Origin of the sequence: Hydrogenophaga sp. (genome assembly GCF_030158645.1) — a bacterium.
Taxonomy (GTDB): domain Bacteria; phylum Pseudomonadota; class Gammaproteobacteria; order Burkholderiales; family Burkholderiaceae_C; genus Hydrogenophaga.
On the sequence record NZ_JAOASO010000159.1, the window covers coordinates 53,668 to 101,581 of the forward strand.

At 66.1% G+C, this 47,914-nt stretch carries 41 protein-coding genes and 1 riboswitch (1 of these 42 cut by a window edge); of the genes, 23 read left to right on the forward strand and 18 right to left on the reverse strand.

Features of this window, described 5'->3' with window-relative positions:
• Nucleotides 1–734, reverse strand: the 5' portion of a protein-coding gene (locus Q1W68_RS17000) for an ABC transporter substrate-binding protein (protein WP_300717149.1). Its footprint begins 283 nt before the window's first position; the window shows 734 of its 1,017 coding nt (coding positions 1–734); it begins with the start codon at nt 732–734; its stop codon lies off the left edge, out of view.
• A 52-nt stretch (nt 735–786) separates the two neighbouring features.
• Nucleotides 787–896, reverse strand: a riboswitch (guanidine-I (ykkC/yxkD leader).
• Between the two features lie 138 nt (nt 897–1,034).
• Nucleotides 1,035–1,595, reverse strand: a complete 561-nt coding sequence (locus Q1W68_RS17005) for a MarR family transcriptional regulator (protein WP_300648613.1) — start codon at nt 1,593–1,595, stop codon at nt 1,035–1,037.
• A gap of 77 nt (nt 1,596–1,672) precedes the next feature.
• Between Q1W68_RS17005 and Q1W68_RS17010 the strand changes: the two genes are divergently transcribed.
• The 3 genes from Q1W68_RS17010 (at nt 1,673) to Q1W68_RS17020 (ending at nt 6,183) form a co-directional block, all read left to right on the forward strand.
• On the forward strand, nt 1,673–2,656 hold the full coding sequence (locus tag Q1W68_RS17010) for a tripartite tricarboxylate transporter substrate binding protein (RefSeq protein WP_300648615.1): 984 nt from the start codon (nt 1,673–1,675) through the stop codon (nt 2,654–2,656).
• Between the two features lie 36 nt (nt 2,657–2,692).
• A complete protein-coding gene (locus Q1W68_RS17015) occupies nt 2,693–3,925 on the forward strand; it encodes a flavin-dependent oxidoreductase (protein ID WP_300648617.1) in 1,233 nt (410 codons plus the stop codon).
• A 221-nt stretch (nt 3,926–4,146) separates the two neighbouring features.
• Nucleotides 4,147–6,183 carry a transporter substrate-binding domain-containing protein gene (locus Q1W68_RS17020; protein WP_300717150.1) on the forward strand — a complete coding sequence of 679 codons (2,037 nt, stop codon included), beginning with the start codon at nt 4,147–4,149 and terminating at the stop codon, nt 6,181–6,183.
• 5 nt (nt 6,184–6,188) lie between these two features.
• Here the strand turns inward: Q1W68_RS17020 and Q1W68_RS17025 are convergent, their stop codons facing one another.
• Nucleotides 6,189–7,091: an NAD(P)-dependent oxidoreductase gene (locus Q1W68_RS17025; protein WP_300648620.1), complete on the reverse strand. Its 903-nt coding sequence runs from the start codon at nt 7,089–7,091 to the stop codon at nt 6,189–6,191.
• A 140-nt stretch (nt 7,092–7,231) separates the two neighbouring features.
• Here Q1W68_RS17025 and Q1W68_RS17030 point away from each other — a divergent pair, with 140 nt between their 5' ends.
• Nucleotides 7,232–8,116: an alpha/beta hydrolase gene (locus Q1W68_RS17030; RefSeq protein ID WP_300717151.1), complete on the forward strand. Its 885-nt coding sequence runs from the start codon at nt 7,232–7,234 to the stop codon at nt 8,114–8,116.
• A 54-nt stretch (nt 8,117–8,170) separates the two neighbouring features.
• Here Q1W68_RS17030 and Q1W68_RS17035 read toward each other — a convergent pair whose 3' ends face one another.
• Nucleotides 8,171–9,148 (reverse strand): GMP reductase, encoded by a 978-nt coding sequence (locus Q1W68_RS17035; RefSeq protein WP_300648623.1) that lies wholly within the window; start codon nt 9,146–9,148, stop codon nt 8,171–8,173.
• A gap of 224 nt (nt 9,149–9,372) precedes the next feature.
• Here Q1W68_RS17035 and Q1W68_RS17040 point away from each other — a divergent pair, with 224 nt between their 5' ends.
• The 4 genes from Q1W68_RS17040 (at nt 9,373) to Q1W68_RS17055 (ending at nt 16,512) form a co-directional block, all read left to right on the forward strand.
• Nucleotides 9,373–11,850 (forward strand): UvrD-helicase domain-containing protein, encoded by a 2,478-nt coding sequence (locus Q1W68_RS17040; RefSeq protein ID WP_300717152.1) that lies wholly within the window; start codon nt 9,373–9,375, stop codon nt 11,848–11,850.
• A gap of 173 nt (nt 11,851–12,023) precedes the next feature.
• The gene (locus tag Q1W68_RS17045; RefSeq protein ID WP_300648625.1) at nt 12,024–14,381 is read left to right on the forward strand and encodes an alkaline phosphatase PhoX; all 2,358 of its coding nucleotides are present in this window, start codon (nt 12,024–12,026) and stop codon (nt 14,379–14,381) included.
• Between the two features lie 245 nt (nt 14,382–14,626).
• Nucleotides 14,627–15,880 carry an alpha/beta fold hydrolase gene (locus Q1W68_RS17050; protein ID WP_300648626.1) on the forward strand — a complete coding sequence of 418 codons (1,254 nt, stop codon included), beginning with the start codon at nt 14,627–14,629 and terminating at the stop codon, nt 15,878–15,880.
• A 44-nt stretch (nt 15,881–15,924) separates the two neighbouring features.
• A complete protein-coding gene (locus Q1W68_RS17055) occupies nt 15,925–16,512 on the forward strand; it encodes a hypothetical protein (protein ID WP_300648627.1) in 588 nt (195 codons plus the stop codon).
• Nucleotides 16,513–16,534: 22 nt separating this feature from the next.
• Here Q1W68_RS17055 and Q1W68_RS17060 read toward each other — a convergent pair whose 3' ends face one another.
• The 4 genes from Q1W68_RS17060 to Q1W68_RS17075 are packed head-to-tail and all read right to left on the reverse strand — an operon-like array spanning nt 16,535 to nt 19,456.
• Nucleotides 16,535–17,287 (reverse strand): iron dicitrate transport regulator FecR, encoded by a 753-nt coding sequence (locus tag Q1W68_RS17060; RefSeq protein WP_300648628.1) that lies wholly within the window; start codon nt 17,285–17,287, stop codon nt 16,535–16,537.
• A complete protein-coding gene (locus Q1W68_RS17065) occupies nt 17,284–18,081 on the reverse strand; it encodes a BPSS1780 family membrane protein (protein WP_300648629.1) in 798 nt (265 codons plus the stop codon). Before Q1W68_RS17065 ends, Q1W68_RS17060 begins: the two co-directional genes overlap by 4 nt.
• The gene (locus Q1W68_RS17070) at nt 18,078–19,109 is read right to left on the reverse strand and encodes a homoserine kinase (RefSeq protein ID WP_300717153.1); all 1,032 of its coding nucleotides are present in this window, start codon (nt 19,107–19,109) and stop codon (nt 18,078–18,080) included. The genes Q1W68_RS17065 and Q1W68_RS17070 overlap by 4 nt, the downstream gene beginning before the upstream one ends.
• Nucleotides 19,110–19,120: 11 nt before the next feature.
• The gene (locus tag Q1W68_RS17075; protein ID WP_300648633.1) at nt 19,121–19,456 is read right to left on the reverse strand and encodes a hypothetical protein; all 336 of its coding nucleotides are present in this window, start codon (nt 19,454–19,456) and stop codon (nt 19,121–19,123) included.
• Nucleotides 19,457–19,547: 91 nt separating this feature from the next.
• Here Q1W68_RS17075 and polA point away from each other — a divergent pair, with 91 nt between their 5' ends.
• The 4 genes from polA to Q1W68_RS17095 all read left to right on the forward strand — a co-directional run bounded on the left by polA (nt 19,548) and on the right by Q1W68_RS17095 (nt 25,398).
• Entirely contained in the window at nt 19,548–22,379 is a 2,832-nt protein-coding gene (polA, locus tag Q1W68_RS17080) for a DNA polymerase I (RefSeq protein ID WP_300648838.1), read from the forward strand.
• A 1-nt stretch (nt 22,380) separates the two neighbouring features.
• Nucleotides 22,381–23,574 (forward strand): serine hydrolase, encoded by a 1,194-nt coding sequence (locus Q1W68_RS17085; protein ID WP_300648837.1) that lies wholly within the window; start codon nt 22,381–22,383, stop codon nt 23,572–23,574.
• A gap of 47 nt (nt 23,575–23,621) precedes the next feature.
• Complete coding sequence (locus Q1W68_RS17090) at nt 23,622–24,521, forward strand: dienelactone hydrolase family protein (RefSeq protein WP_300717154.1); 900 nt, start codon at nt 23,622–23,624, stop codon at nt 24,519–24,521.
• 70 nt (nt 24,522–24,591) lie between these two features.
• Nucleotides 24,592–25,398 (forward strand): ZIP family metal transporter, encoded by an 807-nt coding sequence (locus Q1W68_RS17095; RefSeq protein ID WP_300717155.1) that lies wholly within the window; start codon nt 24,592–24,594, stop codon nt 25,396–25,398.
• A 3-nt stretch (nt 25,399–25,401) separates the two neighbouring features.
• Here the strand turns inward: Q1W68_RS17095 and Q1W68_RS17100 are convergent, their stop codons facing one another.
• From Q1W68_RS17100 to Q1W68_RS17115, 4 genes are read right to left on the reverse strand one after another with little or no spacing between them, the layout of a single operon-like run.
• Complete coding sequence (locus Q1W68_RS17100) at nt 25,402–27,957, reverse strand: PAS domain S-box protein (protein ID WP_300648831.1); 2,556 nt, start codon at nt 27,955–27,957, stop codon at nt 25,402–25,404.
• 37 nt (nt 27,958–27,994) lie between these two features.
• Nucleotides 27,995–28,852 carry a sulfurtransferase gene (locus tag Q1W68_RS17105; protein WP_300648829.1) on the reverse strand — a complete coding sequence of 286 codons (858 nt, stop codon included), beginning with the start codon at nt 28,850–28,852 and terminating at the stop codon, nt 27,995–27,997.
• Nucleotides 28,853–28,882: 30 nt separating this feature from the next.
• Nucleotides 28,883–29,773 (reverse strand): DMT family transporter, encoded by an 891-nt coding sequence (locus Q1W68_RS17110; protein ID WP_300648827.1) that lies wholly within the window; start codon nt 29,771–29,773, stop codon nt 28,883–28,885.
• 3 nt (nt 29,774–29,776) lie between these two features.
• Complete coding sequence (locus Q1W68_RS17115; RefSeq protein ID WP_300717156.1) at nt 29,777–30,931, reverse strand: aromatic ring-hydroxylating dioxygenase subunit alpha; 1,155 nt, start codon at nt 30,929–30,931, stop codon at nt 29,777–29,779.
• A gap of 230 nt (nt 30,932–31,161) precedes the next feature.
• Between Q1W68_RS17115 and xseB the strand changes: the two genes are divergently transcribed.
• The 7 genes from xseB to dut all read left to right on the forward strand — a co-directional run bounded on the left by xseB (nt 31,162) and on the right by dut (nt 38,557).
• The gene (xseB, locus tag Q1W68_RS17120; protein ID WP_300659417.1) at nt 31,162–31,416 is read left to right on the forward strand and encodes an exodeoxyribonuclease VII small subunit; all 255 of its coding nucleotides are present in this window, start codon (nt 31,162–31,164) and stop codon (nt 31,414–31,416) included.
• An 8-nt stretch (nt 31,417–31,424) separates the two neighbouring features.
• Nucleotides 31,425–32,324 (forward strand): polyprenyl synthetase family protein, encoded by a 900-nt coding sequence (locus Q1W68_RS17125; protein ID WP_300659415.1) that lies wholly within the window; start codon nt 31,425–31,427, stop codon nt 32,322–32,324.
• Nucleotides 32,325–32,371: 47 nt separating this feature from the next.
• A complete protein-coding gene (gene dxs / locus Q1W68_RS17130) occupies nt 32,372–34,267 on the forward strand; it encodes a 1-deoxy-D-xylulose-5-phosphate synthase (RefSeq protein ID WP_300648821.1) in 1,896 nt (631 codons plus the stop codon).
• Nucleotides 34,268–34,431: 164 nt separating this feature from the next.
• Nucleotides 34,432–35,511: a TRAP transporter substrate-binding protein gene (locus tag Q1W68_RS17135; protein ID WP_300717157.1), complete on the forward strand. Its 1,080-nt coding sequence runs from the start codon at nt 34,432–34,434 to the stop codon at nt 35,509–35,511.
• Nucleotides 35,512–35,679: 168 nt separating this feature from the next.
• On the forward strand, nt 35,680–36,279 hold the full coding sequence (locus Q1W68_RS17140) for a TRAP transporter small permease subunit (protein ID WP_300648817.1): 600 nt from the start codon (nt 35,680–35,682) through the stop codon (nt 36,277–36,279).
• Nucleotides 36,280–36,281: 2 nt separating this feature from the next.
• Entirely contained in the window at nt 36,282–38,084 is a 1,803-nt protein-coding gene (locus Q1W68_RS17145) for a TRAP transporter large permease subunit (protein ID WP_300648815.1), read from the forward strand.
• A 23-nt stretch (nt 38,085–38,107) separates the two neighbouring features.
• Entirely contained in the window at nt 38,108–38,557 is a 450-nt protein-coding gene (gene dut / locus Q1W68_RS17150; RefSeq protein ID WP_300648813.1) for a dUTP diphosphatase, read from the forward strand.
• An 11-nt stretch (nt 38,558–38,568) separates the two neighbouring features.
• On the opposite strand, the gene Q1W68_RS17155 is transcribed toward dut, so the two are convergent.
• On the reverse strand, nt 38,569–39,120 hold the full coding sequence (locus tag Q1W68_RS17155) for a peptidylprolyl isomerase (RefSeq protein ID WP_300648811.1): 552 nt from the start codon (nt 39,118–39,120) through the stop codon (nt 38,569–38,571).
• A gap of 14 nt (nt 39,121–39,134) precedes the next feature.
• On the opposite strand from Q1W68_RS17155, the gene Q1W68_RS17160 reads away from it, so the two are divergent.
• Together Q1W68_RS17160 and Q1W68_RS17165 are read left to right on the forward strand one after the other, a co-directional pair.
• The gene (locus Q1W68_RS17160; RefSeq protein WP_300648809.1) at nt 39,135–40,286 is read left to right on the forward strand and encodes a cupin domain-containing protein; all 1,152 of its coding nucleotides are present in this window, start codon (nt 39,135–39,137) and stop codon (nt 40,284–40,286) included.
• A 41-nt stretch (nt 40,287–40,327) separates the two neighbouring features.
• Complete coding sequence (locus Q1W68_RS17165; protein WP_300648807.1) at nt 40,328–40,843, forward strand: hypothetical protein; 516 nt, start codon at nt 40,328–40,330, stop codon at nt 40,841–40,843.
• Between the two features lie 57 nt (nt 40,844–40,900).
• On the opposite strand, the gene bamC is transcribed toward Q1W68_RS17165, so the two are convergent.
• From bamC to Q1W68_RS17190, 5 genes are all read right to left on the reverse strand, one after another.
• Entirely contained in the window at nt 40,901–42,040 is a 1,140-nt protein-coding gene (bamC, locus tag Q1W68_RS17170) for an outer membrane protein assembly factor BamC (protein WP_300648805.1), read from the reverse strand.
• A gap of 52 nt (nt 42,041–42,092) precedes the next feature.
• Entirely contained in the window at nt 42,093–42,989 is an 897-nt protein-coding gene (gene dapA, locus Q1W68_RS17175; protein ID WP_300717158.1) for a 4-hydroxy-tetrahydrodipicolinate synthase, read from the reverse strand.
• Between the two features lie 74 nt (nt 42,990–43,063).
• The gene (locus tag Q1W68_RS17180) at nt 43,064–43,618 is read right to left on the reverse strand and encodes a class I SAM-dependent methyltransferase (RefSeq protein WP_300717159.1); all 555 of its coding nucleotides are present in this window, start codon (nt 43,616–43,618) and stop codon (nt 43,064–43,066) included.
• The gene (locus tag Q1W68_RS17185; protein ID WP_300717164.1) at nt 43,618–43,827 is read right to left on the reverse strand and encodes a hypothetical protein; all 210 of its coding nucleotides are present in this window, start codon (nt 43,825–43,827) and stop codon (nt 43,618–43,620) included. The genes Q1W68_RS17180 and Q1W68_RS17185 overlap by 1 nt, the downstream gene beginning before the upstream one ends.
• Complete coding sequence (locus Q1W68_RS17190) at nt 43,824–45,059, reverse strand: MFS transporter (protein ID WP_300717160.1); 1,236 nt, start codon at nt 45,057–45,059, stop codon at nt 43,824–43,826. The genes Q1W68_RS17185 and Q1W68_RS17190 overlap by 4 nt, the downstream gene beginning before the upstream one ends.
• 166 nt (nt 45,060–45,225) lie before the next feature.
• On the opposite strand from Q1W68_RS17190, the gene Q1W68_RS17195 reads away from it, so the two are divergent.
• Together Q1W68_RS17195 and Q1W68_RS17200 are read left to right on the forward strand one after the other, a co-directional pair.
• Nucleotides 45,226–47,196 carry a DNA topoisomerase IV subunit B gene (locus tag Q1W68_RS17195; RefSeq protein WP_300717161.1) on the forward strand — a complete coding sequence of 657 codons (1,971 nt, stop codon included), beginning with the start codon at nt 45,226–45,228 and terminating at the stop codon, nt 47,194–47,196.
• A gap of 18 nt (nt 47,197–47,214) precedes the next feature.
• The coding region (locus tag Q1W68_RS17200) for a DNA gyrase subunit A (protein ID WP_300717162.1) at nt 47,215–47,914 on the forward strand (700 nt) is incomplete at its 3' end.

Consider the following 47,914-nt stretch of genomic DNA (forward strand, 5'->3'; position numbering starts at 1 on the left):
TACGCCTGCATCACGCCGGTGATCTGCGCCGGCTTGGCCTTGATCACCTTGTCGTCGAACACCAGCACATCGGCGATCAGGCCCGGCGCGTTCTTGGAGGAGAACACCACCTTGAACTTCTTGCCGCCGCCCTGGCCCAGGATCTGCGAGAGGCTGGGCTCGTAGGTCACGCCGATGGGCAGCTGGCCGGAGGCCATGGCGGCCGGCACGGCTTCGGGCGTCATGCTCACCGGGGTGATGTCCTTCTCGGTCATGCCGGCGGTCTTGAGGGCATAAGAGAGCAGGAAATCGCTGGGCGAGAGCGGGTTGTAGCCGATCTTCTTGCCTTTGAAATCGGCCACCTTGGTGATGCTGCTGTCGGCCACGATGGCGTCGCCACCGTTGGAGTAGTCGATGGGCATGACCACCTTCATGTTGCGGCCGGCGGCGACTTGCCCGACCACCTGGTCATAGGTCAGCATGCCGCCGTCCACCGCGCCCGAGGCGATGGCCGCCGGGATCAGCGCCGGGTCGTTGAAGACCTGCAGCGAGACCTTGAGGTTGTATTTCTTGTAGAGGTCCAGCGCCTCGGCCACGTAGAACGGGCCGTAGCCGATCCACACCACGGTGGCGATCTTCATCTGGGTGGGCGCCTGGGCGAACGAGGAAAAGGCGGCCAGCGAGAGGGCCAGGCCCAGGGCCGGCTTGAAGAAGTGGTTGCGCCGGCTGGACAGGGTGGGGGCAGAGGTTTTCATCAGGGGCTCCATGGGTTGTAAGGACGTGCAGGAAGAAGCGATCACGTGATCGTTCTCCCGGGCTTTTGTCCCTCCGTGGAGCCTGCGATGAGGCCGGCACACTCTCGGACCAGACACCGCGCGGCGCATCGCCTCGCGGTCGGAACCCTAGTGCACCTGAGTGCTGAGCAGATGGTCGGGCGGACCCTGGATCGCTCTTCTTGCGGAATGGTGGTCAGCAGAAAGCGTGCCAGGCTGGTCGGCGCTCTGCATGCCGCTTGAACGCCCCTGCTGCACCAAAAGCAGAAGCTGTGCGCCCTTTCAGCGGCGTGGTGCCGCCTTGGTCCGCCCCGTGTTGGTGCGGGTTGCGCGGACTTTGGGGGAGGCCGCCGGCCTGGCCACGGTGTCGTCCGTGTCCACCGGCAACAGGGGCACAAAAGGTGCCCGGGCGTCGTCGGCCAGACCCTGGGTGAGCGCTTCGAGGATCTCGATCAGCTGGTGGCGCTGCGTCATCGACAAAGGCGAGAGCAGCCGCTGGTAGGCCTGCTCGGCCGGTCCGCGCGCCTGCTGCAACAGTTTCTGGCCGCTCGGGGTGAGCACCACCGCCATCTGGCGTCGGCTGTGCTCGGCCATGCGCCGCTCGATCAGTCCGCGTTCTTCGAGGCCTTTGCACACCCGCATGACGGTGACCTTGTCAAAGGCGAGTGCGCGCGCCAACCGGGTCTGGTCCAGGCCGGGTTCGCTGGACAAGACGGTGAGCACGCCGTACTGGGCCGGGGTGAGACCCACACTGGCGCAAGCGTTCTCGAACACCGCCGCCGAGATCTGGTGGGTGCGGCGCAACAGGAAGCCCGGGCGCTGGTACAAGTCTTTCAAGGTCATGGTTCGGGATTCTACGAATGGCAGCCTCCCGCCTGCCGTTTCAAAATGGTTCGCATGCTAACGATAGGAGACATCCGATGACACGCTTGTACACCCTCACCGGCCGAGCCTGGCGCAGCCTCCTGGCTCTGGCACTGTTCGCCGGCACCGGTCTGGCCCAGGCCCAGACGTCCGATGTGCCGCTGCGCCTGATCGTGCCCTTCACCCCGGGCACCGGCATCGACCTGATCGCCCGCACCATCGGTCCCAAGCTGTCGGAGCGCCTGAAACGCCCGGTGGTGGTGGACAACCGGGCTGGCGCCTCCGGCAACATCGGGACCGAGGCCGTGGTGCGCGCCGCGCCCGATGGCAACACCTTGCTGGTGAGTGTGAACACCCTGGTGATGAACCGCAGCCTGTACCCGCAGGCGCCGTTCGACCCGCTGCGCGATCTCACCCCGGTGGGGCTGACCAGCTGGGGCCAGCTGATGCTGGTCACCCACCCCAAGACGGGGTTCAAGACCGCCGGCGACCTGGTGGATGCTGCGCGCCGCGCGCCGGGCCAGCTCAACTACGCCTCACCCGGCGTGGGCACGCCGCACCATTTGTCGATGGAGCTCTTCAAGAACGCCAGCAAGAGTTTCATCACGCACATCCCGTACCGAGGCACCGGCCCCGCGCTCACCGACATGATCGGTGGCCAGGTGGATGCGATGTTCCTGCCGATCCACGTCGCGCTGCCGCAGATCCGCAGCGGGCGGCTGGTGGCGCTGGCCATCGGCAGCGACAAGCGCCACGCCCTGCTGCCCGAGGTGCCCACGCTGACCGAGTCGCGCACGGCCGACGTGAACGTGGACATGTGGTACGGCGTGTTCGCGCCCAAGGGCATGGCGCCGGCCATGGTCGCCACGCTCAACCGCGAGATCAACAGCATCCTGGCCAGCGAAGACGTGAAGAAGGCGTTCTCCGGCCAGGGCATGGACCCGAGCACCGGCACGCCCGAGGCGTTCGGCCAGTTGGTGGAGAAGGACGCGGAGCGCTGGGCCCGGCTGATCAAGACCCAGAACATCAAGGCTGAATGACATGAAACACCCCCGCTGCGCTCCGGAGCAACTGACATGACGATGGCCATTGTGGGCGGCGGAATCGCCGGTTTGGCGTTTGCGTTGGCCCTCCACCAGCGGGGCATGGCCTGCGACGTGTACGAGAGCGTGCCCGACGTCAAGGAGCTCGGCGTGGGCATCACGCTGCTGCCGCACGGCGTGCAGGAACTCACCGCGCTGGGTCTGCTGGCGCAGCTGGAGGCCGTGGGGATCGAGAACCGCGAGAGTGTGTTCTTCAACCGCTTCGGCCAGCGCGTGTACGGCGAGGCGCGTGGGCGTCACGCGGGCTACGAACTGCCCGAGTTGGGCATTCACCGCGGCAAGCTGCACCGCATCCTCTTTGAGGCTGCGCTGGAGCGCCTGGGTTCCGAGCACGTGCACACCGGCCACCGCTGCACCGGGCTGGCGCAGGACGCCGATGGCGTCACGCTCTCGTTTGCCGACAACGCACAAGGCCCGGTGGCGCCGGTGCGTGCACCGTGGGTGGTGGCCTGCGACGGCGTGAATTCCGCGATCCGCAAGCATTTCTACCCGCAGGACAGCGTCTGCTACGGCGGCATCAACACCTGGCGCGGCACCACCGTGCACAAGCCGATCCTGGGCGGCAAGAGCTACATCCGGATCGGCTCCATCGACACCGGCAAGATGGTGATCTACCCCATCGTGGACAACGTGGACGGGCAGGGCAACCAGCTCATCAACTGGGTGGCCGAGATCCGCGACAGCGAAGCCCGCATGAACGACTGGAACCGCCCGGGTCGCCCCGAAGATTTCTTGCCGACCTTCGCCGACTGGCGCTTCGACTGGCTCGACGTGCCGGCGCTCATCACCTCGGCCGAGCACGTGTTCGAATACCCCATGGTCGACAAGGACCCGCTGCCGCGCTGGAGCTTCGAGCGCGTCACGCTCATGGGCGACGCCGCCCACCCGATGTATCCCCGCGGCTCCAACGGCTCGGCCCAGGCGCTGATCGATGCCCGCACGCTGGCCGACGAGATCGCCACCGCGCATGCCGCCGGCGGTGACCTGCGCGCTGCCCTGCAGCGCTACCAGGCCGCACGTCTGCCCGCCACCGCCCGCGTGGTGGAGACCAACCGCACCCTGCCGCCGGACTTCATCATCATGAAGGCCGACGAACTCAGCGGCGGCAAGCCGTTCGACAACATCGACGATCTCATCAGCCAGGACGAGCTGCGCGCCATTTCGGACAATTACAAGCAGATTGCGGGCTTTGCGCTGAAGGCTTGACCGCGGGCGCCGCCCTGGCGGTGTGGGGGGTATCCGACAGCCGTCGGGGCCTGCTGCGCAGTGGACACCTCTTGCGCGCTGTTTTGTGGCACTGTCGGCCAAGGTGCCGTCCGCCGGGGACGGGACACCCACCTTGTGCACCCAGCATGCCGCGACTCACACGACAGACACGTATCCGAACGGAAGAGAACCCCGGGCTCCGTGGCCCTGCCGGGCGCTCGTTGTGCGCGCTCGCCCTGGCGTGGGGTGTCGTGGTCTGCTCCGGCACACAGGCGCAGACCGTGCTGCGCTACGGCGGCGACGCGGCGTTTGCCCCGTTTGAATCGCTCGGCGCCAGCGGCGAGCCCGAAGGCTTCCAGATCGACCTGATGCGGGCCCTCGGCCGTGAACTCGGCCTGGAGGTCACCATCCAGCTGCAAAGCTGGCCTTCCACGGTGGAGGCCTTCAAGGCCGGGCGGGTGGACGTGATCGCCATGGTGCAGACCACCGAGCGGCGTGCTTACGCGCACTTTCTCAAGGGCCATGCTGCGCCCGCGTTTGCGGTGTACCTGCCGGTCGGCCAAGCCGCTCCGCGGGCGCTGCAAGACCTCCAAGGCTCGCGCATCGCCGTGCTGGACCACGAACCCATGCGGGAGAGCCTGGGCAAGTGGCTCTCAGGCATCAGCGGACCCTATGTGCGCACGCCCGATGCGCTGTCTGCCCTGCAGTCCGTCCAGCTCGGTTTTGCCGACATGGCCTTGCTGCCGCGTGCCTACGCCGATCCCTTGATGGCCAGCGGTGAGGTCAGCGGACTGGTGCGTGCGCTGGGGGACCTGCGTCTGCAGTCCTATTCGCTGGCGGTGGTGCGCGACAACGACGCGCTGCGCCAGCGGCTGCAGGTCGCGCTGGACCGTCTGGAGAGCAACGGCACGCTGCCCGCGCTGCGCGAGCGCTGGCTCAACGACGAACCCGCCACCGCCGAGCAGCAGGCCATGGCCCGCGATCTGGATCAGCAGCGGACATGGACCTGGCTGGTCGCGCTGGGCGGCACGTCCCTGCTGGTGCTGGCGGGACTCGGGCTGCGCCATCGCGGACGGGCGGTATCGCATGAGCGCACGCGGCGCGAGGCCGCCGAGCGCTCGCTGCGCCGCTCAGAAGATTTGCTGGAGCGCACCTTCCAGCGCAACCCCGAGCCCATGCTGGTGGTGGACCACCACAGCGGTCTGGTGCAGGACGCCAACCCGGCGGTCGCCGCGCTGTTGGGCGTGGCAGAAGACCGGGTGGTGGGCCGCCCGTTGCGCGATCTGGCGCATCACATCGGCATGGACACACTCAAGCGCATGGCACGCGCCATCGATCTGAACGGCTTGCTGGACGCACTGCCGGTGAGCGTGACCCGCGCCGATGGCCAGCAGCGCGCGTGTCTGGTGAGTGCCGACAAACTGCGCGTGGGTGATCACACCATCGTGCTGTGCATCGTGCGCGACGTGACCGAGCGACTGGCGCAGGACCCGGTGTTTCGCCAGGGCTACCAGTCCCTGCACGAAGAATTCGCCCAGGCCCGCCGGGACGCCCCCGAGACGTTGCCACCCACCGATCACGGCGAAGACCGCCTGCGCGAGTTCACCCGCGCCGTGGCGCACGACTTGCGGGCGCCCCTGCTGGCGATCCAGGGCTTCATGGGCCTGATGCGCGAGCGCCTGCAACTCGGGCACACCGATGAGGCGCTGGAATACAGCGAGCAGGTGGACAAAGCCACGCGGCGCATGAACGCCATGATCGAAGCCTTGACCAACCTGGCCCAGATCGACCAACACCCGCTCAAGCGCCGCAGCATCGACATGCGTGCCCTGTCCGAAGACACCTGGACCCTGGTGCGAAGCGGAGAGACCGCGCGTTCGATCGAAATCCGGTTCGACCCGCTGCCCCCGGCGATGGGTGACGCCGATCTGGTGGCCCAGGTGTGGCAGAACCTGCTGCACAACGCGTGGAAATACTCGGCCCGCGTGCCGGTGTCACGCATCCGGGTGGACAGTTTTCAGGAAGCGGGACGCACCTGGTACCGCGTGGCCGACAACGGCGCCGGCTTCGACATGGCGCACGCCCGCGCGCTGTTCCAACCGTTTCGGCGCATGCACGCGGCGTCGCAGTTCGAGGGCAGCGGCATTGGCCTGAGCATGGTTCAGCGCATCGTGCGCCACCACGGGGGTGAGGTGCGCTTGCGCAGCCAGATCGGCGTGGGCACGGTGGCCGAATTCACGCTCGACGCAGCGGCCTGAGTCGCTCAACCCATGCCGTTGCGCCGGGCCAGCTCGACAAACAGCGCCGAGTGGTCCAGGTCGGCCAGCCCGTGCTCGACCGACTGGGCGTAGAGCTGCTCGAACAAACCGGTGATCGGCGCATCGAAGCCGACTTCCGCCGCGGTGGTCAGCGCGTTGCGCATGTCCTTGAGTTGCACCGCCACCGCTGCGCGCTTGGTGAAGTCGCGCTCCACCATGCGCTGGCCGTGCACCTGCAGGATGCGGCTGTCCGCAAAGCCGCCGGTGATGGCCTGCTTGACCTTGCCCATGTCGGCTCCGCCCTTCTCGCACAGCAGCAGGGCCTCCGCCACGGCGCCGATGGTGATGCCCACGATCATCTGGTTGGCCAGTTTGGCCAGCTGCCCTGCGCCGTGCGGACCGACATGCACCGGGCGTCCCAGCAGCTCGAACACCGGACGCAGGCGCTCGAAGTCGGCAGCCTCGCCGCCCGCCATGATGGCCAGTGTGCCGGCCTCGGCGCCCACCGTTCCGCCCGAGACCGGTGCGTCCAGGTGGTGCAGGCCGGCGGCCTCCAGGCGGCTGGCATGGTCGCGCGCCTGGCGCGGCAGGATGGACGACATGTCCACCACCACGCTGCCCGGGCGCAGGTGGTCCACCGTGTGCTGGTTGAACAGCACGTCTTCCACGATGTCGCCGTTTTCCAGCAGGGTGATCACGATGTCGGCCCCGGACACGGCGCCGGCGGGTGTGTCGGCCACGCGCGCGCCGAAGGGGGTCAGTCGCTCGGCCTTGCTGCGCGAGCGGTTCCACACACTGACCGTGCAGCCGGCTTCGCACAGGCGCCGGGCCATGGGGAAACCCATCAGGCCAATGCCGAGCACGGCGATCTGGAGGGCGGACGTGGTGGGGGCGGAGTTGGTGTTCAAGAGAGGGTCTGAGGATGGGTTGGCGGGAGTGGCTGGGCCGGCAAGGAACGCCGGATGGGCATTGTGGCGTCAGAACGGCGACGTTTCATGAGCCGGTCAGGACACGCTGAAAACGACCCTCCGTGACACAATGCGCGACCATGGAAAAAACACCTTCGACCGACCCCGCGTGGCTGAACCGCGAGTACAACAACCGCGAGCTGGTGCCCGAGCATGCGGCCCACTTCGAGCGCTGGGCCCGGACTTCCGAGCAGGTGCGACAGGGCAGCCGACCGTTGCTGGACGTGAGCTATGGCCATGGCCCCGGCGAGACGCTGGACATCTTTCCCGCGCCACGCAAGCCGGGCACGCCGCTGGCGCCGGTGATGGTGTTCATCCACGGCGGCTACTGGCGCAGCCTGGACAAATCCGACCACTCGTTCATTGCGCCCGCGTTCACGAAGCACGGCGCTTGCGTGGTGATGCCCAACTACGCACTGTGCCCGGCGGTCACCATTCCCGACATCGTGATGCAGATGGTGCACGCGCTGGCCTGGACCTTCCGCCACATCGCTGCGCACGGCGGTGATCCGCACCGCATTTCGGTGGTGGGCCATTCGGCGGGCGGGCACCTGGCCACGATGATGCTGGCCTGCGAATGGACGCGTGTGGGTGGCGATCTGCCCGAGTCGTTGGTGAAGAACGCGCTGTCGATCTCGGGCCTTTACGACCTGGAGCCGGTGCGCCTCACACCGTTCGTTCAGCCGTCGTTGAACCTGACACCTTCGCAGGTGAAGAAGGCCAGCCCGGTGCGTTTGCCTGCGCCTTTGCTGCGCGAAGGTCGCGGGCAGTTGTTTGTTGCTGCTGGAGCGGATGAGAGCAGCGAGTTCCAGCGCCAGAACCGCATCATCCAGCAGGCCTGGGGGTCGGAGGTGGTGCCGGTGTGCGAGGCGTTGCCGGGGCTCAACCACTTCAGCATTGTTGAGGCCTTGGTTCAGCCGAAACACCGGTTGCACGGGATGGCGCGGGAACTGCTCTCCGTTTGACGTTGCGTTTTCTCCGGCCAGGCCGGTCGCTCGTCAGGGCAGTTTCCAAACCCCCTACATCAGCAGGTGCTCGCCCGCATTGTCCCCACCCAGGATCACGTAGTTCACCTTGCGCACGTCCATCAGTTTCGTGCCGCCCGAGTAGCTGATCGAGCTCTGCACGTCCTGCTCCATCTCCACCAGCGTGTCGGCCAGCTTGCCCTTGATGGGCTCCAGGATGCGCTTGCCTTCCACGTGCTTGTACTCGCCCTTGTTGAAGTCGCTCGCCGAGCCGTAGTACTCCTTGTAGAGCACACCGTCCACTTCCACCGTCTGGCCCGGTGACTCCTCGTGGCCCGCGAAGAGCGAGCCGATCATCACCATGCTGGCGCCGAAGCGCACGCTCTTGGCAATGTCGCCATGGCTGCGGATGCCGCCGTCGGCAATGATGGGTTTGGTGGCCACGCGGGCGCACCACTTGAGCGCGCTGAGCTGCCAGCCACCGGTGCCAAAACCCGTCTTGAGCTTGGTGATGCAGACCTTGCCCGGTCCCACACCCACCTTGGTCGCGTCCGCGCCCCAGGTTTCCAGGTCGATCACCGCTTCGGGCGTGGCCACGTTGCCCGCGATGATGAAGGACGAGGGCAGTTTCTCTTTCAGGTAGCCGATCATGTTCTTCACGCTGTCGGCGTGGCCGTGCGCGATGTCGATGGTGATGTACTCCGGCGCCAGGCCCTCGGCCACCAGCTGGTCCACCGTGGCGTAGTCGGGCGCCTTCACGCCCAGCGAGATCGAGGCATACACATCGTGCGCGCGCATGTCGCGCACAAACTTCAGGTTGTCCAGGTCGAAGCGGTGCATCACGTAGAAGTAACCGTGTTGGGCCAGCCAGACGCAGATGGACTCGTCCACCACCGTCTTCATGTTGGCCGGCACCACCGGCAGACGGAACTTGCGCCCACCGAGCTCCACGCCCGCGTCGCATTCCGAACGGCTCTCCACGCGGCACTTGCGCGGCAGCAGCAGGACGTTGTCGTAATCAAAAATTTCCATGTGAACCAGGCTCCAGAAAACTGTTGTTGAACAGGGAGAGCGCTTGGCTTGGCCGGCTTTGTGCATCGGGCACAAAAAACCGGGCGCAAGAATCTTGGGCCCGGTGATTGATTCTAGGCGCCTTGGTCGGCGTGAGGCGGGTTTCGACGCCTCGCCCGCCATATGGGGGCCATACGGATGACCGTATACAGCGCGCAGCACAGGGCGCTTCCTACAATCAAGCCATGCTGTTTGAAGAATCCGTCGCCCCGTCCCCGCTGCTCGCGGGTCTCAATGCCGAACAAGGCGCTGCCGTCATGCTGCCGGCCGAGCACGCGCTCATCCTGGCCGGGGCGGGCTCGGGCAAGACGCGGGTGCTGACCACGCGCATCGCCTGGCTGCTGCAGACCGGGCAGGTGACGCCCGGCGGTGTGCTGGCGGTGACCTTCACCAACAAGGCCGCCAAGGAAATGATGACGCGCCTGTCCGCCATGCTGCCGGTGAACGTGCGCGGCATGTGGATCGGCACCTTCCACGGCCTGTGCAACCGCTTCCTGCGCGCGCACCACAAGCTCGCGGCCTTGCCCGCCACCTTCCAGATCCTGGACACACAGGACCAGCTCTCGGCCGTGAAGCGCCTGTGCAAACAGTTCAACGTGGACGACGAGCGTTACCCGCCCAAGCAGATCCAGTACTTCATCAGCGGCTGCAAGGAAGACGGCCAGCGCCCGCGCGACGTGGTGGCGCGCGACGAAGAGACGCGCAAGAAGGTGGAGCTGTACGCGCTGTACGAAGAGCAGTGCCAGCGCGAGGGCGTGGTGGACTTTGGCGAGCTCATGCTGCGTTCGTATGAAGTGCTGCGCGACAACGACCCGGTGCGCGAGCACTACCAGCGGCGCTTCCGCCACATCCTGATCGACGAGTTCCAGGACACCAACCGCCTGCAGTACGCCTGGATCAAGATGTTCAGCGCGCCGCCACTCGAGGGCCTGCCGGGTTCGGGCAACGCGGTGTTTGCCGTGGGCGACGACGACCAGAGCATCTACGCGTTTCGCGGCGCGCGCGTGGGCAACATGGCCGACTTCGTGCGCGAATTCAAGGTGCGCCACCAGATCAAGCTGGAGCAGAACTACCGCAGCTGCAGCAACATCCTCGACTCGGCCAACGAGCTGATCAGCCACAACACCAACCGCCTGGGCAAAAACCTGCGCACCGACGCCGGCGCGGGCGAACCGGTGCGCGTGCACGAGGCAACCAGCGACTTCGCCGAGGCGCAGTGGATGGTCGACGAGATGAAGCAGCTCGCGCGCGAAGACGTGCCCAAGGTGGAGATGGCCGTGCTCTACCGCAGCAACGCGCAAAGCCGTGTGGTGGAAACCGCGCTCTTCAACGCCGCCATGCCCTACCGCGTGTACGGCGGCCTGCGCTTCTTCGAGCGCGCCGAGATCAAGCACGCGCTGGCGTATCTGCGCCTGCTGGAAAACGCCAACGACGACACCAGCTTCCTGCGCGTGGTGAACTTCCCGCCGCGCGGCATCGGCGCGCGCAGCATCGAACAGCTGCAGGACGTGGCGCGCACCTCGGGCTGTTCGCTGCACGACGCGGTGAGCGCGGTGACCGGGCGCGCCGGCGTGGCCATCGGCGGGTTCGTGGCCAAGCTCGACGTGCTGCGCGAACGCTCCGAGGGCATGACGCTGGCCGAGATCATCGAGCTGGTGCTCGACCACAGCGGCCTGGTGGAGCACTACCGCGCCGAGCGCGAAGGGCAGGACCGGGTGGAGAACCTGGAGGAACTGGTGAGCGCGGCCAAGAGTTTTGTGGGCATCGAAGGCTTTGGCCGTGATGCCGTGGCGCGCACGGCGGATGGGGCAGCGTTGACGCAGAGCCCGGTGAGCCAGGGGTTCAACCCGGAAGAGCCCTCACCCCAACCCTCTCCCAGAGGGAGAGGGAGTGAATTGCCCCCTCTCCCTCTGGGAGAGGGCGGGGGTGAGGGCCTCCCCGCGCCCGACGCCGACACCGGCGAGACCATGAGCCCGCTCGCGGCCTTCCTCACCCATGCGGCGCTGGAGTCGGGCGACAACCAGGCACAAGCCGGGCAGGACGCGGTGCAGCTCATGACGGTGCACGCCGCCAAGGGGCTCGAATTCGACGTGGTCTTCATCACCGGCATGGAAGAAGGCCTGTTCCCGCACGAGAACTCGATGAGCGACCGCGACGGGCTCGAAGAAGAGCGCCGCCTGATGTACGTGGCGATCACACGCGCCCGCAAGCGCCTGTACCTGAGCCACTCGCAAACGCGCATGCTGCACGGCCAGACGCGCTACAACATGAAGAGCCGCTTTTTTGACGAGCTGCCCGAGGCCTGCCTGAAGTGGCTCACGCCACAGCAGCCGGCGTGGGGCGCGCCGGGCGGGGCGGGCGGCGGTGGTGGCCAGTGGCAGAACGGACGGCGCAGCTTCGGTGCACCGCCAGCGCTGCAGCCTTCGTGGTCACCGGGCTTCCACGACAAGGGCGACCCGAAAGGCCTGGGCCAGAAAGCGCCTGAACCCGATCGGGGCACCGACATCCGGGCCGGCATGGCCGTGTTTCACAACAAGTTCGGCGAGGGCAAGGTGCTCTCCATCGAAGGCGCGGGCGATGACGCCCGCGCGCAGGTGAACTTCAGCCGCCATGGCACGAAGTGGTTGGCGCTCAGTGTGGCCAAACTCACGCCGATCACCTGAGGATTCCCGCGCTGACCAGCGTGACAGGGAGATGAAAAACCCCTTGGGGATGGTCGTGCGGTGTCGTGGCGCTGCCCGGCGTGAAGTACCCCTGGGTGTTTAACGCGGTTGTCACAAGAGGTTCTTACTGTCAGGCGGGTCGCATCTCCGACGGACCGCCCTCAGGACCTCCCATGAAATTGCCCACCACCCACGTTGCCCACGAAACCCAAACCGATCCCGACGATCTTGAAAACAACTTCGTCCAGACCCCCCACCTCAACGACCTGGTGGCAGCGCGGCTGAGCCGCCGTCACTTCATGCGCGGCGGCGTGAGCGCCATGGCCATGGCCGGTCTGGGAACGGCCGCCCTGACCGCTTGCGGCGGTGGCGATGAAGCGCCTGTCACCAACCCGGTCACCAACCCGGTCAGCCCGACCCCCGAAGTGCAGCTGGGCTTCAGTGCCGTGGCCAAGAACAAGTCCGACGCGGTGCAGATTGCCGCCGGTTACACCGCCACCGTGATCTATGCGACCGGCGATCCCATCGACAACACCGCCACCCCGTACGCCAACGACGGCACCGACATCGACTTTGGCAGCCGCGCGGGCGACCATCACGATGGCATGCACTTCTTCGGCCTCAATGCCGCCCGCACCGGTCCCGATCCCACCAGTTCAAACCGCGGGATCATGTGCATCAACCACGAGAACATCTCGGGCACCGTTTTGTTCATGCACCCCAATGGCCAGACGAACCGCTCCACCGGTCCGCGCCCCGAGGTGGAAGCGCGCAAGGAGATCGAATCCCACGGTGTCTCCGTCATCGAGGTGTCTCGCACCACCGGCGCCTTCACTGTGAACAAGGCGAGCAACTTCAACCGCCGCATCACCGCCAACACCATGGTCGAAATCAGCGGTCCTGTGCGTGGCACCAAGTACGTGAAGACCAAGTTTTCGCCCGGTGGCACAGCCACGCGCGGCACCATCAACAACTGCGGCCATGGCTACACGCCCTGGGGCACCTACCTGACGGCGGAAGAAAACTGGGCCGGTTATTTCCGTCGCGCCACGGGTGACGATGCCAACCGCACCCCCAAGGAAAACACCGCGATGCTGCGCAACGGTATCCGTCCTGGCAACGGCGGCAACAACCGCTGGACCAGTGTGGTACCCGCCGATGCCAACAGCACCGAGTTCAGCCGCTGGGACATCACGGTCAACACCGCCCAGCCAACCGATGGCACGGGTGACTTCCGCAACGAGGCCAACACGTTCGGTTACATCGTCGAAATCGATCCCTACAACCCGCTGGCCACGCCGCGCAAGCGCACGGCCTTGGGCCGCCGTGCCAACGAGGGCGCCTGGGGCAGCATTCCCAAACAGGGCCGGCCGCTGGCGTTCTACATCGGCTGCGATTCGCGCGGTGAATACGTCTACAAGTTCGTGACCAGCGCCAACTGGGACCCGGCCGACGCCAACACCGGCGGCATGGCGGCGGGCACCAAGTACCTCGACCAAGGCACCATCTACGCAGCCCGCTTCAATGCGGACGGCACCGGTACCTGGGCCAAGCTCGACCTGAGCAACCCCGACGTGGCTGCCGGCTTGCCGGTGACCACGTACAACCCCAACGGGTACACCTTTGAGGACCTGGCCGACATCTGTGTGAACACCCGCCTGGCGGCGGGCGCCGCCGGTGCCACGCGCATGGACCGCCCGGAGTGGACCGCCGTCAACCCCACCAACGGTGAGATCTACATCACCATGACCGAGAACCCGGACCGTGGAAACTCGGGCTTGTCGGGCAACAACATTCCCAACCCGCCGGTGGACGCGGCCAACCCGCGCGCATGGCGCGACACGCGCACCGACAACGCGACCATCCAGCGCGGCAACGTCAACGGCCACATCGTGCGCATCCGGGAAGACGGTGACGACGCCGCTGCCACCACCTTCCGCTGGGACATCTTCCTTTTTGGCGCCCAGGCCGCCCCCGACGACCTGACCACCAACGATTACTACCAGCGCAACGTCAACCTATCCGGCCTGAGCGGGTTCAATGACCTGTCCAAGCCCGATGGGTGCTGGTTCTCCAAAAAGAGCGGCATCCTCTGGATCCAGACCGACGACAACACCTTCACCGACCAGACGAACGCGATGCTGCTGGCCGCGGTGCCCGGGCGACAAGGTGACGGTGGCGCGGTGGACATCCAGGTGCGCGCTGACGGTCAGGCAGATGCCGCCGCCATCGACCGCACCGTGACCACCTACGCGGGCCGCAAGATGACGGACGCCACCTTCAAGCGTTTCCTGGTGGCACCCAAGGGGGCAGAAATCACCGGCCTCACAGAAACGGCCGACGGCAAGGTGCTGTTCATCAACATCCAGCACCCTGGCGAGAACACGGCTTCGCTGGCTTCGGCGTTCGAGAGCAACTGGCCAGGCAACGGTGGCGGTGTGGCGGCTTACGGCCCCGGCGGCGCGACGGCCCGTCCGCGTTCGGCCACGCTCATGATCACCAAGAACGACGGCGGCGTGATCGGTCTTTGACCAGCAACAACGGGCTCATCCTGCGCTGAGCCCAGGCGCCACTCCCTCCAACCCCAAGGCCCCGACAGGCCTTGGGGTTTTTGCTTTTGGTGGCTTCGTCCATCGCGTGCACAGCCTCGCCCCGCCGACCTGCGCCCGGCAGCGCAGGGGTGTTCGCGCGCGCATTTTGAGAACTAAGGTGATCTTGCCTCGCCGATCCCGGGTCGGTTCAGAGGCGTTCTCAAACCGCCAACAAAGGACATCTCATGTACGACCAAATTGTCAAACCCCAGACCATCGTGCTGGAAAGTGCCCCCTGCAACGATGACAAAGGCCAGTTCGCCAAACTGCCCATCACCTACGAGGAATACGGCACCGCCAAGACCAAAGACGGTCACGACAAGCCCGTGGTCGCCATCCTGCCGTTCTTCCTCGGCAGCGCCCACGCAGCCGGTCACAAGGCCGTCAAGGACAACAAACGCGTGGCACCCGGGTACTGGGACGCGCTCATTGGTCCCGACACCGTGATCAACACGGACACCTACCGTGTCATCAGTTTCGAGCCCTTGATCAACGACAGTTTTCACCCAGGCGTCATCAACCCCGCCACCAAGAAACCCTACGGCGGCGCCTTCCCCAATTTCAGCCTCGCAGACGTCTCGCAGATTCAGCGAATGGCGCTCAAACAACTGGGCGTGGGCCATGTGGACGTGTTGATGGGCGCGTCCATGGGCTCGCTGCAGGCCTGGCATTTCATGGCGCACGAGCCCAGCTACGTGTCCAACATGGTGTTGGTCGTGCCCGGTGGGATGGTGTTGCACCCGAAGACCTTCGTGCTCGCCAGCCAGTGGGTTCAGAAGCTGGAACAGGATCCCGACTGGCACGCGGGTGACTACGGCGCGCTGCCCAAAGAAAAACAGCCGAAAAAGGCGCTGGTGGAAGTGCTGTCCGACTTCTGGTACCGGGTGCAATTCCCGGTGAATCACAGCCTGCTCTACGACCTGAATGACATGGGGTGGGCCGACATGGCGGTGGCTCACCACGCGCTGGATGCCAACGACGCCAAGACCATCGACACGGTGCTGGCCTCGCTCAACACCAGCGACCCGAGGGTGAAGGCGTACAAGCAGTCCCTGACCAGTTTGTGTGCAAAGACCGACCACAACGTGCTGCTGTGGCAGCTTCGGTCGGTGCTGTCTTACAAGCCTCAAACGGCTTTGCAGAAGTCGGAGCCTTTCATCCGCCACATGCAGGGCGTTGATGACATGACAGACGCAGCACACGACATGTTGGCCACGACGCGGATCCTGATGATTGCCACCGAAGCCGACGACCTGCTGGACATCGCATCGGTCGACAGCACCATGGGCATGGCCGCCTCGATCGGCTTCGATGCCAGGGTCGTGCGCATGCCTCCTGCCTACACGCATGCCGCCGGGCTCAACACCGCCAGCCCCAACAGCATCCTCGCGTTCAAGAACACCATCGCCCAGTTCCTCAAGCCGCCAGCCAAGCTCTGAAGGGCCGCTCAGGAACCACCGCCCATTTTGCAAGGAGAAACACCATGCCTCAAACCACCGCTCAAGCGGCTGCGCAAAGCGCCGCCACCTTTGTGGACCTCACGCCCGACGACGTACCGGCCATCGTCGTTCACATCCGGACGCTCGGCGAAGCCGACCAGCGACTGCGTTTTGGAGTTCCCGTCAGAGACGCCGATCACGCCGAGAAGATCGCCCGCAGGCTGCTGCAGATGAACACCGTGTTCGGCCTCTGGGACGCATCCCACCAACGGCTGCTGATGCTGGGCAGCTATGGCAAGGCCACGTTGGCGAACGATGCCGTGGAGACCGCATCGAGTGCGCTGCCCGAGGTGCGAGGCGGCATGAGCCAGCGCATGGCGAACTGGCTGTACCCACGGCTGGTTGCGCAGGGCCACAAGCGCATCGAATGGAACTTCTACGCCGACAACGCGGTGGTCACCGCGATCGCGAAAAAGCGCGGCATGAAGGTGGATTGTCGCCAGGGGGAATGCGTGGCCTATTTCGACCTGCAACCCACGGCCGACGCCATCCGCGAGTGGCTGGACGGTCTGGAGCAGTTGCTGGAGGCGGTCCGCAACGAATCCCACACCAGCCCGGGCGCCAAGCTCTGAGCCGGGGCTGAACCCCCGCTTTTCAGCGCACCGCGGCCGGGTGCGCTTCGGGCGGGCGCGTCTCCATGTAGCCGCGCCCGTCTTTCACGCCGGTGCGTCCCGCCATCTGCCAGGCGGTGCGCTGGTTGATCAGGCGGGCGAGAAACTCGATCTCTTCGTCGGTGTGGTTCAGCGCCGGTGCTGGCGTGAGGAATCGGCCAGCCTTGGGTTCGGCCTCTCCCCAGAACGACTGGTGGTAGCTGGAGACCGACTGCGCCCGGTTGCCGCCGGCCTGCATGTCCACCGCGCCGTAGCAGTTGCAGAAGTAGCTGCGGTTACCCTGTTCGGGGAACACTTCGGTGTAGGTGCCGGTACCGCGGATGCCGGCGGTCAGGGTGGGCGTCACGATGGTGCGGCTGGGGCCTCGACCAAAGGCGCTGCCCACGGCGCCTGTGAGCAAACGCAGCAAGCTCACGGTGTGCAGCGTGATGCCGCGTTCCACCGTGAGGCGGGAATTTTGCCGCACGTGCAGGGCGGCATTGCCCAGCACGAAGGTCAGCCTGGATGCCGGGCCGGTGGCGATCTCGTCACCCGTCTGGATGGTCTGCTGCGGTGACATGCGCTGACCGTTGAGCAGCACATCGCCCACCATGTCCACCACATTGCTGCGCTGCTGCGCCATGGCAGCCGGCAGCCCGCCCATGCCCACCCAGGCGGCCGCAGCCTTGAGGGTGTCGCGGCGCTGGAACCACGTGATTTCGCCCTCTTGACGGCCTTTCAGGGTGTGTTGGGTCATGCTTCTTCTCCGTTGGTGGTGGGCGTTGGTCGCTCGGTCAACTCAAAACTGTCAACGAAAGTGAAATATATCGAGGTGTGAAACATCGAGGCCATGAACAGGACAGCCGGGTACAAAACGATGTTGAGCGCCTGGGCGCCACCCAGCAGCGCGCCGAGCAGGCTCAGGAACAAGCCCACCAACATGAACACGCCCACCCAGCCCAAGGCATAGAACAGCATGGCGCCCTTGTTGCCCCAGCAGGCCATGAAGCTGAAGAACAGGCTCTTGCCCGGACTCACGCCGTGCCAGTGCACCAGGGCCGGTGCATGCCAGAAGGCCATGACCACCGGCAGGTAGACCACCAGACCGGCGAGCAACCCCTGGTTGGCCAGCGAAGCACGCACCAGCTCGGCCGACACCTCGCCCGCATTCGGATCGACCGCGGGCGCGTCGCCGGCAAACAGCGTGGCCACGCCGAGCACCAGCAGCAGGCCGGCGGCGTACATGGCGCCCAGCACCAGCATGTTGCGGGTCTGTACCGGCTTGCCGCGCAAGCCCGAAATCAGCGTGGACGGCATCGGAAACCGCCCTTGTGTGGCTTCGCGCGTGGCGGCCATGAGGCCCAGCGTGGCCACCGGCACCAGCACCATCGAGATCAGGGTGCCGAGCAGGGGAATGAGCGAGAGCACCGAAACGGTGGCCATGAACATGAAGAACAGGCCGGACATGGCCAGTGGCTGGCGGAAGAAGGTCTTCACGCCCAGCTTGACCCACTGCAGGCCGACTCGGGCGGGAACGAGGTGGAGTTTCATGCGGTCTGTGGTTGAAGCGCCGTGGCGGGCGCCGCGGCATCCAGCAGCTGGGCCGACAAGTCGCCAGCGTGGCTGACGCGGTCGCGCAGCACGCGCTCAAAATGGGTGGGGTCGTGGGGCTGAAGCATGGCGGCTTCGCGCGGCAGGTGCAGGTCCCAGAGGCGGGAAATCCAGAAGCGCAAGGCGCCAGCGCGCAGCAGGGCCGGCAGCAAACTGCGTTCGGCCGCGCTCAAGGGTCGCACCGCCTGGTAGGCCGCGAGGAAGGCCCGGGCGCGGGCGGCATCGTGGCTGCCGTCGGTGGCGTCCTGGCGGTGGTGCACGCACCAGTCGTTGAGGCAGACCGCGATGTCGAACAGGAAGGTGTCGCAGCCGGCGAAGTAAAAGTCGAAGAAACCGGTGAGTTCGCCAGCCTCGAACATCACGTTGTCGCGGAACAGGTCGGCGTGGATCGGGCCGCGGGGGAGTGCGGTGTAGGCCGGGCTGGCCGCCACGTGGTTCTGGTAGGCCAGTTCGGTGCGGATCAGGTCGGCCTGCGGCGCGTTCAAAAAGGGCAGCACCACCGGCACGGTCTCGTTCCACCAGGGCAGGCCGCGCAGGTTGGGCTGGCTCATGGCGAAGTCGCGCCCGGCCAGGTGCATGCGCGCGAGCATGGCGCCCACCGCTTCACAGTGCGCCACGCCGGGGGCCAGTTCGCTTTTGCCGCGCAGCTTGTCCACCACGGCGGCGGGTTTGCCGTGCAGCGTGTGCAGGATCTCGCCGCTGGGGGTGGCGGCCGGGTCGGGCACCGGAATGCCTTTGCCGGCCAGGTGCTTCATGAGGTGCAGGTAGAACGGCAACTGCTCGAAGCCCAGCCGCTCGAACACGGTGAGCACATGCTCCAGCGTGGCGCCGTCGCGCTCGCTGGTGACGAAATAGTTGGTGTTCTCAATGCCACCCTGGATGCCCCGCAGCTCGGTGAGGTCGCCCAGATTCAGGGTGTGCAGCAGGGCAGCGGCTTGCGCAAACGCGACTTCGGTGTAAACGGCCATGAAACCAAGGATCAGAAATTCAGGATGCGCCAGCTGCTGCGACCGGCGTTGCCGGTGCGTTTGCCACCCGTTTCGCTGCTGGCCGCGCCGTTCGTGTCGGGGTTGATCTGGTAGGCCGGCGCGCCGTTTTTGGGTTGCACCTCGATGCTTTTGGTCTCACCGCCCACGCGCACCTCGTCGATGCGGGTGAGGGCATCTTCGTTGGTGATCCGCTCGATCCGGTCGCGCGGCGAGATCGGCTGCGGGCCCTGCTCCACCGGGGGCGTCTGGCTCCAGGCGGCCGGGGCCAGGAGGATGCCCGTCAACAGGGCGAGGGCGGGCAGCAGGCGTGGAGTGTGGGCGTTCATGCCGCATTGTAGGCAGGCGGGGGCCGCAAGGCGCAGCCGGGGCCATCGGCCAGACCCGCGGGCGGGGGCCGATCTCCCCGACAATGCGCCCATGTCCGACGCTTCATCTCCCACCCCCACCCTCTTGCTGGTCGACGGCTCCAGCTACCTTTACCGTGCGTTCTTCGCAGGTGGCGAAGCCATGAGCACGACCCTCCCCGATGGCACCGAGCTCAAAACGGGCGCCATCCGCATCATGATCAACATGATGCAGAAGCTGCGCAAGGACGTGCGGGCCGACTACGCCGCCTGCGTGTTCGACGCCAAGGGACCGACCTTCCGGGATGCGCTGTACCCGGACTACAAGGCCAACCGCTCGCCCATGCCCGACGACCTGCGTGCGCAGATCGGACCCATCCACGAGGTGGTCAAGCTGCTGGGCTGGAAGGTGCTGGACGTGCCCGGCGTGGAGGCCGACGACGTGATCGGCACGCTCGCCCATGTGGCTTCCCAGCAGGGAATCAACTGCATCATCTCCAGCGGCGACAAGGACCTGAGCCAGCTGGTCAACGAGCACATCACGGTGATCGACACCATGAACGACCGGCGGCGCGACATCGCCGGCGTGACGTCGGAATTCGGTGTGCCGCCCAGCCTGATGCTGGACTACCAGACCCTGGTGGGCGACCAGGTGGACAACGTGCCCGGCGTGCCCAAGGTGGGCCCGAAGACGGCGGTGAAGTGGCTGCAGGAATACGGCTCGCTGGAGGCGCTGGTGGCGCGCGCGGGTGAAATCAAAGGCGTGGCGGGTGAAAACCTGCGCAACGCACTCGACTGGCTGCCCAAAGGGCGTGAACTGCTCACCATCAAGACCGATTGCGACCTGAGCGACCACATGGAAGGCTTGCCCTCGCTGGAGGCCATTTCGATCGGAGGACAGGATTCCGAAGCACTCAGGGCGTTCGGCGAAAAGTATGGGTTCAAGGGTCTGGTGAAGACGCTGATGCAGCTCGATGTGCCGCCTGAGCGGATCGAGCAGCACCCGGCTCCCGCCCAAGGCAAGGCCCGCAACGACGCACCGGGGCTGTTCGACGAGCCCGACCTCAGCGGCAGCGCGCAGCGCACCACCAACCTGCAGTACGACACCATCCTGACCTGGGCGATGTTCGACGACTGGCTGCAGCGTTTGCAGGCGGCCGACCTGGTGGCGCTGGACACCGAAACCACCTCGCTCGACGAGATGCGCGCCGAGATCGTGGGCATCAGCTTCAGCGTGACGCCGGGCGAAGCGGCTTACATCCCCCTGCGACACAGCGGGCCCGATGCGCCCGAACAGCTGCCGTTCGACGAGGTGCTCGCCAGGCTCAAACCCTGGCTGGAAGACCCGAAACACGCCAAGCTCGGCCAGCACGTGAAGTACGACCGCCACGTGTTCGCCAACCACGGCATCGAGGTGCAGGGTTATGTGCACGACACCATGCTGCAGAGCTATGTGCTGGAAGTGCACAAGCCGCACGGCCTGGCCAGCCTGGCCTTGCGCCACCTGGGCCGCCAGGGCATCAACTACGAAGACCTGTGCGGCAAAGGGGCGCACCAGATCCCGTTTGCGCAGGTTGACGTGGCCAAGGCGGCCGAGTATTCGTGCGAAGACAGCGACCAGACGCTGGATGTGCACCGCGTGCTGTGGCCCCAACTGCAGGCCAACAGCCAGCCTGGTAAAGGGCTGAAGTTCATCTACGAGCTCGAGATCGCCAGCAGCGAAGCGCTCTACCGCATCGAGCGCAACGGTGTCTTGATCGACGCGCCCACCCTCGCCAAACAAAGCCACGAACTCGGTTCGCGCATCCACGCGCTGGAGCAGGAGGCTTACGAGATCGCCGGTCAGCCGTTCAACCTGAGCAGCCCCAAACAACTGGGCGAGATCTTTTTTGACAAGCTGGGCCTGCCGGTGATCAAGAAGACCGCCACCGGTGCGCGCAGCACCGACGAGGAAGTGCTGGAAAAGCTGGCCGAAGACTACCCGCTGCCGGCCAAGATCCTGGAGCACCGGGGCCTCTCCAAGCTCAAGGGCACCTACACCGACAAGCTCGCGCAGCTGGCCCACCCCGGGACTGGGCGCGTGCACACGCACTACGCGCAGGCCGTGGCCGTGACCGGGCGCCTGTCCAGCAACGACCCCAATCTCCAGAACATCCCCATCCGCACGCCCGAAGGCCGGCGTGTGCGCGAGGCCTTCGTGGCGCCCGCCGGGCACGTGATCGCCAGTGCCGACTACTCGCAGATCGAGTTGCGCATCATGGCCCACATCAGCGGCGACGAAGCGCTGTTGCGCGCCTTCCACGAGGGCATCGACGTGCACCGCGCCACCGCCGCCGAGGTGTTTGGTGTGGACGCGGCCCAGGTGAGCAGCGAGCAGCGCCGCTACGCCAAGGTGATCAACTTCGGCCTGATCTACGGCATGAGCGCCTTCGGTCTGGCCAAGGCCCTGGCCATCGACAACACGGCGGCCAAGAACTACATCACGCGCTACTTCGAGCGCTTCGCGGGTGTGAAGCGGTACATGGACGACACGCGCGAACAGGCCAAGGTCCAGGGCTTCGTGGAAACCGTGTTCGGTCGTCGCCTGGTGCTGCCCGACATCCAGAACGCCAAAGGCGCGAAGCTGTCGGCGCTGGAGCGCCAGGCGGTCAACGCGCCCATGCAGGGCACGGCGGCCGACCTCATCAAGCTCAGCATGGTGGCGGTGCAGAAGGCGCTGGACGAACAGCAGCGCGGCACCAAGATGGTCATGCAGGTGCACGACGAACTGGTGTTCGAAGTGCCCGAGGCCGAGGTGGACTGGCTCAAGGCCGAGATCCCTCGCCTGATGGCGGGCGTGGCCGAACTCAAGGTGCCTCTGCTGGCTGAAGTGGGTGTGGGTCCGAACTGGGACCAGGCCCATTGAGATGAGGCTCTCGCGGCGCGCGGTTCTGTCGGCCGGCCTCGCGGTGGCGGGCTGGCCCGCTTGGGCGCAGACCGACGACAAGTGGGGTGCGCGGCGTGGCTACCCCGAGAGCCGATCGAGTTTCGAGCGCTTGCCCGAGTTCCGTGTGGGCAACTACTCGGGCGGTCACGAGCGCAACATCCGTCACCACGTCATCCACGCCCGCGACCGGTCAGCGGCTTGGAGCGACGCGCCGGTGAACGATTTCCGCTACCGCTCCGGGCTGTCCCAAACATCGCCGGATGCCTATCTCGAGCAGTGGCCTGTCACCGGCCTGTTGATCGCGCGGGACCACCAGATCCTGTTCGAGCGTTACCGTTTCGAGCGCCAGCCGGCCATGCGCCTGCAGAGCTGGTCCATGGCCAAGAGCGTCACCTCGCTGTTGCTGGGCATCTGCCTGGACCGGGGGCTCATGGCCTCGTTCGACGACCTGGCGGCGCGCTACGTGCCCGAACTCGCCGGCACCCTGCACGGCGAGACTTCGCTGCGCCATTTGTCCAACATGTGCAGCGGCGCCGACGTGGTGCACGCGCGCGACAACGCCGTGCTGTACCCCGGTGCGTTGTTGGGGCGTGACCCGGACATCGCGCGCACGGTGGCGGGCTGGAACCGGCGTAGCGAACCCGCCGGCACGCGCTTCAACTACAACGAACTGTGCGCGCTGACGCTGGGCATGGTGATTCGCCGCGCCACCGGGGGATCGCTGTCGACGTTCGCCGAGCAGGCGCTGTGGCAACCCCTGGGTGCCGAGGCATCAGCCACCTGGTTCACCGATGCGCGCGGCGCCGAGTTCAACAGCATCGGTTTCGCCGCGCGGTTGCGCGACTGGGCTCGGCTGGGTCAGCTGGTGGCCCAACGCGGGCGTGGCCCCGACGGCCGCGCCATCGTCAGCGAAGCGTGGATCAACGAATGCACCTCGTGGAGCGAGGCGGACGCCCCGGTGCGCCACGGGCGGGTCCGCCTGACCCAGGGTTACAAGGCCTTGTTCTGGCACGCGCGTCCCGACGGTTCGCGACCGGCCATGCACGGCCACCACGGCCAGCGCGTGCTGATCGACCTGTCCAGCCGCACCGTGCTCGTGCACACCGCGGTCGACCAGGACGGTGCGTGGGAGCATGAGCTGCTGGACATGTTCGACGCCGCCACGCGACTTTAGGGCGCATGGCAGACTGCAAAGCCTCGACCTTCAACAGGAGACACACCATGCTCAACGAGCAACATGCCCAGGATCTCGGCGCCTTGCTGCCCGGCCAGTCGAACGAACACGGCACCACCCGCCGCACCGCGCTCAAGGCCGCGCTCGGTGTGGGCTACGCGGCGGCTGCCGCCCCGCTGATGGCGCAGACCGCCATCCGCACCCCGTCCGAGGGCCTCACGGTGGGCGAGGTGATGATCGACGTCAACGGCTACAAGATGCCCGCCTACCGCGCTGCACCCGCCGGCAAGACCGGCCTGCCGGTGGTGCTGGTGTTGTCGGAGATTTTCGGGGTGCACGAGTACATCGCCGACACCGCGCGCCGTTTTGCCCGGGCGGGCTACATGGCCATTGCTCCGGAGTTGTTTGTGCGCCAGGGCGATGCCCAGAGTTATGGCGAGTTGGCCAAGTTGATCGCCGAGGTGGTGTCCAAGGTGCCCGACGCGCAGGTGATGGCCGATCTGGATGCCACGGTGAAGTGGGCGGCGGCCAATGGAGGCGATGCCACGAAGCTGGGCGTGACCGGCTTTTGCTGGGGCGGACGCCAGACCTGGCTGTATGCGGCCCACAACCCGGCGGTGAAGGCCGGCGTGGCCTGGTACGGCCGCCTGGTGGGCGATGTCACGCCCCTGAGCCCCAAGCACCCGGTCGACGTGGCCGCGCAGCTCAAGGGCCCGGTGCTGGGCCTCTACGGCGGGGCCGACACCGGCATCCCGCTTGACACGGTTGATAAGATGAAGGCTGCTTTGGCGGTGGGCAGTCCGGCTGCCAAAGCGTCGACCTTCGTGGTCTACCCCGGCGCACCGCACGCCTTCCACGCCGACTACCGACCCAGCTTCCTGAAGGAGCCGGCCGAAAACGGCTGGAACCGTGCCCTGGCGTGGTTCCAGCAGCACGGTGTGGCCTGAGCCGCCACGTCCCGGGGAGCCAAGGCCGCTGACCAGCGGCCTTTTTTGTGGATGAACTGAAAAGAACAACATGACCTTGTTGGCGATCCTGATGGGCACCGTGGCAGCGGGCGTGGGCAGTGTGTGGCTGGCCGCGCTGATGGCCTTTGCCATGTTGGCGCGCTTCACCCAGCACATGCTCAGCATGGCCGCCGGCGCGCTCATGGCCACGGCCTTCATGCACCTGCTGCCCGAGGCCTTCGAGAGCGAGGCCGGCGCCCACGAGCTGTTTGCCATGTTGCTGGGCGGGCTGGTGTTTTTCTTCCTGCTCGACAAGGCCGAGCTGTGGCACCACGGGCACGAGCACAACCATGGGCCGGCGCAGGAAACCGGCCATGGCGGCCACGCCCACCACCATGGACACAGCCGCGCGCACCACGACCATGGCCCGCGCTCGGGCGGCTGGGCCGTGCTGGCCGGTGACAGCGTGCACGCGTTTGGCGACGGCATCCTGATCGCCTCCGCCTTTCTGGCCGACATGCGCCTGGGCGTGATCACCTCACTGGCGGTGCTGGCGCACGAGGTGCCGCACCACATCGGCGACCTCGTGGTGTTGCGCCACACCTCGGGCACCTCGCGGGCTGCGCTGGTCAAGGTGTCGCTCGCCGGCACCGTCACCGCGCTCGGTGGCGTGGTGGGCTATTTCCTGGTGACGCAGCTGCAGGACTACCTGCCGTTCTTCCTGGTGGCCGCGTCCAGCAGCTTTGTTTATGTGGCGCTGGCCGACCTGATTCCGCAGTTGCAGAAACAGCTGGGCTTTCGGGACACGGTGTCCCAGGTGGCCTGGTTGCTGGCGGGCATCGCGCTGGTCACACTCGTGAGCAGCCTGGCCCACTGAACCTCACGCGGACGGTGCTTCACCGAGCGAAAAACTGAAAGTGGCGCCTTCGCCGGGCGCGGCGGTGGCGGTGATGTCGCCCCCGTGGCGCTCGATGATGCGGCGCACGGTGGCCAGACCGATGCCGGTGCCTTCAAACTCGCTGGCCATGTGCAGGCGCTGGAAAGGTTTGAACAGCTTGGCGGCGTAGGCCATGTTGAAACCCACGCCGTTGTCGCGCACAAAAAACCGGGGTTGGCCGGTGCCCTCGGCCACGACGCAGCCGAACTCGATCACGGCCTCGGGCTGGTCACGGGTGTACTTGAGGGCGTTGCCCAGCAGGTTTTCCAGCGCAATGCGCGCCAGTTGTGGGTCGCACTGTGCGGTCAGCCCCTCGGCGACATGGCGGCGCACCGTTCGTTGTGCGTGTTCAACCAGCCGCTCGTTGAGGATGCTGCTGGCCAGGGCGCTCAGGTCCACCCGCTGGCGCTCCAGCGGCGCCTGGCTCACGCGCGCCAGCGCCAGCAGGGCGGAAATCAGCGAGCCCATGCGGGCGGTGGACGACAACACCCGGTCAAACATGTCCCGCTCTTCGGCACTCAGGCGCTCCCCCATCTGTTCCTCCATCAGGCGGGTGAAGCCGTCAATGGAGCGCAGCGGGGACTTCAGGTCGTGCGACACCGTGTAGGCAAAGGAGTCGAGTTCGGCGTTGAGTTTTTGGAGGTCGGCGGTGCGCTCGCGCACGCGTTGTTCCAGTGTTTCTGTCAGGCGCTGAATCTCGCGATCGCGGTGCAGGCGCACCAGCTCGGCGTTGGCGCGGCTGGCAAAAATCGAGACCAGCGCCTGCATGTCTTCGCGCAGCTCGAGGGGCTTGCGCCACATCGCAAACAGGATGCCGATGGGCGTGCCGTCGGCATCGCGCAGCGCCTGGCCGAGATAGGACTGGAAACCTTCGCGGTTGATGCCCCGGGCGTTGGGAAAACCCTGCGGCAGGCCCTGAGCGCAGACGAACACGTCTTTCTGTTTCAGCGTTTCTGCACACGGCGTGTTGACCGTCTCGAAGCTGAAGATGGGCAGGGGTCGGGCATCTTTCCAGATCGACAGCACGTCCATTTCCTGCGTGTCCCTGCATTCCCCGATGACCACCATGTCGCACTCGATGGCTTCGGACAGGTGGCGCGTGAGGGCCGTGAAGAAAGCCTCGCCGGTTTCGGCCGCCACGCCCCGCGCCACGTTGAGCAGCAGCGACTCGCGCCGCTTCTCGGCCGCGATGTTGACGGTGCACGAGAGGATGCAGGCCTCGCCATCGATTTCGATCAGCTCGGCCCACAGCCGGGTGTCCACGAGGCTGCCGTCCTTGTGGCGCATGAGCGTGTCGAAGCTGTTGATCCGGCCGTCGCGCAGCAGTTGGGCCACGAACTGCTCACGATCGGCGGACGAGAGCCAGGCACCGACCTCGACCGAAGTCTTGCCCATCAGCTCGTCCGGGAGCATGCCCTGCACGCGGTCCTGGGCCTGGTTGATCTCCAGAAAGCTACCGTCGCTCAGGCGGGTGATGGTGAGGTTCAGCGGGCTGAAGTTGAAGGCCTTGGCGAAGCGTTCTTCCGAGCGCCGCAGCCGGTCCATGGCCTCGGCTTGCGCGCTCACGTCGGTCACGGTGGTGATGATCAGCTTGTCCTCACGGTCGGTGCCCATCTCGCTGGAGATGAGCGCCTCGAACACCGTGCCGTCGCTGCGACGACCCTGGACCGAAAACTGATCGACGTGTCGTTCGGCGTACAGCCGCTGCAGGTAGGTTTCGCGCTGGGCCGGATCGGCCCACAGAAAGTGTTCCTGGCGACCGAGAACCTGTTCGCGCGCATAGCCGTAGCTGCGCTCGAACGCGGGATTCACATCGAGGATGGAACCGGTGCGTGCCGACTGGGCCAGCATGGGGCTTGGGCTGGTGCGGAAGATGCGCGCAAATCGCTCCAGACTGCGGTCCCGCTCCTGTTCGGTGGCCTTGCGGCGCTCGAACTCCTGCGTCTTGAGCCGGATGGCCCGGTTGGTCCTCACCCGGCTGTGGTGGACCATGAGTGCGCACACCAGGACGGTCGCCGAGTGCGTGATCCACACGCGCAAGCTGACGCTGAAGTCGGGTCTGGCGGTCAGCAGTCCGTTGGCTTCTGCCCAGGTCAGCATGCCCAGCGAGCCGATGCTGGCCACCGTGGTCATGACCAGTGCCTTGCGCCCCAGAAAGATGCCGGCACCCACCACCGCGCCCATGAAGAGAAAGCCCACGGCGGTGCGCACCGAGCCGTAGGTGACGGCGGAGAAGATGGCCGCGCCGAGCACGGCGGCCACGATGGCGTGCGCCACGTAGCGCGTGTGGCCGGTGCGCGAGAGTCCATAGCTCAGCCAGGCCACGACTGTGAGCCCACCGGCGACCCAGCCCTCGTGCTGACCCGGAGAGGCGAGCATGAGTTCCAGCACCAGCACCACCAGTCCTGCGATGCCGATCACGAGCGACAGCAGGGTCAGCGCGGCGGTGCGGTCCTGGTCGCCCAGGATGTCGAGGGCTGCGTCGTCGTACGGCTGCATGGTGATGGAAACGGAAGGTGCCGGAACCGGGTCGTCGTCAGCTGGCAGCGCAGGGTGCGCCGGGCGTGTTGCACCACTCGCTCCAGCTGCCTGGGTAGAGCGCGGTGCGCCCCAGGCCCGCAATCTCCATGGCGAGCAGGTTGGGGATGGCGCTCACCCCGCTGCCGCAGTGGTGCACCACGCTGGCCGGGGCGCGCCCGGCGAGCAGGTGTTCAAACTCGGCGCGCAGCTGGGACGCCGGTTTGAATCGGCCATCGGGGCCCAGGTTCTCGGCAAACGGGCGGTTCAAGGCCCCCGGAATATGGCCAGCCACCGGGTCGAGCGGCTCCATTTCACCCCGGAAGCGGGCCCCTGCCCGCGCGTCGATCAGGGTCTGCGTGGGGCGCCCGAGTGAGTCCTGGAGGCTGCGGGTGGAAACGGTCGAGGCGGCGGCGGGTTGGAGGGTGAAATGACCGGGTTCGGGCGCGGGCGCTGGCCCGCTGACCACGGCACCGCCCGCGGCCTTCCATGTCGCCAGCCCGCCGTCCAGCACGGCCACCGCTTCATGGCCGCACCACTTGAGCATCCACCACAGGCGACCACAGTAATTGGCCCCCTGACGGTCCAGCACCACCACCTGCATGCCGTCGGACAGGCCGAGAGCGGCCATGCGCTTCGCGAACGTTTCGCGCGAAGGCAGGGGGTGACGGCCACCGCTGGCGCGGTCGTCGCCGGTTTTGTCGCTGAGGTGGCGGTCCAGGTGCACGTGAACCGAACCCGGGATGTGTTCTTCTGCGAACTGTGCCTCGCCTGCGTCGGGCTTCATGAGGTCGAAGCTGCAATCGAAAATGAGCGGCGCAGCGCCTTCCGACAGGCATTGTTGCAACTCGCGGGCAGAGATCAGGGTGGTGAACATGCGCGCATTGTGCTTCAGGTTCCCGGGGCGTCAGTGTTCCTCGGCGGGCGCGTTGGGCACGGCACGGGCACGCAACGCCGTGGCGGTGATGCCGCTGACGATGATCAGACCCATGCCCAGCCAGCCCACCAGGGGCAACTGGTCGCCAAAAATGGTGAGGCTGTAAAGCGCCGCAAAGACGATGCCCGAGTACTGCAGGTTGGCCACCACCATGGTGGCACCGCTGGAATAGGCGCGTGTCATGCAGAGTTGTCCGAACACCGCGAGCAGTCCGATCGGCAGCAGCCAGAGCGCGCTGGGCCAGTGCCATTCGCTCGCACCCGCGAACGCCATGCCCAGCGCACCGGCGATCACCGCGCCCACGGAGAAATAAAACACCGTGCGCCCTTCGGGTTCACCGGCGCGGGCCAGTGCCGCCACCTGGAGGTAGGCAAAGGCCGAAAAGATGCCGGACATCAGACCGACCAGTGCACCGACCGCCTGCCCCTCACCCAGCGTGGGCCGCAGCATCATGGCCACGCCACCGAAGCCTGCCAGCACCGCCAGGAACAGTGGCGACTGCTGCCGAATCGGTGCGTTGCGTCCCTGCACCAGCAGCGCACCCCCGAGCAGAAAGGCCGCGATCCACACACTGCTCATGTAATTCAATGTCATGGCCGTGGCCAGCGGCAGCACCGCGATGGCGTAGAACCAGGACGTGAGTGCGGTCACGCCCACCACGCTGCGCCACAGATGCATCATGGGCAGGCTGGTGCCGAGCGCGACGCCTTGCACACGGGTGAGTCCAACCAGAAACACCACGCCCACCAGACCACGGTAGAAGACGATCTCGAAGCTGTTGAAGTGGGTCGATGCAAACTTGATGCACACGCCCATGGTGGCAAAAAACAACGACGCCAAGACCATCCAGAGAGCCTGCACGTATCAGGCTCCAGGCGGTGTGGTCAAGGTCATCTTCCGTGCATACCACTCGTGGAAGTGCTGCATGCCGTCTTCCATCGGGCTTTGATAAGGGCCGACCTCGTTGTCGCCTCGCGCCAGCAGCGCCTTGCGCCCGGCGTCCATGCGCTCGGCGATCTCGTCGTCTTCCAGGCAGGTCTCCATGTAGGCGGCGCGCTGGGCTTCGACGAACTCGCGCTCGAAGGCAGCGATCTCTTCGGGGTAGTAGAACTCCACCATGTTGATGGTTTTGTCCACGCTCACCGGGTGCAGGGTGGAGACCGTGAGCACGTGCGGGTACCACTCCACCATGATGTGGGGGTAGTAGGTCAGCCAGATCGCGCCGTGCTCGGGCATCTTCCCCTGGCGGTACTGCATGAGCTGTTCGTGCCAGCGCTGGTACACCGGGCTGCCGGCTTTGCCGAGCAGGTTGGCCGGGCCCACGGTTTGCACCGAGTACTCGGGTTTGAACTCCCAGCGCAGGTCTTCGCAGGTGACGAAGCCACCCAGGCCGGGGTGGAAGGGTGCCACGTGGTAGTCCTCCAGGTAGACCTCGATGAAGGTCTTCCAGTTGTAGTTGCACTCGTGCAGTTCCACATGGTCGAGCACCATGCCTTCGAAGTCGAGCGCGGCGCGCGGGCCCATGTTCGCCAGGTCGGCGGCCACGTCGCGGCCGTTGTCTTCAAACAGCAGGCCGTTCCACTCGCGCAGCGGATAGTTGTTGAGGTCGAGACACGGGTCGCGTTCGAAATGGGGGGCGCCCAGCAACTGGCCCGCCTTGCCACCTTGAACACCGCTGTAGGTCCAGCGGTGCAGGGGGCAGACGATGTTGCCGCCCGCGCTGCCGCTGCGGGTTTCCTGCAGGTTGCCCCGGTCTTTGAGGATGATGGCCTGGCGATGGCGGCAGACGTTGGAGACGAGCTCCACACCGCTGGCGGTGCGCACCAAGGCGCGCCCGCCGGCTTCTTGCGGCAGGGCGTGGTAGTCCCCCACGTTGGGGACGGCGAGTTGGTGCCCCACATACCGGGGCCCGCGCTGGAAGAGGACTTCCTTTTCGCGCTGGAACAGCGCCTCGTCGAAGTAACTGGAAACCTGAAGTTGGCTTGCGGCCTGCTGCAGTTGAAGACTTAAATCAGACATCGTGGTCCTGACCTAGAGACTCCCCCTATGAAGGGGCAGGGTAAGCGCTGTGCTCGTGAGACGAATTCGCGCGGGATGGGTGGAGTGGTGCGTCCCTCCGGGCGGTTGAGGCCCGTCAGTGATGAAAAAGGGGCGAATTCTACCCCCCGGGGCAGTACCCACCGGCGAGCGCCGGTCTGCAAAAGCGTGCCCACTTTAGAATGAACCACGTGAACGAACCCATCCCTGCCGTGCCCCGCACTCCCAAGACTTCCCCTTCAGCCGCCGACGCACAGCCCATCGCCGCCAGCTATGAGGCCGCGCTCGAAGAGCTCGAACAACTCGTGTCCCAGCTCGACGCTGGTCAGTTGCCGCTGGACCAGCTGCTCACGCGCTACCAGCGTGGCGCCGAGTTGCTCGCCTTCTGCCGCGCCCGCCTCGAAGCGGTGGAAAACCAGATCAAGGTGCTGGAGGGCGGCGAGCTCAAACCCTGGGACCAACCATGACTCAGACCATGGTCTCTCAACCCACCTCCACCTTTGCCGGTTGGCGCGAAGCACAGCAGGCCGCGGTCGAGCGTGCGCTCTCCCAGTGGGTGCCCGCCCAGGCGCCTGCCGGCCTCGGCGATGCCATGCGTTACGCCGTGCTCGACGGTGGCAAGCGTCTGCGCCCCTTGCTGACGCTGGCCACGTGTGAGGCTGTGGGCGGCCACGCCAGCGCTGCGCTGCGTGCAGCGTGCGCGGTTGAACTGATCCACGCTTATTCGCTGGTGCACGACGACATGCCCTGCATGGACAACGACGTGCTGCGCCGTGGCAAACCCACGGTGCATGTGCAGTTTGGTGAAGCGCAGGCCCTGCTGGCGGGCGATGCGCTGCAAGCGCTCGCATTCGAGTTGCTGGTGCCCGACGACGGCAGCGTGGAGCCCGCCATGTCGGCGCGGCTGTGTCGCCTGCTGGCGCTGGCGGCCGGCTCGGGTGGCATGGCCGGGGGCCAGGCGATCGATCTGGCCAGCGTGGGGGTGGCCCTGGACCAGCCCGCGCTGGAGACGATGCACCGGCACAAGACCGGCGCCTTGCTGCAGGCCAGCGTGATGATGGGCGCGGCCACGGCGCGTGTGTCGGCCGGCACCGAAGCGCGCCTGGCCGAATACGGCGCCTGCGTGGGTCTGGCCTTCCAGGTGGTGGACGACATCCTTGACGTGACCGCCGATTCGGCTACGCTGGGAAAGACGGCTGGCAAAGATGCCGCCGCCGACAAGCCCACCTTTGTGTCCCTGATGGGGCTGGCGGCCGCTCAGGCCTACGCCGATCGCGTGCTCGAGCAGGCTCACGAGGCCTTGCGGCACAGCGGCATTCAACAGCCCGGCACCCTGCACGCCCTGGCCGACTGGGTGGGTCGTCGCGCCTCCTGAGGCCCAATGGCCCTGTTCAATCATTCATGACCCGAGCATCCTTGCCCATGAGTTCCCTGCTGTCTTCCATCGAGTCTCCGGCCGACGTGCGTCGCTTGAGCCGCGCGCAGTTGTTGCCATTGGCAGACGAGCTGCGCAACTACCTCTTGCAAAGCGTGGCGCGAACCGGTGGCCATCTGAGCTCCAACCTCGGCACCGTGGAGCTCACGCTGGCGCTGCACTATGTGTTCAACACCCCCGAGGATCGCCTGGTCTGGGACGTGGGTCACCAGACCTATCCGCACAAGATCCTGACCGGCCGGCGCGACCGCATGAGCACGCTGCGCCAGCTGGGCGGTATCAGCGGTTTCCCACGCCGCTCGGAAAGCGAGTTCGACACCTTCGGCACCGCGCACTCGTCCACCAGCATCTCCGCCGCGCTCGGCATGGCCATGGGCGCCAAGATCAAGGGTGAGCAGCGCAACGCCGTGGCCATCATTGGCGATGGGGCCATGACCGCCGGCATGGCGTTCGAAGCACTCAACAACGCCGGGGTCGCCGAGGGCCGTCTGCTCGTGGTGCTCAACGACAACGACATGTCGATCTCGCCACCCGTGGGCGCGCTCAACCGCTACCTCGCCCAGCTCATGAGCGGGCAGTTTTACTCGGCTGCGAAAAACGTCGGCAAGCAGGTCCTCAAGGGCGCGCCGCCCTTGTTTGAACTCGCCAAGCGCCTGGAAGAGCAAGCCAAGGGCATGGTGGTGCCGGCCACGCTGTTCGAGAAATTCGGTTTCAACTACATCGGCCCCATTGACGGGCACGATCTGAATTCGCTCATCCCCACGCTGGAAAACATCCGCCACCTGCTGGAAACCGACAGCGGGCCGCAGTTTCTGCACGTGGTGACGAAAAAAGGCCAGGGCTACAAGCTCGCCGAGAACGACCCGATCGCGTACCACGGCCCGGGCACGTTTGACCCGGCGGTGGGCATCGTCAAGTCGACCGCAGCGCCCAAGACCACCTTCACCCAGGTGTTTGGTCAGTGGCTGTGCGACATGGCCGCGGCCGACGAGCGACTGGTGGGCATCACGCCCGCCATGCGCGAAGGCTCGGGCATGGTCGAGTTCGAGCGCCGTTTTCCCAAGCGCTATTTCGACGTCGGCATCGCCGAGCAACACGCCGTGACCTTTGCCGCCGGACTGGCTTGCGAAGGCCTCAAGCCTGTGGTCGCGATCTACTCGACCTTCCTGCAGCGCGGCTACGACCAGCTCATCCACGACGTGGCGTTGCAAAACCTGCCCATGGTGTTTGCGCTGGACCGTGCGGGCCTGGTGGGGGCCGATGGCGCCACCCACGCGGGTGCTTACGACATCGCCTACCTGCGCTGCATTCCCAACATGGCGATTGCCTGTCCTGCGGACGAGGCCGAGTGTCGCCAGTTGTTGTCGACCGCGCATGCGCAAAACCAGCCGGTGGCGGTGCGCTACCCGCGCGGTGCCGGTGTGGGCGCGACGATCCCTGTCAGCCTGGACGGCCTGCCCTTCGGCAAGGGAGAAGTGCGTCGTCGGGGCAAAGGCATTGCCATCCTGGCGTTCGGCACGTTGCTGCACCCCGCGCTGGCCGCCGCTGAAAAGTTGGGCGCCAGCGTGGCCAACATGCGCTGGGCCAAGCCATTGGACGTGGAGCTGCTGCGCGAACTGGCCGCTTCGCACGAGGCGCTGGTCACGGTGGAGGAGGGCTGCCTGCCCGGCGGCGCGGGCAGCGCGGTGATGGAGGCCTTGCAGTCCGAAGGCATCAACGTGCCGGTGCTCGCGCTGGGCTTGCCCGACGAGTTCTCGGAGCACGGCGATCCCGGCAAGCTGCTCGCCGCGCTGGGCCTCGATGCCGTCGGCATCGAAGCGTCCATCCGCGCCCGCTTCGAATCGCTGCTGCACGCCGCACCCGGTTTGAAGGTCGTGGGCTGAGCGGCTCCGGCGGTTTCTGATCACGGCCTCGGACGAAGGCCGTCGTGCGAGGGAAAACCCCGGGGCTTTGCCGAGGGGGCGTTCCTACAATTTCCATGGACTTGACAAGGCCCTCACCTCACTTGTCGGGCCGGATGTTTCCCATCAACCATGGAGTCAATCAAATGGATCGTCGTTCAATGATCAAGCACGCCGGCGTGGCCGGTGTGCTGGCAGCTGGTGCCGCCCCCGCGGTGCACGCTCAGGCCGCCATCCGCTGGCGGCTGGCCTCCAGCTTCCCCAAGGCGCTCGACACCATTTATGGTGCGGCCGACGTGTTCGCCAAGAAGGTGGGCGAAATGTCGGGCGGCAAGTTTTCGATCTCCGTGCATCCCGGTGGCGAGCTCATGCCCGCTTTCGGTGTGGTCGATGGTGTGCAGGAGGGGACCGTGGAGTGTGCCCACACCGCGCCCTATTATTTCTTCGGCAAGGACGACACCTTCGCGCTGGACTGCGCGATTCCTTTCGGCCTCAACAGCCGCCAGATGACGGCCTGGATGTACGAAGGCAACGGCATGAAGCTGTTCCGCGAGTTCTACACGGACTACAACATTGTCAACTTCCCCATGGGCAACACCGGTGCCCAAATGGGCGGCTGGTACCGCAAGGACATCAAGACGCTGGCCGACATCAACGGCCTGAAGATGCGCATCGGCGGCTTTGCCGGCAAGGTGTTCAGCACCATGGGTGGTGTGCCGCAGAACATTCCCGCTGGCGAGATCTACCAGGCGCTGGAGAAAGGCACCATCGACGCCACCGAGTGGGTCGGCCCGTACGACGACCAGAAGCTCGGCTTCAACAAGGTGGCCAAGAATTACTACTACCCCGGCTGGTGGGAGGGTGGTCCACAGCTCTCGCTGTACGTCAACAACAAGGCCTACAACGCGCTCTCACCCGAGAACAAGGCCATCGTGGAGTGCGCTGCGGCCATCGCCCACACCACCATGCAGGCCCGCTACGACGCCCTGAACCCCACCGCTCTCAAGCAGCTGGTGGCCGCTGGCACCCGGGTGCTGGCTTTCCCCAAGCCGGTGCTGGACGCCGCGTTCAAGAACTCCATGGAGCTTTACGCGGACATCAGCGGGAAGAATCCGAAATGGAAAAAGATCTACAACGACTACTCGGCGTTCCGCAAGGAACAGAACCTGTGGTTCCGCTTCACCGAAGCGCAGTTTGACCGTTACATGCAAGCCGCCAAGCTGTAAGCGGCATCGCGATCCGAGCCCGAAGCCCCGCCTTGGCGGGGTTTTTTGCTCGAATCGTGCGGCGCAGCCTTGACGGTGCGTGGATCGTCGGCGTTGCAAGCTGGTCGCACCTGCCGGTTCGGTAGACTCTGCGACTCTTTTTGCGTTCACTCCCTCAGGGGAAACTCCATGCCATTCCTGTTGAAAATATCCCGGCTGATCGACGCCATGAGCGATCTGATCGGCAAGCTGGTCATGTGGTTCATCCTGGCCACCACCCTGATCAGCGCGGGCAACGCCATCGTGCGCAAGCTCTTCGACAGCAGCTCCAACGCGCTGCTGGAGATCCAGTGGTACCTGTTCGCCGCGGTCTTCATGCTGGGCAGCGGTTACGCCTTCTTGCGCAACGCGCATGTGCGCATCGATTTCATCTCGTCCAAGTTCAGCCCGCGCGGGCGCAACTGGGTCGACGTGTTCGGCATCCTGGTGTTCCTGTTTCCCCTGTGCTACATGATGGCCACGCTGGGCTGGCCCCTTTTCGAACGCGCCTGGAACACGGGCGAGATGTCGTCCAACGCGGGTGGGCTGATCCGCTGGCCGGTGTACGGCCTGATCCCGCTGGGTTTTGCGGTGCTGTTCCTGCAAGGCGTGAGCGAACTCATCAAGCGCTTGGCGTTCCTCACCGGCAACGGCCCCGACGTGCTGGCCCTGGCGGGCCCCAGCGATGAAGAGCTGCTGGCCCAGCAACTGCTCGAAGAAGCCGACAAGCGCCTCAAGGGAGCCAACTGATCATGACCGCTTTCATCGCTGCCAACTTTGTCCCGCTGATGTTCGGGGGACTGCTGGTCTTCCTGCTGTCCGGTTTTCCCGTCGCCTTTGCGCTGGCCGCCACCGGCCTGTTCTTCGGTTTCATCGGCATGGAAGCCGGGCTGTTCCCGTCCAACCTGTTCCAGGCCTTGCCGCTTCGGGTGTTCGGCATCATGCAGAACGACACGCTGCTGGCCATCCCCTTCTTCACGCTCATGGGCATCATCCTGGAGCGAAGCCGCATGGCCGAAGACCTGCTGTCCACCGTGGCGCAGGTGTTCGGCCCGGTGCGCGGCGGCCTGGCCGTGGCGGTGATCCTGGTGGGCGCGCTGCTGGCGGCCACCACCGGCGTGGTCGCGGCCGCCGTGATCTCCATGGGCCTGATCTCGCTGCCCATCATGCTGCGCTATGGCTACAACCGCACGATTGCCACCGGCACCATCACCGCGTCGGGCACGCTGGCGCAGGCCATCCCGCCCTCGCTGGTGCTGATCGTGCTGGCCGACCAGTTGGGTCGTTCGGTGGGCGACATGTACGCCGGTGCCCTGGTCCCCGGTCTGTTGCTGGTGGGGCTGTACCTGCTCTTCATCGCCGGCGTGGCCATCGTCAAGCCGGGCTGGGTGCCGGCGCTGCCGGCCGAGGCGCGCATCTACAACGAGCCCGATGGCTCCAGCGGTCACCGCTCATTGTTGGTGCTGCTGTTGTTGTGCGCGGCGGTCAGTGTGGTGTGGTCGCAGTTGCACGAGTCCATCATCAACCCGCTGATCGAGCGCCAGACGAGCCCGGCGGGCGACGAGGTGGTCATCATGTCGATCACGGTGGGATCGATCCTGGCGTTGACATTGGCCTTGCTGAACCGCCTGTTCCGCCTGGGGCTGCTGTCCCGTCTGGCGGAGCAAGTCACTTTTGTGCTGATCCCGCCGCTGGTGCTGATCTTCCTGGTGCTGGGCACGATCTTCCTGGGCATCGCCACGCCGACCGAAGGCGGCGCCATGGGTGCACTGGGCGCCATGGTCATGGCCGGCGCGCGCCGCAGCCTGACCTTCGACCTGCTGAAACAAGCATTGGAGAGCACCACCAAGCTGGCCATCTTCGTGCTGTTCATCCTGATCGGCTCCACGGTTTTCAGCTTCACCTTCAACGCGGCCGATGGCCACATCTGGGTGGAGCACCTGTTCGACAAGATGCCGGGCGGTCAGATGGGCTTCCTGCTCGTGGTGAACCTGCTGGTGTTCGTGCTGGGCATGTTCATTGACTTCTTCGAGATCGCCTTCATCGTGATCCCGCTGCTGGCGCCCGTGGCCGACAAGCTGGGCATCGACCTGATCTGGTTCGGTGTGATCCTGGCCATGAACCTGCAGACCTCGTTTCTCACGCCGCCGTTCGGCTTCGCACTCTTTTACTTGCGCAGTGTGGCCGCGCGCAGCGATTACACCGATCACGTGACCAAGCAGCGCATTCCGGCTGTGACCACCGCCCAAATCTACAAAGGCTCGATCGCCTTCATTGTGTTGCAGCTGATCATGGTCGTGGTGGTCATCGCCTACCCCACGCTGGTCACGGGCAGCCTGGGTGCCAAGGTGGTGGTGGACGATGCCGCCGTGACCGACATGCTGCGCAACATGCCCGACATGGAAGAAACGCCCGAGATGCCCGAGCCGGAGGGCACCGAGCCCGCGGCCGAGGCAGGGGCGCCCGCCACGCCGCCCGGCCTGGAGCCACCCCCGCCCGAGCCCGAGGTCGATCCCGGCAAGGCGCTCGAAGAATCGATGAAGAAACCCCAATGAGCCGCCAGACAGGAGTTTGCTGAATGCGCATCGATGTGAAAGTGCTGGATCCGCGCATGGCGGATCAGCTCCCCGCCTACGCCACCGGTGGCAGCGCGGGGCTGGATTTGCGGGCCTGCCTGGACGCGCCGTTGACCCTGGCGCCGAACGCCTGGCAATTGGTGCCCACGGGGTTGGCCATCCACCTCGCCGACCCAGGCTTTGCCGCCATGATCCTGCCCCGTTCAGGCTTGGGCCACAAGCACGGCATCGTGCTGGGCAACCTGGTCGGACTCATCGACAGCGACTACCAGGGCCAGCTCATGGTGAGCGCCTGGAACCGCAGCGGCGTGCCCTTCACCATCGAACCCATGGAGCGCATCGCACAAATGGTGATCGTGCCCGTGGTGCAGGCACAGTTCAACGTGGTGGACGACTTCGGATCCGCGAGCGAGCGCGGTGCGGGGGGCTACGGCTCAACCGGCCGCAGCTGACCGGGCTGGCTTCAATGCAGCGTGTGTGGGCCCGGCGGCGTGATGCCGGGACCTTGCAGTTCGTCGGGTTCGTCCACCTGCATGCGGAAGAAGCCGGTGCCCATCGAGCCCTTGCCCACCTCGGCCTCGGTCGCTTCGCGCACCGTGTGCACCTTCATCGCGATGCGCAACGCGATGCCCGCCAGCGGGTGGTTGCCGTCGAGCACCACGTGTTCGGGATAAATGTCGCTCACGAAGTACAGGCGATCGCGCGGTGCGGCGGGGTTGCAACCGGGTGGCAGGCCTTCGAAACCCATGCCTTCTTCGAGCTCGTCGGGAAACAGGTGGCGCGGCTCCAGGAAGAGCAGTGTGTCGTCGTAGTCGCCGAAGCCGTCCACAGGCTCCAGGTGCAGCTCGATCGTGTCGCCCACCGAGTGGTTGAGCAGACCCTCTTCGATCTTGGCCAGCAGGTCGCTGCCGCCCACCAGAAACTCCACGGGTTCTTCGAGCACGTCGAGCACTTCGCCCAGCGTGTCCTTCAGGGTCCAGGTCAGCGCCACGACGCATTGTTGGGTGATTTTCATCCGACAATTGTCCCATGTTCAAACCCGAAACCTCTGGGCCAAAGGCCACGGCCGCCGCCACGCAAGTCCCTTTGAGTCTGCTGGGCGGCCTGTCACCGGCGCAGTTCATGCGACGCCACTGGCAGAAAAACCCCCTGCTGATCCGCCAGGCCATTCCCGACTTCCAACCGATCCTGAGCCGCTCGGCGTTGTTCGATCTGGCTGGCCAGGAAGCCGTCGAGTCGCGCCTGATCGTGCGCAAGCCCCAGGGGTGGGCACTCAAGTCGGGGCCGTTCAAGCGCAGTGCGTTGCCACCCTTCAAACAGTCGGGCTGGACGCTGCTGGTGCAGGGCGTGGATCAGCATGACGACGCGGTGCACGAATTGCTGAGGCGGTTTCGTTTTGTGCCCGATGCGCGGCTGGACGACCTGATGATGTCCTGGGCCAGCGAAGGCGGGGGTGTCGGGCCTCACTTCGACAGCTACGACGTGTTCCTGTTGCAGGCCAGTGGTCAGCGCCGCTGGCGCATCGGCCGCCAGAAAGACCTGACGCTGCAGCCCGACGTGCCGCTGAAGATCCTGAAGAACTTCGAGCCGGAGGAAGAGCACGTGCTCGAAGCGGGCGACATGCTTTACCTGCCGCCGCGTTGGGCGCACGACGGTGATGCAGTGGGCGGCGACTGCATGACGTATTCGATCGGATTTCGCGCACCGCAGCGCGGCGGACTGGCGGGTGAATTGCTCCAGCGCATGGCCGACGAACTGGACGATGAAACGCTGTACCGCGACCCGAACCAGCCCGCCACCGCCCATCCGGGTGCCATGCCCGATGGGCTGGAAGCGTTCGCGGTGGATGCCTTGCAGCGCCTGCTGGCCGAACGGCAATCGCTCGCCTGCGCGCTGGGTGAGGTGATGACCGAGCCCAAGCCGCGCGTCTTTTTTGACGAGGCACAGGGCGACTGGGTGGCGGGCGCCGTGCGCCTGGACCGCCGCACCCGCATGATGTACGACCCGCGCCACGTGTTCATCAACGGCGAGAGCTTTCGCGCGGGTGGTGCCGACGCGCGCCTGATGCAGCGCCTGGCCGATGAGCGTGGCCTGGATGCGCGGCAGGTGCAACGCGCCAGCGAAGGTGCACAGGCCTTGCTGCAGGACTGGTTCGAGGCCGGGTGGCTGCACTGCGTGTGAAGCCATCCCGGGCTTGCTGATCCCCCCACCAGGAGTTCGCCATGACGGAACCCGATCCCGCCGACACCGCGCGGCCCGCCCTGCCCACAGGCCGCCTGCAAGGAAGACAGGTGTTTGCCGACACCGTGCGCCTGGCGTTCGAGGTGGCCGCGGACCAGGGCTGGAGCCACATCACCCTGAGCGACCCCGACTTTGCCGACTGGCCGCTGGGCGAGCGCGCCGTGGTCGATGCCCTCAACCGATGGGCGCGCCGCGGACGAACGCTCAAGATGCTGGCGCGCCACTACGACCAGTTGCGCCTGTTGCACCCGCGGTTTGTGCAGTGGCGCGTGACCTGGTCGCACCTGGTGGAGGCGCACGCCTGCGTGGGCGCCGCAGGCGCTGAGCTGCCCAGCGCGATCGGCTCACCGGTGTGGACGCTGGAGCGGCTGGACCCGCTGCGCAACACGCTGGTGGCCAGCGAAGATGCCGAGCGGCGCGTGGCTTTGCAGGAGCGTGTGAACGAGTGCTGGCTCCGCAGCACACCGTCGTTTCCCGCGAGCCACCTCGGGTTGTGAACCCGCCATGAAACAGGCCGCCCGGAGGCGGCCTTGCGGTCGGGGCGCGGTGTGCGCTTATTTCAGATCGTCGGCCAGCAGTTGCGTGATGCGCCGGGCATTGGCCGACGCGTCAGCCTGGCCCTGTGCGCCCAGCACGGAAACGGTGGTCGCGGTGCCAGCGCTGCGCACCACCACCTGGTAGCGCTCGGTGGACGCCTCTTTCTTGGAGCCGCCGAACAGCTTGCTGAAGAAGCCCGGTTCGGTGGCGTTGGTCACGGGTTCCACGTAGCGGACGAAATAGATGCCTTTGCTGCGGTCCCGGTCTTCCACCGTGAAGCCAGTGCGATCCAGCGAGAGACCCACCCGACGCCATGCGCGGTCAAAGTTGTCCTCGAACTGCACCACCGGCGCGTTGTTCACCGTGACCACCTTGGCGGCGGCCTGCACCGGCGCGGTGGCGGTCACGGCCTGGGCCTGGGCTTCGGTCACACCGAGCTTGACCATCAGGCGGCGCAGAAACTCGGTTTCGAGTTCGACGTCGGCCGGGCGCGGCTGCCAGACGGTCTGGTCCTTGTCCTTGGACGAGTACACCTCGACCATGCCGCGGTGGCTGATGTAAACCTCGGTGCCGCCGTTGGCGGTGCGCTCCAGGCGGGTGCGGAAACGATCGCGTTCGCCAGTGGAGTAGAGGTTCTCGAAGACCTTGCCGATGGTGGAGCGGATGAAATCTTGCGGCAGTTTGGCGCGGTTCTCGGCCCAGTCGGTTTCCATGATGCCCAGTGCTTCCTGGTCGATGTCGAGCAGGAAGCCGTTCTCTTGCCAGAAGTCCCGCACGGGGCTCCAGAGCTTGTCGGCCGGGCGGTCTATCACCAGCCAGCGCTGGTTGCCCGCGCGCTCGATCCGCACGTCACCCACCTTGTTCACCGCGGTGGTGGCGGAAGTGGCCTGGGTGGGCTGGGCGGCCTGGTAGCCGCTGGCGGTGACGGTGGTGCCAGGCACGTTGTAGCGCGTGTCGCGGCTGAGTTGGGTCAGGTCGGGTGGCACGTCCAGCGTGCTGCCGCGCTGAGCGCTTTTGTAATCGATCTTGTCTTCCTGGAGCATGGAGCAGCCTGAGGCGATGAGGGCTGCAGCGGCCACCAGGCCCAGGCGGGACCACGCGGCAGCGCCGGCCCAGGTCGTGAGGCGGGAGGTCTGATTCAGAGCGGGAGTGGACATGGGGGAGCTCGGTGGAGACCGGGTGTGTGGGGTGGACAGAAGTGGGTTGGAGTCAGATCAGGCCGCTTTGTTGCAGCGCGCCTTCGACCTGGGGCACCAGATGGCGCGACATGGGGGTGAGCGGAAGACGCATGGTCTCACGGCACAGGCCCATGCGGGCCATGGCCCATTTCAACGGAATCGGGTTGGCCTCGCAGAACAGCTGCTTGTGCACCGGCATCAGGCGGAACTGGATGTCCATGGCGCGTTTGACGTCGCCGGCGATGGCGGCCACGCAGAGTTCGTGCATCAGGCGCGGGGCGATGTTGGCGGTGACGCTCACATTGCCCTGGCCGCCGCACAGCATGAGCGCCACGGCGGTGGGGTCGTCGCCCGAGTAAATGGCGAACCCCTTGGGCGCTTCGCGGATGAGCCACTGTGCGCGTTCGATGTTGCCGGTGGCTTCCTTGATGCCGACGATGCCGGGCACCTGGGCCAGGCGAATCACGGTCTCGTGGTGCATGTCGGCCACGGTGCGGCCGGGCACGTTGTACAGCACGGTGGGCAGGTCGCCCACGGCTTCGGCAATCGCCTTGAAATGCTGGTACTGGCCTTCTTGCGTGGGCTTGTTGTAGTAGGGCACGACCTGAAGCTGGCAGTCGGCGCCCACGCTTTGCGCGAAGCGAGCGAGTTCAATGGCTTCGCGGGTGGAGTTGGCGCCGCAGCCGGCCATGATGGGCACGCGCTTGTCGCCGTGTGTCTTGGCCTGTTCGACCGAGACGCGGATGATTTCGCAGTGCTCTTCGACCGTGACGGTGGGCGACTCGCCGGTGGTGCCGACCACGCCGATGCAGTCCGTGCCTTCGGTGATGTGCCAGTCGATGAGTTTGCGCAGGGTGGGGTAGTCCACGCTGCCGTCTTCATGCAGGGGGGTGGCCAGGGCCACGATGCTGCCGGTGATGGTGTTCATTGCTGCAGGCTCAAATGGGTGCGCGTTGGCAGTGGCGCCCCGCAGGGCGCGGCATCTCGCGCGAATCGTGCATTCTACCCAGTGGCATCCAGCGGATACCGGGGCGGCGAGTCGGGTGTTCCCGGGTGTTTTCGCACCGCCGCGATGCGCTGCACGAAGCGCTCGGGCCGCTCGCAAAAGCCGTTTTCATACGCCACCACCTGCAGACCCTCGCAGGCGAGCAAAAGTTCGCCGCGCTGCAGCAGGAAGTCGGGCCGCGAGGGTTTGCCCACGCTCTCGTTGCCGATGGCAAAGGTTTCGTAGATCAACACGCCGCCGGGCGCCACGCTGCGCGTGATCACCGGCAGCAGTGCGCGCCAGAGGTAGTTGGTCACGATCACCGCGTCGAAGGTCTCGCCATCGAGGGGCCAGGGACCGTTTTCAATGTCGGCCAGCACGGCGCGGCCGAAGGGTTTGACCGATTCGATGGCCTCGGGCGAGCGGTCCACACCGGTGACCGGGTGGCCTCGCTGCGCGAACCACTTCAGGTGGCGGCCGTGGCCGCAGGCGACGTCGAGCACCGATCCAGCGTGGGGGGTCAGGTGAGACCAGCGTTGAACCCAGGCCGATGGTGCTTCGGTGCCGTGCATCAGAAGCAGCTCCAGAGCTGATCGGCCAGATTCACGAGAAAGCCGGGCTGGTTGTAGAGCGCAAATGTGCCCAGCAGAACCGCGACCACGCCGGTCCAGACCAGGGCGCGCTGCCAGAGGCGAGCCGCCGCACGGCCGCCCGAAGGCGGCTCAGCCCCCTTGGGGGGCAGCGACCCGCGCAGCGGCGGAGCGTGGGGGTCCAGATTCACGCGGTGGCTCCCACGCGCTGTGGCGTGCGCACGATGGGGGTCTCGCGCACCGGCAGGTTGATCAGACCCGCGAAGACCCCGAGTGCGATCGAGATGTACCAGACGATGTCGTAGCTGCCGGTGCGGTCGTACAGCACGCCGCCCAGCCACACGCCCATGAAGCTGCCGATCTGGTGGCTGAAGAACACGAAGCCGCCCAGCATGGACATGTGCGCCACGCCAAAGATCTGGGCCACCACCGCGTTGGTGGGTGGGATGGTGGAGAGCCACAGCAGGCCCATGACGCTGGCAAACACATACACGCTCATGGGCGAGAGCGGCACGATCAGGAAGATGGCAATGACCACCGCCCGCGCGAAATAGATGAACGACAGGATGTGCCGCTTGGCCATGCGCTGGCCGAGCGCGCCGGCCGCGTAGGTGCCGAACACGTTGAACAGGCCGATGAGCGCCAGCGCGTAGCTCGCCACCTGCGGCGACAGGCCGTTGTCTTTCAAGTAACTCGGCATGTGCACGCCGATGAACACCACCTGGAAGCCACACACAAAATAGCCGGCCATGAGCAACTGGAAGCTGCGGTAGCGAAAGGCCTCGCGCAGCGCTTGCAGGATGGTCTGCTCGCGCGCCGGCGCGCTGCCGCTCGCAAAGCCTGGCTCGCGCAGCCCCCAGGCCAGCGGCACGATCAGCAGCACGGCGGCGCTCAGGAACAGCAGCGCCTCTTGCCAGCCGAAGCTGCTGATCAGCCAGCCTTCCACCGGCACCATGAGGAACTGGCCAAACGAGCCCGCCGCTGCGGCCACACCCATGGCCCAGGAACGTTTCTCGGCCGAAATCTGCCGCCCGATCACGCCGTAAATCACGGCGTAGGTGGTGCCGGCCTGCGCGGCACCGATCAGCACGCCAGCGGTGAGCGCAAAGGTCATGGGCGTGGTGGTCAAGGCCATGCCGGTGAGGCCCAGGCCGTAGAGCAGTGCGCCACCGATCAGCACGCGAAACGCGCCAAAGCGGTCGGCGGCCATGCCGGCGAAGATGCCGAACAGGCCCCAGGACAGGTTTTGAATCGCCAGCGCGAAGGCGAAGTTCTCGCGGGTCCAGCCTTGGGCCTGGGTGATGGGCTGCAGCCACAGGCCAAAGCCGTGGCGGATGCCCATGGAGAGCGTGACGATGAGGGCGCCGCAGGCCAGGACCTGCAAGGTCGAGAGCGGGGCGTGGGTGGGAGGGACGGAAGACATCGGGCGACTGTAGCGAAGAAGCCCGACCTTGACCTGTCGCCGCCGGGCTGGGGTGTTGATATCGCATGCGTCGATTGATGCTGCGGGGGCATCACAGGGGCTTGAGGAGTGGATATCTGTATCTTCATACAGTCTTTGGGAGCTCCGGTGCTTACAATCCGCCCCCATGGCAACCCAAACTCCCCCCGTGTATTCCGAAGGCTCCATCCGCGTCCTCAAGGGACTGGAGCCGGTCAAGCAGCGGCCGGGCATGTACACCCGCACCGACAACCCGCTGCACATCATCCAGGAAGTGCTCGACAACGCGGCCGACGAGGCCCTGGCCGGGCACGGCAAAAAAATCAAGGTCACGCTGCACGCCGACAGCTCGGTGAGCGTGGAAGACGACGGCCGCGGCATCCCGTTCGGCCTGCATCCCGAAGAAAAGGCCCCCGTGGTTGAACTGGTGTTCACCCGGCTGCACGCGGGCGGCAAGTTCGACAAGGGCAAGGGCGGCGCCTACAGCTTCTCGGGCGGCCTGCACGGCGTGGGCGTGAGCGTGACCAACGCGCTCTCCACCCGGTTGGAGGTGACGAGCTACCGCGAAGGCCAGGTGGCCAAGCTCGCGTTTTCCGCCGGTGACGTGATCGAAGCCCTGGTCATCACGCCGAAGGGCGAGGGCGACCGCAAGCAGGGCACCACCGTGCGCGCCTGGCCCGACCCCAAATACTTCGAATCCGCCGTGTTGCCGATGGCCGAACTCACCCACCTGCTGCGCAGCAAGGCGGTGCTGATGCCCGGCGTGACGGTGACGCTGGTCAACGAAAAGACCAAGGATGTGCAGACCTGGCTTTACAAGGGTGGCCTGCGCGACTATTTGCAACAAACGCTCAACGGCGAACCGGTGATTCCACTGTTCGAAGGCGAAGGCTTTGCCGACAGCGGGCACGACAGCTTTGCCGAAGGCGAGGGCGCGGCCTGGTGCGTGGCCTTCACCGAAGACGGCCAGCCGGTGCGCGAGAGCTATGTGAACCTGATCCCCACCAGCGCGGGCGGCACGCACGAAAGCGGTTTGCGCGACGGCCTGTTCCAGGCGGTCAAAGGCTTCATCGAGTTGCACGCGCTGCTGCCCAAGGGCGTGAAGCTGCTGCCCGAAGACGTGTTTGCCCGCGCCTCGTATGTGCTCTCCGCCAAGGTGCTCGACCCGCAGTTCCAGGGCCAGATCAAGGAACGCCTGAACTCGCGCGACGCGGTGCGTCTGGTCGGCAGCTTCGTGCGCCCCGCGCTGGAGCTCTGGCTCAACCAGCATGTGGACTACGGCAAGAAGCTGGCCGAACTCGCCATCAAGGCCGCGCAGTTCCGCCAGAAGGCGGGCCAGAAGGTCGAGAAGCGCAAGGGCTCGGGCGTGGCGGTGTTGCCGGGCAAGCTCACCGATTGTGAGAGCAAGGACCTGGCGCACAACGAGGTGTTTCTGGTCGAGGGCGACTCGGCCGGCGGCAGCGCCAAGATGGGCCGCGACAAGGAATGCCAGGCCGTGCTGCCGCTGCGCGGCAAGGTGCTCAACACCTGGGAGGTCGAGCGCGACCGCCTGTTTGCCAACAACGAGATCCACGACATCTCGGTGGCCATCGGTGTCGATCCGCACGGCCCGAACGACACGCCCGACATGAGCGGCCTGCGCTACGGCAAGGTCTGCATCCTGTCCGATGCCGACGTCGACGGATCGCACATCCAGGTGCTGCTGCTCACGCTGTTTTTCCGCCATTTCCCCAAACTCATCGAGGCCGGCCACGTGTTCGTGGCGCGTCCGCCGCTGTTCCGCGTCGACATTCCCGCGCGCGGCAAGAAGCCCGCGGCCAAACAGTACGCGCTGGACGACGGTGAACTGCACGCCATCCTCGACAAATGCGCCAAGGACGGCGTGCCGCCCGAGAAGTGCCAGATCAGCCGCTTCAAGGGACTGGGCGAGATGAACGCCGAGCAGCTGTGGGACACCACGCTCAACCCCGACACGCGCCGCCTCATGCCGGTGGTGCTGGGCGCCATCAACTTCGCGGACACCGAGGCCCTCATCACCAAGCTCATGGGCAAAGGCGAAGCCGCTTCGCGCCGCGAGCTCATGGAACTGCACGGCGACTCGGTCGACGTGGACATCTGACCCTTTTAGAACCGACGCATGTCCGACATCCTGAATCCCGAATTGCCTTTGTCCGAGCCGGACGACGGCCTGAACCTCGCGAACTACGCGCAGCGCGCCTACCTCGAGTACGCGCTCTCCGTCGTCAAAGGCCGCGCGCTGCCCGACGTGTGCGACGGCCAGAAGCCGGTGCAGCGGCGCATTCTGTACAGCATGGACCGCATGGGTCTCGGTTTCAGCGGGCCCAACAACAACACGGCCGCGCGCCCGGTGAAAAGTGCGCGCGTGGTCGGTGATGTGCTCGGCCGTTTCCACCCGCACGGCGACCAGGCAGCCTACGACGCACTCGTGCGCATGGCGCAGGACTTCGCGCAGCGCTACCCGCTGATCGACGGCCAGGGCAACTTCGGTTCGCGCGACGGCGACGGCGCGGCGGCCATGCGCTACACCGAAGCGCGGCTGGCCAAGATCACCACGCTGCTGCTCGACGAGATCGACGAAGGCACGGTGGACTTTGTGCCCAACTACGACGGCTCCACGGTGGAGCCCAAGCAGCTGCCCGCGCGCCTGCCGTTCAACCTGCTCAACGGTGCCTCGGGCATTGCGGTGGGCCTGGCCACCGAGATCCCCAGCCACAACCTGCGCGAAGTGGCCGACGCCTGCGTGGCCCTCATCAAGAGCCCGAAGCTCACCGACGACGAGCTCTTCGCCATCCTGCCCGGCCCCGACTACCCCGGCG

Excerpts from the sequence above, each read along its gene's own strand:
- Q1W68_RS17115 (WP_300717156.1), bottom strand. The coding sequence starts at position 30,931 with ATGTCTGATTTAAGTCTTCAACTGCAGCAGGCCGCAAGCCAACTTCAG.
- Q1W68_RS17070 (WP_300717153.1), bottom strand. The coding sequence starts at position 19,109 with ATGGCCGTTTACACCGAAGTCGCGTTTGCGCAAGCCGCTGCCCTGCTG.
- Q1W68_RS17045 (WP_300648625.1), top strand. The coding sequence starts at position 12,024 with ATGAAATTGCCCACCACCCACGTTGCCCACGAAACCCAAACCGATCCC.
- Q1W68_RS17145 (WP_300648815.1), top strand. The coding sequence starts at position 36,282 with ATGACCGCTTTCATCGCTGCCAACTTTGTCCCGCTGATGTTCGGGGGA.
- Q1W68_RS17190 (WP_300717160.1), bottom strand. The coding sequence starts at position 45,059 with ATGTCTTCCGTCCCTCCCACCCACGCCCCGCTCTCGACCTTGCAGGTC.
- Q1W68_RS17040 (WP_300717152.1), top strand. The coding sequence starts at position 9,373 with ATGCTGTTTGAAGAATCCGTCGCCCCGTCCCCGCTGCTCGCGGGTCTC.
- Q1W68_RS17140 (WP_300648817.1), top strand. The coding sequence starts at position 35,680 with ATGCCATTCCTGTTGAAAATATCCCGGCTGATCGACGCCATGAGCGAT.
- Q1W68_RS17095 (WP_300717155.1), top strand. The coding sequence starts at position 24,592 with ATGACCTTGTTGGCGATCCTGATGGGCACCGTGGCAGCGGGCGTGGGC.
- polA (WP_300648838.1), top strand. The coding sequence starts at position 19,548 with ATGTCCGACGCTTCATCTCCCACCCCCACCCTCTTGCTGGTCGACGGC.
- dapA (WP_300717158.1), bottom strand. The coding sequence starts at position 42,989 with ATGAACACCATCACCGGCAGCATCGTGGCCCTGGCCACCCCCCTGCAT.
- Q1W68_RS17060 (WP_300648628.1), bottom strand. The coding sequence starts at position 17,287 with ATGACCCAACACACCCTGAAAGGCCGTCAAGAGGGCGAAATCACGTGG.
- Q1W68_RS17160 (WP_300648809.1), top strand. The coding sequence starts at position 39,135 with ATGTTCAAACCCGAAACCTCTGGGCCAAAGGCCACGGCCGCCGCCACG.
- Q1W68_RS17075 (WP_300648633.1), bottom strand. The coding sequence starts at position 19,456 with ATGAACGCCCACACTCCACGCCTGCTGCCCGCCCTCGCCCTGTTGACG.
- Q1W68_RS17090 (WP_300717154.1), top strand. The coding sequence starts at position 23,622 with ATGCTCAACGAGCAACATGCCCAGGATCTCGGCGCCTTGCTGCCCGGC.
- dut (WP_300648813.1), top strand. The coding sequence starts at position 38,108 with ATGCGCATCGATGTGAAAGTGCTGGATCCGCGCATGGCGGATCAGCTC.
- Q1W68_RS17050 (WP_300648626.1), top strand. The coding sequence starts at position 14,627 with ATGTACGACCAAATTGTCAAACCCCAGACCATCGTGCTGGAAAGTGCC.
- Q1W68_RS17005 (WP_300648613.1), bottom strand. The coding sequence starts at position 1,595 with ATGACCTTGAAAGACTTGTACCAGCGCCCGGGCTTCCTGTTGCGCCGC.
- Q1W68_RS17030 (WP_300717151.1), top strand. The coding sequence starts at position 7,232 with ATGGAAAAAACACCTTCGACCGACCCCGCGTGGCTGAACCGCGAGTAC.
- Q1W68_RS17015 (WP_300648617.1), top strand. The coding sequence starts at position 2,693 with ATGACGATGGCCATTGTGGGCGGCGGAATCGCCGGTTTGGCGTTTGCG.
- Q1W68_RS17125 (WP_300659415.1), top strand. The coding sequence starts at position 31,425 with ATGGTCTCTCAACCCACCTCCACCTTTGCCGGTTGGCGCGAAGCACAG.
- Q1W68_RS17100 (WP_300648831.1), bottom strand. The coding sequence starts at position 27,957 with ATGCAGCCGTACGACGACGCAGCCCTCGACATCCTGGGCGACCAGGAC.
- Q1W68_RS17135 (WP_300717157.1), top strand. The coding sequence starts at position 34,432 with ATGGATCGTCGTTCAATGATCAAGCACGCCGGCGTGGCCGGTGTGCTG.
- Q1W68_RS17195 (WP_300717161.1), top strand. The coding sequence starts at position 45,226 with ATGGCAACCCAAACTCCCCCCGTGTATTCCGAAGGCTCCATCCGCGTC.
- Q1W68_RS17085 (WP_300648837.1), top strand. The coding sequence starts at position 22,381 with ATGAGGCTCTCGCGGCGCGCGGTTCTGTCGGCCGGCCTCGCGGTGGCG.
- dxs (WP_300648821.1), top strand. The coding sequence starts at position 32,372 with ATGAGTTCCCTGCTGTCTTCCATCGAGTCTCCGGCCGACGTGCGTCGC.
- Q1W68_RS17155 (WP_300648811.1), bottom strand. The coding sequence starts at position 39,120 with ATGAAAATCACCCAACAATGCGTCGTGGCGCTGACCTGGACCCTGAAG.
- Q1W68_RS17165 (WP_300648807.1), top strand. The coding sequence starts at position 40,328 with ATGACGGAACCCGATCCCGCCGACACCGCGCGGCCCGCCCTGCCCACA.
- Q1W68_RS17010 (WP_300648615.1), top strand. The coding sequence starts at position 1,673 with ATGACACGCTTGTACACCCTCACCGGCCGAGCCTGGCGCAGCCTCCTG.
- Q1W68_RS17065 (WP_300648629.1), bottom strand. The coding sequence starts at position 18,081 with ATGAAACTCCACCTCGTTCCCGCCCGAGTCGGCCTGCAGTGGGTCAAG.
- Q1W68_RS17180 (WP_300717159.1), bottom strand. The coding sequence starts at position 43,618 with ATGCACGGCACCGAAGCACCATCGGCCTGGGTTCAACGCTGGTCTCAC.
- Q1W68_RS17035 (WP_300648623.1), bottom strand. The coding sequence starts at position 9,148 with ATGGAAATTTTTGATTACGACAACGTCCTGCTGCTGCCGCGCAAGTGC.
- Q1W68_RS17105 (WP_300648829.1), bottom strand. The coding sequence starts at position 28,852 with ATGTTCACCACCCTGATCTCTGCCCGCGAGTTGCAACAATGCCTGTCG.
- Q1W68_RS17055 (WP_300648627.1), top strand. The coding sequence starts at position 15,925 with ATGCCTCAAACCACCGCTCAAGCGGCTGCGCAAAGCGCCGCCACCTTT.
- bamC (WP_300648805.1), bottom strand. The coding sequence starts at position 42,040 with ATGTCCACTCCCGCTCTGAATCAGACCTCCCGCCTCACGACCTGGGCC.